59 protein-coding genes, 1 pseudogene and 1 other annotated feature (2 of these 61 running past the window's edge) are annotated in these 57,671 nt (G+C 34.4%); of the genes and pseudogenes, 50 read left to right on the top strand and 10 right to left on the bottom strand.

Annotation, left to right across the window (positions count from 1 at the left end; all coding sequences use genetic code 11):
• The 6 genes from FD18_RS08305 to FD18_RS08280 form a co-directional block, all read left to right on the top strand.
• A protein-coding gene (locus FD18_RS08305; protein WP_083486778.1) for a DUF1146 family protein crosses the window boundary here: on the top strand, positions 1-28 show its final stretch. 206 nt of this gene lie to the left of the window's left edge; the window shows 28 of its 234 coding nt (coding positions 207-234); its start codon lies off the left edge, out of view; the stop codon is at positions 26-28.
• Positions 29-135: 107 nt separating this feature from the next.
• Positions 136-1,125 carry a rod shape-determining protein gene (gene mreB / locus FD18_RS08300; protein WP_057719450.1) on the top strand — a complete coding sequence of 330 codons (990 nt, stop codon included), beginning with the start codon at positions 136-138 and terminating at the stop codon, positions 1,123-1,125.
• Positions 1,126-1,127: 2 nt separating this feature from the next.
• Positions 1,128-1,313 (top strand): DNA-directed RNA polymerase subunit beta, encoded by a 186-nt coding sequence (locus tag FD18_RS08295; protein WP_057719449.1) that lies wholly within the window; start codon positions 1,128-1,130, stop codon positions 1,311-1,313.
• A 1-nt stretch (position 1,314) separates the two neighbouring features.
• Positions 1,315-1,608 (top strand): membrane protein insertion efficiency factor YidD, encoded by a 294-nt coding sequence (gene yidD, locus FD18_RS08290; protein WP_057719448.1) that lies wholly within the window; start codon positions 1,315-1,317, stop codon positions 1,606-1,608.
• Between the two features lie 10 nt (positions 1,609-1,618).
• Positions 1,619-1,846 carry a DUF2969 domain-containing protein gene (locus FD18_RS08285; protein ID WP_057719447.1) on the top strand — a complete coding sequence of 76 codons (228 nt, stop codon included), beginning with the start codon at positions 1,619-1,621 and terminating at the stop codon, positions 1,844-1,846.
• Between the two features lie 18 nt (positions 1,847-1,864).
• On the top strand, positions 1,865-3,061 hold the full coding sequence (locus FD18_RS08280; RefSeq protein ID WP_057719446.1) for an FtsW/RodA/SpoVE family cell cycle protein: 1,197 nt from the start codon (positions 1,865-1,867) through the stop codon (positions 3,059-3,061).
• 53 nt (positions 3,062-3,114) lie between these two features.
• Here FD18_RS08280 and FD18_RS08275 read toward each other — a convergent pair whose 3' ends face one another.
• The 5 genes from FD18_RS08275 to rpsD form a co-directional block, all read right to left on the bottom strand.
• Positions 3,115-3,594: a universal stress protein gene (locus FD18_RS08275; RefSeq protein ID WP_057719445.1), complete on the bottom strand. Its 480-nt coding sequence runs from the start codon at positions 3,592-3,594 to the stop codon at positions 3,115-3,117.
• Between the two features lie 57 nt (positions 3,595-3,651).
• Positions 3,652-3,936: a hypothetical protein gene (locus FD18_RS08270; protein ID WP_057719444.1), complete on the bottom strand. Its 285-nt coding sequence runs from the start codon at positions 3,934-3,936 to the stop codon at positions 3,652-3,654.
• A gap of 284 nt (positions 3,937-4,220) precedes the next feature.
• Positions 4,221-5,519: a replication-associated recombination protein A gene (locus FD18_RS08265; RefSeq protein ID WP_057719443.1), complete on the bottom strand. Its 1,299-nt coding sequence runs from the start codon at positions 5,517-5,519 to the stop codon at positions 4,221-4,223.
• Positions 5,520-5,521: 2 nt separating this feature from the next.
• Positions 5,522-5,986: a YueI family protein gene (locus tag FD18_RS08260; RefSeq protein ID WP_057719442.1), complete on the bottom strand. Its 465-nt coding sequence runs from the start codon at positions 5,984-5,986 to the stop codon at positions 5,522-5,524.
• 116 nt (positions 5,987-6,102) lie between these two features.
• Positions 6,103-6,714: a 30S ribosomal protein S4 gene (rpsD, locus tag FD18_RS08255; RefSeq protein WP_057719441.1), complete on the bottom strand. Its 612-nt coding sequence runs from the start codon at positions 6,712-6,714 to the stop codon at positions 6,103-6,105.
• A gap of 279 nt (positions 6,715-6,993) precedes the next feature.
• On the opposite strand from rpsD, the gene ezrA reads away from it, so the two are divergent.
• From ezrA to mreD, 13 genes are all read left to right on the top strand, one after another.
• Positions 6,994-8,715 carry a septation ring formation regulator EzrA gene (ezrA, locus tag FD18_RS08250; RefSeq protein ID WP_057719440.1) on the top strand — a complete coding sequence of 574 codons (1,722 nt, stop codon included), beginning with the start codon at positions 6,994-6,996 and terminating at the stop codon, positions 8,713-8,715.
• Between the two features lie 90 nt (positions 8,716-8,805).
• Positions 8,806-9,960 (top strand): cysteine desulfurase family protein, encoded by a 1,155-nt coding sequence (locus tag FD18_RS08245; RefSeq protein ID WP_057719439.1) that lies wholly within the window; start codon positions 8,806-8,808, stop codon positions 9,958-9,960.
• A gap of 9 nt (positions 9,961-9,969) precedes the next feature.
• Positions 9,970-11,187 carry a tRNA uracil 4-sulfurtransferase ThiI gene (gene thiI, locus FD18_RS08240; RefSeq protein ID WP_057719438.1) on the top strand — a complete coding sequence of 406 codons (1,218 nt, stop codon included), beginning with the start codon at positions 9,970-9,972 and terminating at the stop codon, positions 11,185-11,187.
• Positions 11,188-11,238: 51 nt separating this feature from the next.
• Positions 11,239-11,940: a pseudouridine synthase gene (locus FD18_RS08235; protein ID WP_057719437.1), complete on the top strand. Its 702-nt coding sequence runs from the start codon at positions 11,239-11,241 to the stop codon at positions 11,938-11,940.
• Between the two features lie 31 nt (positions 11,941-11,971).
• Entirely contained in the window at positions 11,972-13,072 is a 1,101-nt protein-coding gene (locus FD18_RS08230) for a glycerophosphodiester phosphodiesterase (protein ID WP_057719436.1), read from the top strand.
• 206 nt (positions 13,073-13,278) lie between these two features.
• The gene (locus FD18_RS08225; protein WP_057719435.1) at positions 13,279-15,906 is read left to right on the top strand and encodes a cation-translocating P-type ATPase; all 2,628 of its coding nucleotides are present in this window, start codon (positions 13,279-13,281) and stop codon (positions 15,904-15,906) included.
• A gap of 41 nt (positions 15,907-15,947) precedes the next feature.
• Positions 15,948-16,156, top strand: a binding site (T-box leader).
• A 37-nt stretch (positions 16,157-16,193) separates the two neighbouring features.
• Positions 16,194-18,833 (top strand): valine--tRNA ligase, encoded by a 2,640-nt coding sequence (locus FD18_RS08220; protein WP_057719434.1) that lies wholly within the window; start codon positions 16,194-16,196, stop codon positions 18,831-18,833.
• A gap of 1 nt (position 18,834) precedes the next feature.
• Positions 18,835-20,091, top strand: coding sequence for a bifunctional folylpolyglutamate synthase/dihydrofolate synthase (locus FD18_RS08215; RefSeq protein WP_057719433.1), 1,257 nt, complete (start codon positions 18,835-18,837; stop codon positions 20,089-20,091).
• Entirely contained in the window at positions 20,091-20,771 is a 681-nt protein-coding gene (locus FD18_RS08210) for an HAD family hydrolase (RefSeq protein WP_057719432.1), read from the top strand. Before FD18_RS08215 ends, FD18_RS08210 begins: the two co-directional genes overlap by 1 nt.
• A 38-nt stretch (positions 20,772-20,809) precedes the next feature.
• Complete coding sequence (locus FD18_RS08205) at positions 20,810-21,421, top strand: JAB domain-containing protein (protein ID WP_057719431.1); 612 nt, start codon at positions 20,810-20,812, stop codon at positions 21,419-21,421.
• Positions 21,422-21,557: 136 nt separating this feature from the next.
• Positions 21,558-22,559 carry a rod shape-determining protein gene (locus tag FD18_RS08200; RefSeq protein ID WP_057719430.1) on the top strand — a complete coding sequence of 334 codons (1,002 nt, stop codon included), beginning with the start codon at positions 21,558-21,560 and terminating at the stop codon, positions 22,557-22,559.
• A 63-nt stretch (positions 22,560-22,622) separates the two neighbouring features.
• Positions 22,623-23,474, top strand: a complete 852-nt coding sequence (gene mreC, locus FD18_RS08195; RefSeq protein ID WP_057719429.1) for a rod shape-determining protein MreC — start codon at positions 22,623-22,625, stop codon at positions 23,472-23,474.
• Positions 23,474-24,007 (top strand): rod shape-determining protein MreD, encoded by a 534-nt coding sequence (mreD, locus tag FD18_RS08190; RefSeq protein ID WP_057719428.1) that lies wholly within the window; start codon positions 23,474-23,476, stop codon positions 24,005-24,007. Before mreC ends, mreD begins: the two co-directional genes overlap by 1 nt.
• 51 nt (positions 24,008-24,058) lie before the next feature.
• Here the strand turns inward: mreD and FD18_RS09530 are convergent, their stop codons facing one another.
• Positions 24,059-24,187, bottom strand: coding sequence for a DUF4044 domain-containing protein (locus FD18_RS09530; RefSeq protein ID WP_003648594.1), 129 nt, complete (start codon positions 24,185-24,187; stop codon positions 24,059-24,061).
• Positions 24,188-24,285: 98 nt separating this feature from the next.
• Here FD18_RS09530 and FD18_RS08185 point away from each other — a divergent pair, with 98 nt between their 5' ends.
• The 26 genes from FD18_RS08185 (at position 24,286) to recD2 (ending at position 49,712) form a co-directional block, all read left to right on the top strand.
• Complete coding sequence (locus tag FD18_RS08185) at positions 24,286-24,621, top strand: DUF3397 domain-containing protein (protein ID WP_057719427.1); 336 nt, start codon at positions 24,286-24,288, stop codon at positions 24,619-24,621.
• 180 nt (positions 24,622-24,801) lie between these two features.
• Positions 24,802-25,233: a division/cell wall cluster transcriptional repressor MraZ gene (gene mraZ, locus FD18_RS08180; protein ID WP_057719426.1), complete on the top strand. Its 432-nt coding sequence runs from the start codon at positions 24,802-24,804 to the stop codon at positions 25,231-25,233.
• 5 nt (positions 25,234-25,238) lie between these two features.
• A complete protein-coding gene (gene rsmH, locus FD18_RS08175; protein ID WP_057719425.1) occupies positions 25,239-26,186 on the top strand; it encodes a 16S rRNA (cytosine(1402)-N(4))-methyltransferase RsmH in 948 nt (315 codons plus the stop codon).
• Positions 26,187-26,234: 48 nt separating this feature from the next.
• On the top strand, positions 26,235-26,597 hold the full coding sequence (gene ftsL / locus FD18_RS08170) for a cell division protein FtsL (RefSeq protein WP_057719424.1): 363 nt from the start codon (positions 26,235-26,237) through the stop codon (positions 26,595-26,597).
• On the top strand, positions 26,597-28,747 hold the full coding sequence (locus FD18_RS08165; RefSeq protein WP_057719423.1) for a penicillin-binding protein: 2,151 nt from the start codon (positions 26,597-26,599) through the stop codon (positions 28,745-28,747). The genes ftsL and FD18_RS08165 overlap by 1 nt, the downstream gene beginning before the upstream one ends.
• 25 nt (positions 28,748-28,772) lie before the next feature.
• Positions 28,773-29,732 (top strand): phospho-N-acetylmuramoyl-pentapeptide-transferase, encoded by a 960-nt coding sequence (mraY, locus tag FD18_RS08160; RefSeq protein WP_057719422.1) that lies wholly within the window; start codon positions 28,773-28,775, stop codon positions 29,730-29,732.
• A 7-nt stretch (positions 29,733-29,739) separates the two neighbouring features.
• Positions 29,740-31,122 (top strand): UDP-N-acetylmuramoyl-L-alanine--D-glutamate ligase, encoded by a 1,383-nt coding sequence (gene murD, locus FD18_RS08155; RefSeq protein ID WP_057719421.1) that lies wholly within the window; start codon positions 29,740-29,742, stop codon positions 31,120-31,122.
• A 1-nt stretch (position 31,123) separates the two neighbouring features.
• Positions 31,124-32,239 (top strand): undecaprenyldiphospho-muramoylpentapeptide beta-N-acetylglucosaminyltransferase, encoded by a 1,116-nt coding sequence (gene murG, locus FD18_RS08150; RefSeq protein ID WP_057719420.1) that lies wholly within the window; start codon positions 31,124-31,126, stop codon positions 32,237-32,239.
• An 18-nt stretch (positions 32,240-32,257) separates the two neighbouring features.
• Positions 32,258-33,106: a cell division protein FtsQ/DivIB gene (locus FD18_RS08145; RefSeq protein WP_057719419.1), complete on the top strand. Its 849-nt coding sequence runs from the start codon at positions 32,258-32,260 to the stop codon at positions 33,104-33,106.
• Positions 33,107-33,170: 64 nt separating this feature from the next.
• Positions 33,171-34,544 (top strand): cell division protein FtsA, encoded by a 1,374-nt coding sequence (ftsA, locus tag FD18_RS08140; protein WP_057719418.1) that lies wholly within the window; start codon positions 33,171-33,173, stop codon positions 34,542-34,544.
• 19 nt (positions 34,545-34,563) lie between these two features.
• On the top strand, positions 34,564-35,937 hold the full coding sequence (ftsZ, locus tag FD18_RS08135; protein ID WP_057719417.1) for a cell division protein FtsZ: 1,374 nt from the start codon (positions 34,564-34,566) through the stop codon (positions 35,935-35,937).
• 18 nt (positions 35,938-35,955) lie between these two features.
• The gene (locus FD18_RS08130) at positions 35,956-36,390 is read left to right on the top strand and encodes a cell division protein SepF (protein ID WP_057719416.1); all 435 of its coding nucleotides are present in this window, start codon (positions 35,956-35,958) and stop codon (positions 36,388-36,390) included.
• A complete protein-coding gene (locus FD18_RS08125; RefSeq protein WP_057719415.1) occupies positions 36,390-36,686 on the top strand; it encodes a YggT family protein in 297 nt (98 codons plus the stop codon). The genes FD18_RS08130 and FD18_RS08125 overlap by 1 nt, the downstream gene beginning before the upstream one ends.
• Before the next feature lies 1 nt (position 36,687).
• Positions 36,688-37,485, top strand: coding sequence for a YlmH family RNA-binding protein (locus tag FD18_RS08120; RefSeq protein ID WP_057719414.1), 798 nt, complete (start codon positions 36,688-36,690; stop codon positions 37,483-37,485).
• A gap of 4 nt (positions 37,486-37,489) precedes the next feature.
• Positions 37,490-38,281: a DivIVA domain-containing protein gene (locus FD18_RS08115; protein WP_057719413.1), complete on the top strand. Its 792-nt coding sequence runs from the start codon at positions 37,490-37,492 to the stop codon at positions 38,279-38,281.
• Positions 38,282-38,505: 224 nt separating this feature from the next.
• Complete coding sequence (gene ileS / locus FD18_RS08110) at positions 38,506-41,307, top strand: isoleucine--tRNA ligase (protein ID WP_057719412.1); 2,802 nt, start codon at positions 38,506-38,508, stop codon at positions 41,305-41,307.
• Positions 41,307-41,516: a cold-shock protein gene (locus tag FD18_RS08105; protein ID WP_057719411.1), complete on the top strand. Its 210-nt coding sequence runs from the start codon at positions 41,307-41,309 to the stop codon at positions 41,514-41,516. Before ileS ends, FD18_RS08105 begins: the two co-directional genes overlap by 1 nt.
• A 13-nt stretch (positions 41,517-41,529) precedes the next feature.
• On the top strand, positions 41,530-42,093 hold the full coding sequence (locus tag FD18_RS08100; RefSeq protein ID WP_057719410.1) for an NUDIX hydrolase: 564 nt from the start codon (positions 41,530-41,532) through the stop codon (positions 42,091-42,093).
• Complete coding sequence (locus FD18_RS08095) at positions 42,086-42,367, top strand: hypothetical protein (RefSeq protein ID WP_057719409.1); 282 nt, start codon at positions 42,086-42,088, stop codon at positions 42,365-42,367. Before FD18_RS08100 ends, FD18_RS08095 begins: the two co-directional genes overlap by 8 nt.
• A 14-nt stretch (positions 42,368-42,381) precedes the next feature.
• Positions 42,382-43,083, top strand: coding sequence for a 5'-methylthioadenosine/adenosylhomocysteine nucleosidase (locus FD18_RS08090; RefSeq protein WP_057719408.1), 702 nt, complete (start codon positions 42,382-42,384; stop codon positions 43,081-43,083).
• Positions 43,084-43,179: 96 nt separating this feature from the next.
• Positions 43,180-44,334, top strand: coding sequence for a cysteine desulfurase family protein (locus tag FD18_RS08085; RefSeq protein ID WP_057719407.1), 1,155 nt, complete (start codon positions 43,180-43,182; stop codon positions 44,332-44,334).
• Between the two features lie 115 nt (positions 44,335-44,449).
• Positions 44,450-44,785, top strand: coding sequence for a DUF1831 domain-containing protein (locus FD18_RS09685; RefSeq protein WP_057719406.1), 336 nt, complete (start codon positions 44,450-44,452; stop codon positions 44,783-44,785).
• A 15-nt stretch (positions 44,786-44,800) separates the two neighbouring features.
• Complete coding sequence (mnmA, locus tag FD18_RS08075) at positions 44,801-45,928, top strand: tRNA 2-thiouridine(34) synthase MnmA (protein WP_057719405.1); 1,128 nt, start codon at positions 44,801-44,803, stop codon at positions 45,926-45,928.
• A 103-nt stretch (positions 45,929-46,031) separates the two neighbouring features.
• Entirely contained in the window at positions 46,032-46,691 is a 660-nt protein-coding gene (locus FD18_RS08070; RefSeq protein ID WP_057719404.1) for a histidine phosphatase family protein, read from the top strand.
• 2 nt (positions 46,692-46,693) lie between these two features.
• Positions 46,694-47,338 (top strand): tetratricopeptide repeat protein, encoded by a 645-nt coding sequence (locus tag FD18_RS08065; RefSeq protein ID WP_057719403.1) that lies wholly within the window; start codon positions 46,694-46,696, stop codon positions 47,336-47,338.
• Positions 47,325-49,712: an SF1B family DNA helicase RecD2 gene (gene recD2, locus FD18_RS08060; RefSeq protein ID WP_057719402.1), complete on the top strand. Its 2,388-nt coding sequence runs from the start codon at positions 47,325-47,327 to the stop codon at positions 49,710-49,712. The genes FD18_RS08065 and recD2 overlap by 14 nt, the downstream gene beginning before the upstream one ends.
• 140 nt (positions 49,713-49,852) lie before the next feature.
• Here recD2 and FD18_RS10295 read toward each other — a convergent pair.
• From FD18_RS10295 to def, 4 genes and pseudogenes are all read right to left on the bottom strand, one after another.
• Positions 49,853-50,212 (bottom strand): annotated as a pseudogene (locus tag FD18_RS10295) (diacylglycerol/lipid kinase family protein); the annotation flags it as partial.
• A 136-nt stretch (positions 50,213-50,348) separates the two neighbouring features.
• Positions 50,349-52,028 carry a ribonuclease J1 gene (gene rnjA / locus FD18_RS08050; RefSeq protein WP_057719401.1) on the bottom strand — a complete coding sequence of 560 codons (1,680 nt, stop codon included), beginning with the start codon at positions 52,026-52,028 and terminating at the stop codon, positions 50,349-50,351.
• Between the two features lie 5 nt (positions 52,029-52,033).
• Positions 52,034-52,261, bottom strand: a complete 228-nt coding sequence (locus FD18_RS08045) for a DNA-dependent RNA polymerase subunit epsilon (protein WP_003647122.1) — start codon at positions 52,259-52,261, stop codon at positions 52,034-52,036.
• Positions 52,262-52,450: 189 nt separating this feature from the next.
• Complete coding sequence (def, locus tag FD18_RS08040; protein ID WP_057719400.1) at positions 52,451-53,005, bottom strand: peptide deformylase; 555 nt, start codon at positions 53,003-53,005, stop codon at positions 52,451-52,453.
• Positions 53,006-53,250: 245 nt separating this feature from the next.
• Here def and typA point away from each other — a divergent pair, with 245 nt between their 5' ends.
• The 5 genes from typA to coaD form a co-directional block, all read left to right on the top strand.
• Complete coding sequence (gene typA / locus FD18_RS08035) at positions 53,251-55,107, top strand: translational GTPase TypA (protein WP_057719399.1); 1,857 nt, start codon at positions 53,251-53,253, stop codon at positions 55,105-55,107.
• 112 nt (positions 55,108-55,219) lie between these two features.
• Entirely contained in the window at positions 55,220-56,404 is a 1,185-nt protein-coding gene (locus FD18_RS08030) for an FtsW/RodA/SpoVE family cell cycle protein (protein ID WP_057719398.1), read from the top strand.
• Entirely contained in the window at positions 56,401-56,736 is a 336-nt protein-coding gene (locus FD18_RS08025; protein WP_057719397.1) for a YlbG family protein, read from the top strand. The genes FD18_RS08030 and FD18_RS08025 overlap by 4 nt, the downstream gene beginning before the upstream one ends.
• Complete coding sequence (gene rsmD, locus FD18_RS08020) at positions 56,733-57,281, top strand: 16S rRNA (guanine(966)-N(2))-methyltransferase RsmD (protein ID WP_057719396.1); 549 nt, start codon at positions 56,733-56,735, stop codon at positions 57,279-57,281. Before FD18_RS08025 ends, rsmD begins: the two co-directional genes overlap by 4 nt.
• Position 57,282: 1 nt before the next feature.
• Positions 57,283-57,671 carry the 5' portion of a pantetheine-phosphate adenylyltransferase gene (gene coaD, locus FD18_RS08015; RefSeq protein ID WP_057719395.1) on the top strand. 109 nt of this gene lie beyond the right edge of the window, so the window shows 389 of its 498 coding nt (coding positions 1-389); its start codon is at positions 57,283-57,285; its stop codon lies beyond the right edge, outside the window.

Raw genomic sequence — 57,671 nt, 5'->3', positions numbered from 1 at the left:
ATCACTTGCTTTAAAGATGCTTTTTTAATGATTTTTATAAGAAATCAATTAGAATCACAGTTCTTTCTACTTGTTCTTAAAGAAAAGCAGTATTTATGTTACAATTTTTAATGATAAAATACTGGAGGCACTAGCGTGGCAAGAGATATAGGAATTGATTTAGGAACTGCAAATGTTCTAATAAATGTGTCTGGCAAAGGAATTGTTTTAAATGAACCTTCCGTAGTTGCTGTTGATACAGATAAGGATAAGGTCGTCGCAGTAGGTACTGAGGCTTATAAGATGGTGGGACGTACACCAGGTAATATTAGAGTAATTAGACCTTTAAAAAATGGTGTAATTGCAGATTTTGATATTACAGAAGAAATGCTTAGTTACTTTATTGAAAAGTTAAATGTAAAGGGCTTTATGTCCAAGCCTAATATTTTGATTTGTGCTCCCACTGGAGTTACTTCGATTGAGCAAAAAGCTATCATTCAAGCTGCTGAAAAATCAGGTGGTGGTCGTGTATATTTAGATTTCGAACCTAAAGTGGCTGCTGTAGGAGCTGGGCTTGATATTTTTAAACCACAAGGAAACATGGTTATTGATATTGGTGGTGGAACAACTGATATCGCTGTGCTTTCAATGGGCGAAATTGTAACTTCTCGCTCTCTTCGTTGGGCAGGAGATAAAATGAATCAAACAATTGCTAGCTACATTAAGAGAAGTAAAAATCTTCTTGTTGGACAACATACAGCTGAACAAATTAAGATTCAGTTAGGAACCGCTTTTGAAGCTGATCCAACTAAGACTATGACAGTTCGTGGTCGTGATATGGTAGATGGTTTACCAAAGCAAGTAACAATAAATGAACTAGAAGTTCAAAAGGCTCTTGAAGATGGTTTGATGTCAATAGTAGCAGCTACAAAAGAAGTTCTAGAGCAAACCCCACCAGAATTATCTGCCGATATTATTGATCGTGGTATTATGTTAACTGGTGGTGGAGCATTACTTAAGAATATTGATAAATTGATTACATATTATCTTCAAGTCCCTGTCTTAAAAGCTGACGACCCATTAGAAGCTGTTGCTAATGGAACAGGTGTATTGCTTAAAAATATTGAAAATCACCAGAGACACTAATTATGAATAAAGAAAAGTTTGATTTTTCATTAGTAAATAAGTATTTAAAAAAAGTAGGAAAGATTTTTCTATATTTACTTGCAACTATGCTCTTAGGAGCGTTTATTGGATGCGGAGTAGCAAGTGGAAATCCTTTTGCAATTTTCTTTCCTACAACATGGGTTCATTTTTGGGAATTTTTAAGTTAAAATGAATAAATTGCTAATTGAGTTAGTAAATATTTATAAGAAATTTATTTCTCCAATTTTGCCTCCAACATGTAGGTATTATCCTACTTGTTCAACTTATATGATTGATGCTTTAAAAAGGCATGGAGCAATATTAGGCTTAACAATGGGTTTAGCACGAATATTACGCTGTAATCCATTTGTTAAGGGAGGAGTAGATCCAGTACCGGATTATTTTACCTTGCGCCGTAATCCACATCCTGAACGATATGAAGATGAAATTATTGCGCAGGCGTTTCATTCGAATAAAAAGTAGGAGAATTTTTATGTCTAGAAAATTGGAAAGTATTGATATTGAAGTTAATGAAAGAAAAGGCACTGCAACGCCAACATGGGAAGTTATCATTCCTGGTAAACGTTCTATTGGTATTATTGAACAAGAAGAAGAGCGCTACCATGTAGTATCTTCCAAAACAAGTCATAGTCTTTATTCAAAGACTTTAGAAAGTGCTATTAATGAATTACTTTCATACTTTACTTTGCATGAAAAATAAACAAAGTAGGGATATACAATGACGAAAGTTGAAAATAAAGCAGATTGGTTTGATCGTATCGCTTGGGGTGTAGTAATTCCAGTCTTTTTATTAGCAGTTATCAGTTTATATGGCATTTGGGTAGCAACTGTAAATGATCCTAAAATGGGAAGTCCTGTAAAGGCTGTTATTACTCAAGGAGTCTGGTATCTGGTATCAATTGCATTAGTAATTTTTGTAATGCAGTTTGATGCAGAACAACTTTTTAAGATTGCGCCTATTGCGTATGGAATTGGTATTGTTTTGCTTATCGCGGTTTTATTCTTGTATAATCGACAAGTCTTTGCAGATACGGGTGCTAAAAGTTGGTTTAAACTTGGACCTTTAACTTTTCAACCGTCTGAAATTATGAAGCCAGCTTTTATTTTGATGCTAGCAAGAGTAGTAGAACGGCATAATGAACAATATGCGCATACTTTTAAAACAGATTGGCTTTTAATTGGAAAAATATTTGCATGGTTAGTTCCAGTAGCAGTACTTTTGAAATTACAAAATGACTTTGGTACGATGCTTGTATTCTTTGCCATTGTTGGGGGAGTAATACTAGTTTCAGGGATTACTTGGAAAATAATTGTACCAGTCTATGGATTAGTATTTATTATTGGTGCGAGTGCAATTCTTTTAGTTACCACACCAGGTGGACAAGCCTTTTTAGGAAGTGCTTTTAATTTTAGAGCTTACCAATTCCAAAGAATAAATTCTTGGCTAAATCCTGCTCAAGATACGTCTTCTGGAGCTTATCAATTATGGCAAAGTATGAAAGCCATTGGCTCAGGTCAAATTTGGGGTCATGGGTTTGGTAAAGTTAGTGTTTATGTACCAGTTAGAACATCAGACATGGTCTTTTCAGTTATTGGTGAGTCATTAGGATTTGTAGGATGTTGTGTCCTAATTTTGATTTACTTCTATTTGATTTTTCAAATGGTAAAAATTACTTTTGAGACTAGGAATGCATTTTATTCTTACATTTCAACTGGTATCATAATGATGATTTTGTTCCATGTTTTTGAAAATATTGGAATGGGAATTGACCTACTACCATTAACAGGTATTCCGCTACCATTTGTTTCTCAAGGTGGTTCAGCTTTACTTGGAAATATGATCGGTATTGGACTAATTCTTTCAATGAAATGGCATCATAAAGACTATATCTTTAGTACTGCTGGAGACTTTTAAAAGCATAAAAAAAACCTTGTCATAATTTTGACGAGGCTTTTTTATACCATTAATTAATTTTCTTGATTTTTCTTAATATCTTCGTTTTGTGCAGCTGGGTGACGAACTACTAAAACGTCACAAGCGGCAGTGCGAGTAACGTATTCAGTAATGCTACCAATTAATAACCTCTCAACTGCATTTAGACCAGTAGCACCAAGAATAATTAAATCAATATTGTGTTCTTCAGGAAATTCATGAGCAATAATATTCTTTGGAGAACCAAATTCAATAGAATAATGAACATCCTTAACACCGGCATCTTTAGCACGATTATAATATTCTTCGATCTTGGTTTTTGCTTCTTCAGATACTTGTTCCACCATTGCTGAGTCAAAGCTAGAGACATCTTGAAAAGCACGTGTATCGACTACGTGAAGAATTTCAAGAGTAGCACCATTTCTTTTAGCGACTTCAACAGCCTTGCTAAATGCAACGTCTGCTTCTTTAGAACCATCAACGGCAACTTGGATACGTTGGTATTGTTTTAACATGTTGATCACCTCTCTATCAATATTTTATCAAAAATTGATTTAAATTGAATAATAAAACTATTCATTTAAATTCATAAATGTGACTGAAAAGATAGAGATGGCCAGTGCGGCAATAATTAAGGTAATAAAGTTAAATACTTTAGGTAAAGTAAATAAAATTATTATGCCTATAATTCCAGTTAAAATTAGCACTAAACTTGTAACGGAAAATAAAGTATTAATTTTTTTATTTCCAATAAAAATAAAAATAATAAATTGACCTTTATTTTTACTTTTAATTAAATACCATGCTGTAATAAATACTAATAAAATAAAGATTAGCATCAAAATTTTTAATACCACTTACTGATCCTCGCTTAATAAAAAAAGCGGCTTACGCCGCTTCCTTGAATTTCAATAAAATCTGAGTTGACTGCAACATAATGACGCTTGTTGAACCCGCAGTGTTCAAAATTTGAATCTATGTCGCAGTGAATATGGATCCTAGAACAAGCTAGTATTCCGATTCAGATGTTATTCATAAATTCCAACGTCTTTAGTTTGATCGGTCAACTTTGTAATTAGGTTGATCAACTCAGATCACTATCTATTCTAACAAAGATATAGTCTATGTCAATAAATTGAATTTACTTTTTTAAACCGTCATGTTGCATCTTTTTTAAGCGTAAATACTGTCTCTTTAGTGCATCTTCAATTTTAGAATTTCCTTTAGGCTTAAAGTAAGAAGCGTCTTTCAAGTTATCTGGTAAGTACTGTTGTGGAACCCAATCATTCTTGAAATCATGCGGATAAATGTAGGAAACTCCATGATTCAATTTTTTTGCACCTTTATAATGAGCGTCTTTTAGATTATTTGGAATCGAATCATTTTGTTTATTTCTTATATCATTAATTGCAGAATCAATTGCAGTAATTGCACTGTTACTCTTGGGTGATAAACAAAGTTCAATTACGGCATTAGATAAAATGATTCTTGCTTCAGGTAGGCCTACCATTTGTGCCGCTTGAACTGCGTTTACTACTCGGCTGCAAGCAGAAGGATTGGCGAGTCCAATATCTTCATATGCAATAACTAATAAACGTCTACAAATTGCTATTAAATCGCCCGATTCGCATAAATTGCCTAAATAGTAGAGTGCAGCATCGGTATCCGATCCACGAATGGATTTTTGAAATGCTGATAATAGATCATAATGACCATCACCATTGGCATCATAATTTTGAGCTTTAAATTGAATAGAATCTTCTATTTCATTTTTATCAATAATGAGTTTATGGTCAGAACTTTTATCTTGTTTTTCTTGATCAGTTGATAAAACGGCTAATTCTAAAGCGTTAAGAGTAGATCTTAAATCACCATTACCTTTGTCAATAAGTAAATTGCGTGCGTCTTTTGTTAATATAACATTATATTTACCTAAGCCATTTTCAGAGTCGTTTAATGCACGATCGATAGCTCGAGAAATATCTGTGCTCTGAAGGCGATGCAGTTCAAAGATCTGACAACGCGATCGAATCGCAGGAGAAATAGAAATGTATGGATTTTCGGTAGTTGCTCCGATTAAAATAATATTGCCAGACTCTAATAGAGGAAGAAGAAAGTCCTGCTTGGTTTTATCTAAACGGTGAATTTCATCTAAAAGTAAGATGACAGTACCGCTCATTTTTCCTTCTTCGGCTACAATTTGTAGGTCTTTTTTTGTATCTGTTGCAGCATTAAGTTTTCTAAAAGCATATTTTGTTGAGCCAGCAATAGCGCTGGCAATACTTGTTTTGCCGATGCCGGGAGGGCCGTAGAGAATCATTGAAGACAATAATTTTGCTTCAACCATTCGTCTAATTATCTTTTTATTTCCAACTAGATGTTCCTGTCCAACTATTTCATCTAAATTTTTTGGACGCATACGATAAGCAAGAGGTTGCATGATTAATCCTTTTTCCTAAATAATCTATCCCAAAAACTCGGCTTTTTTCGCTCGGTAAGTCGTTCATTAGGAACTTCAGGGGCATAGACTTGATTGATTTCAACTCGATAATGGTTGATAGCTGTTTTTGAAACCACTAGGATTCCAGTAGCATTTGGTTCATCTTTAGCATTATCATCATTTATCAAGGTAAATTTTATATCTTTTTGAGAGCAGAGCCCCATTAGTTTACTGATGAAGTCGTTTTGAGGCATTTTTCCATTTATTAAAATAGTGTAGCCTTTATAGTCATCAATATGTTTCAAGAATAAAGTATCTAATTTTTGATTATTTGTTTCTTCTACAGTCATTCGAATTAAAACACGTTCGCGAAGAGAACCTAAATATCGTCTACGTTCATCGGGACATGTTTGAGGAGTAATGCCTTGAGCAGCATGTTCAAGACGTGTGTTTAAGTCTTCAGTCATAATTCTAATTTTCCTTTATTTTTGAATATTTATATTCATAGTGTAACAAAGCAGAAAAGAAGAAAACAAAAAAGTCTTTCCAAAATAGGAAAGACTTTTGTAGTGAAGCGATAATATTAAAGCTTCTTGTTGTACCATTCAACGATAAGAGCTTCATCAACTTCTGGTTCCATTTCGTCACGTTCTGGGAGACGAACTAAAGTACCAGTCATCTTGCTGTCGTCAAATGAAACAAATGGTGGACGTGATACAACTGCATCTAAAGCGTCCTTAACTTGTTGCAAGTTCTTTGACTTTTCTCTTAAGCTGATCTCTTGACCAACTTTAACTTCGTATGAAGGAATGTCAACACGCTTGCCATCTACTAAGATGTGACCGTGGTTAACAAGTTGTCTAGCTTGTTCTCTAGTTGAAGCTAAACCTAAACGGTAAACGATGTTGTCTAAACGTCTTTCAAGTAAAGCCATAAAGTTAACACCGTGCTTACCTTCACGAATCTTGCCGGCACGGATGAATAAGTTTTGGAATTGACGTTCATTTAAACCAAACATCCAACGTAACTTTTGCTTTTCCTTCAATTGTTGACCATATTCAGAAACCTTAGCACGGTTGTTAGGACCATGATCACCAGGTGCGTAGTTACGACGGCTAATTTCCTTACCAGTACCTGAAAGTGAGATACCTAAGCGTCTTGAACGTTTCCAACTTGGACCAGTATATCTTGACATAAAAAATCCTCCATAAAAAATAATAATTTTTTGGAGTAAAATATGAGAAATAAGTTCAACATTCGTGCATCCCGAGTTGTATGTTTCGCCCAGTGCAGCGCGGGTTACTCGTTCACTAAACGCCTCAAGATGTTGACGTTCTTGTCACTTATTGCTGCAAATATTTTACACGAAGACTATTATAGTAAGAAATATACTTTAAAGCAAGTAAAAATAAGGATTTTCTGGCTAGCATTAAGGGGAAGTCTGGTATAATTAAAATAAAATATGGAGGGTATTATGTCATCAGGGTTATCTATTCTTATTATTGTATTATTAATTGCTATAATTGTTGCTATTGCTACGGTTGTAATCCTTAATAAATATTTTAATCACCAGATTGCAGAACTGGATGCATTAACTGATGAACTGAAGAACCTTAGTGTCGAAGAAGATATAAAACGCCTGAAAAAAATGGAATTAGCTGGTAAAAGTTTAGAAACTTTTAAAAGATGGCAGAAAGTATATCAGAAAGTTGATACTAAGGATGTTGGCGAGTTAAAGCATATACTTGAGCAAGCTGCTGGACTCAATGCAAAATTCAATTTGATAAAGACACATCAATTGATTAAAGAAGCAACAGAATTATTGCAAACCAATCAAGATAATGTTGAACACAGTAAGCAAATATTTACTAATTTGTTAGAAGCAAATCGTGATAATCAAAAACATTACGCTGCTTTATCTAAAGATTATCAACAATTACGTAAGCAGATTTTGTCTCAATCCTTTAATTATGGAAATGCAATTGATCAAATTGAAGAAGATTTGGCGACCTTAGAAAGTGACTTTCAAACAGTAAAAAATCTCTCTGGTGAAGGGGATCATGAGGAAGCTAAGAAAGTATTAATTAAAATTGATACTAAACTTAGTTCATTAAAAGCAGATTTACCAAAAGTAGAAAAATTTGATCAAGAATTAAAGAATGTATTTCCAGATCAATTAAATGAATTGAGCAATACTTATCGTCAAATGATAAAGGATAAGTATAAAATTGAGGAAATTGATGTCTTAGAAGAAATTAAGAACTTACGTGAGCTAGTTGATAATACGAAAAAAGATTTAAATAAATTAGAGCTAACAACAGTTGAAAAGAATAACAAAGAAATTAGTACACGTATTGATAGTTTGTATGATATTTTAACTAAAGAATTTAAAGCTCGACCATTTGTTGATAATAATCAAGATAAGATTGTTCAAATTCTTTCTCACGTAGCTAATGCATCCAATCAACTTGTGGCTAAGTTAGAACATGTTGATCAGAGTTATGAATTGACTCATGGTGAATTAGCTGAAGCTCGACAACTTAAAAGTCAAGTTAATCGAATGAATACGGATTTTGATGTTGATTGTCAAAAAATTGCAGACGGCAATGGGGTTTATTCTCAGATTGAAAATAAATGGCTGACAATGTTGAATAACTTGAAAGAAATTGAAAAAACTGAAAAGAGATTATCAGGCGATGTAGATGGATTGTTTGATGCAGAGAAGATTGCTAATGATTCTATTATTCACTTCAAACAAGAAATTTCTTTAATTTATCGAAAAGTTGAAAGACGTCAATTGCCGGGCAAATCTGAAAGCTTTATTCAGATGTACACTTTGGTCTTAAATGAAGTTAAGCATACAGACAATGAATTAAATCAAGTTCGAATAAATATGGAAAAGATTTCTAGTGAATTAATCCAGATCCAAGAAGATATTAAGCGTCTGAAGAAAGAAGCTGATGAAATTCTAAACTCAGCTGATTTAGTTGAGCTGACTATGCAGTATTCGAATAAATATATTTCAAATCCTGGGATTAAGCGTGCTCGTAAAGAGGCATATGACTTATATCAAAATAAATATGAATATAAGGAAGCTTTAGACATTATTGCTACAGCTTTAGAAAAAGTAGAGCCAGGAAGCTATCAAAGAATTGAAAAAGAATACTATAGTGAACAAGAAGACGAAGAAGAGTAAATCATTGAAGCTATAGAGTTTTTAAGTTAATATTTTATATGATTATCGAACGACCATCTTGATGGTCGTTTTTTAGGGGAGAAAGAAAAATTGATCTATTTTGATAATAGTGCTACAACGGCTGTCTATCCTGCAGCTTTAGAAACATATGATAAGGTAACAAAAAATATCTGGGGAAATCCTTCAAGTTTGCACAAAATGGGAGATCGTTCCCATCAACTTTTGGAAGCATCAAGAAAGCAAATTGCTACTTTGTTAAATGTAAAGCCTTATGAAATATTTTTTACTTCAAGTGGGAGTGAATCAGATAATTGGGCAATTAAGGGAACTGCTTTAGCAAAAAAAGAATTTGGAAACCATATTATTACCTCAAGTGTGGAACATGCAGCCGTTTCTAACTCGGTGCGTGCACTTGAAAATCTGGGGTTTAGAGTAACTGTATTACCTGTAAATAAAAATGGGCAAGTTAGTCCAGATGATTTAAAGGCTGCTCTTGATAAAGATACTATTTTGGTTTCTATCATGGGTGTTAATAATGAAATTGGTGCAATTCAGCCAATTAGAGAAATTAGTGACATATTAGAAGATTATCCAAACGTTACTTTTCACGTTGATAATGTTCAAGCACTGGGAAAAAATATTTGGGACGAAGTTTTTACCAATCGAGTAGATTTAATGAGCTTGTCAGCTCATAAGTTTCATGCTCCTCGTGGTGTAGGGATTCTTTATAAAAAAGAAGGCAAGATGATTAAGCCATTAATTGATGGTGGAGGACAAGAGAAAGGTTTACGCTCTAGTACTGAAAACTTACCAGCAATAGCTGCAACCGCCAAGGCAATGCGTTTATACTTGTCTGATGAAGAAAAGAATGCAAAGCAAGAACTAGCACTAAAAGAAAAGATTACCTCTTACCTAGATGGAAAACCGGGAATTCATGTTTTTTCACCAATATCTGAGAAGTTTATTCCTAGTATTTTATGTTTTTCCTTAGAAGGAATTCGCGGAGAAACATTGGTTCATACGCTTGAATCGAATGGTATTTATGTATCTACTACTAGTGCATGCTCTTCAAGAAGTGGTGTTGAAAGTGGAACTTTAAATGCAATGAAAGTAGAGGATGATTTAGCTACTGGAGCAATTAGATTAAGTTTCGATCCAAGTAATACAATCGAAGAAGCCGAGCAATTTATTGCAGTCTTTGATAAAATATATAAGCACTTCGCTGAAATTAATCATTTGAAATAAGGTGAAACTATGCAATATACAGAAGTAATGGTTCGTTATGGCGAACTATCCACTAAAGGAAAAAATCGTAAAGATTTTATTGGAAGATTGGCTGGTAATGTAACTCGAGCATTGCAAGATTTTCCAGAAATTGAAATTCATCCGAAACATGATCGAATGCATATTGTTTTAAACGGTGCTCCTTTTGACAAGATTGATCAACGTTTGAAACTTGTATTTGGTATTCAAACATATTCGCCAACTGTAAAAGTTGAAAAAAGTCTCGATGCTATTAAAAAGGCATCTTTAGAATTAATGCAAGCAACTTTTAAAGATGGTATGACTTTTAAAGTTAATACTAGACGTAGCGATCATGATTTTGAATACGATACGAATCAATTAAATGCTATGGTTGGTGACTATCTATTTGATAATATGGATAACTTAAAGGTTAAAATGAAGAAACCTGACTTGGTTTTGAGAATTGAAGTTCGCCAAGATGCTATTTATATTTCGAATCAACTCCTTCATGGTGCAGGTGGAATGCCAGTTGGTACAGCAGGTCGAGCAGTTATGATGCTATCAGGTGGAATTGATTCTCCAGTAGCTTCTTATTTAGCAATGAAGCGTGGAGTTGAAATTGATATGGTTCACTTCTTTAGTCCACCATATACTACTGAAAAGGCACTCGCTAAAGCAAAAGAACTTACTGGAATTTTAGCTAATTATTCTGGAAAGATTAACTTTATTGCAGTACCTTTTACTGAAATTCAAGAACAAATTAAGGAGAAATTACCAGAAGGCTATTTGATGACTATTCAACGTCGTTTTATGCTTCAATTGGCGGATCGTATTCGCGCAATGCGTGGCGGTCTAGCTATCTTTAATGGCGAATCGGTTGGACAAGTGGCTTCTCAGACATTAGAATCTATGGTTGCAATCAATGATGTAACTTCAACACCGGTTCTTCGTCCTGTAGCTACAATGGATAAAACAGAAATTATCAAATTGGCTGAACAAATTGGTACATTTGACCTTTCAATTGAACCATTTGAAGATTGTTGTACAATTTTTGCTCCACCACGTCCTAAGACTAAGCCAAAGCTAGATGAAGCACGTAAATTAGAAAATAGACTTGATGCTGAAGGAATGATTCAGCGTGCTATTGATGGAATGGAAATTACTCCAATTTATCCAAATCAAAAATTCTTAGATGACAAGGCTGAAGAAGACGCAGAATTATTATAAAAAGAGTGCTGGCAGACGCCGGCGCTTTTTTATTTAAGAAAGATAAAATAAATGAGAATTGATAAATATTTAGCCAATATGAATGTTGGTTCGCGCAAAGAAGTTCACAGCATATTAAAACAGGGCGTAGTTACTGTTAATGGAGAAGTTGTAACTGTACCTAAAAAGCAAGTTAAAGAAACTGATGAAATTGCTGTTAATGGTAATGAAATCACATATAAAAAGTATCATTATTTTTTATTGAATAAACCCAAGGGAGTTATTTCGGCAACTGAAGATAGAAGTCAAAGAACTGTTATTTCCTTACTTAAGGCTAAAGATCGTTATCAAAATATAGCACCTGTCGGAAGGTTAGATAAGGATACAACTGGTTTATTACTTTTAACAAATGATGGACCTTTAGTACATGAATTGTTAGCTCCTAATAAACATGTTGCTAAAGTATACCAAGCTCAAATTGCTGGTGTAGCAGATCAGAAAACTGTTGAAAAATTTGCTCAAGGATTAATTTTAGGTGATGGAACTAAGTTAAAATCGGCCAAACTAAAGATTTTAGAACAGGATCAAGATAATAATCTGTCACGAATTGAGATTGAGATACAAGAAGGAAAGTATCATCAAATTAAGCGAATGTTTGGAGCAGTTGGTATGAAAGTATTGGAACTAGATAGAATCTCAATGGGAAAATTGCGTTTACCTGCTGATTTAAAGCGTGGGGAATATAAAGAGATTGGTCTAGCTGAAATTAAGTAAACGATAATTGACATACTTTAGAAAGATTAAGATGAAAAGATTTACTTTTGCTATTTTTTTACTATTTCTTGTTTTTCCTTTTTCTTGCGGCTTTTTAAATATAGCGCATCGAGGTGATAATGAAAATGGTAAGTATGCAGAACATAGTTGGGTGGCTTATGATCGTGCAGTTGGTGCACATGTAGATTATTTAGAACTTGATTTACAAAAGACTGCGGACAATATTTTGGTTGTTAGTCATGATGAAAATATGAGTCGCGTTTTTGGAATTGATAAAAATATTAAAGATTATCCGTATCAAAAACTAAATATATATATAAATCAAAATAATGAATCAATGCATAGTCTTGAAGATGTTTTTAGGCGCTATCAAAATTCAAATGTCAAGTTTATGATTGAGACTAAAAGTGACGATGATACTAAATTGTTACTGCAATTAATAAAAAAATATCAGTTAGAAAAGCGTGTTTTATTAGAATCTTTTTCTAAAGAATCCCTGTTAACTTGTTCAAGAGTGAGTCCTCAAATTCCAACTACGCAATTATCTGGAGATTATGAATCAATATCTTTGCCTAAATATTATGCAAATAATTTTTATTCTGAAAAAACTGCAAATTATTTAAATGCACATCAAAAAGGGTATTTGCTCTGGGGCGTTAATACAGTAGATCAAATGAAGCAATTTGTGCAGCCAGAAGCAGGAGTATCAGGAATTTTAACTGATTTTCCTATTGAGCTAGCGACTGTTTTACATGCAAATGATGCCTTTAAGAGATACTATGAATCAGTTTCTTATCCAAGCAACAATATCTCTGGAGACATATTGTTGAAAAATGGTAGACGAGTATATGCTGATCAGGTTAAATTAAAGGGAAATAAGCTTTATTATCATGCTAAACCAGATTTATGGATAAATTATAGTGATTTAAAGAATTCAAATAATTCTGCGCCACAAGCAAAGACTGGAAAAATCACACTTCGAAAGAAAACTGCTATCTATACTGATCCTTCATTTGAGAAAAATTCTGGTAGAAAATTAGCTGCTAATAGTACCTGGAATTATTTCGCAGTGAAAAAAGTCGCCGGAAAAACTGCTTATAATCTGGGTGGTTCGCAATGGATAAGACAATAAAAAATATTGCTAGCTTAAGTAAAACATGATAAACTTATAATCAACATATAGGGAGTAACCGGCAGAGAATGTACTTATGGCGTCAGAACGAAATTAATTTTCCGCTGTAAGTTTAAATGGTGAGACTATTGGCTAAACGTTTTTGTTCAGACAATGGTCTCTTTTTTTATGCCAGAGTCTGGTTTTCCTATTAGATGGAGGTTCTTGTGAAAGCATACTATCGTGAAAGTAAAGAAGAGGTTTTGAAAGAACTGGGAGCTAATGAACAACATGGCTTGACCAATAAAGTGGCTCAAGAAAAATTAGCTCAAGTAGGGCCAAATGCCTTAGTAGAAGGTAAGAAAAAGAGCATTTTAGAGGTCTTTTTAGAACAATTTAAGGACTTGATGGTCATTATTCTAATTGTTGCAGCTATTATCTCCGCATTTACTGGTAACTTGGAAAGTACTGCAGTTATTATTGTTGTGTTAATCTTAAATGCTATTTTAGGAACAGTACAACATGTTAAAGCTAAAAAGTCGCTAGAGGCTTTAAAATCTTTATCTGCTCCTGCAGCTAAGGTTTTACGAGATGGCAAGAAACAAGAAATTGCTGCAAAAGACGTAGTTCCTGGGGATATCCTTTTACTTGAGGCAGGAGATTTAGTGACTGCTGATGGTAGAATTTTAGATAATTTTTCATTGCAAGTTAATGAAAGTTCGTTAACTGGTGAATCAACTAATATTGATAAGTTAGATACAACATTTGATAAAGAAGTTCCTTTGGGTGATCGAGTAAACATGGTTTATTCTAGTTCGCTTGTAACGTATGGACGGGCAAATGTCTTAGTTACAGCAACTGGAATGAATACTGAGATTGGTAAGATTGCGACTTTGATGAATGAAACTAAAGAGCGTAGAACGCCACTACAAGTTTCACTTGATCAATTTTCATCTCGTTTAGCAACCGCAATTCTTATTTTCTGTGCTTTGATCTTAGGTCTTCAAATGTGGCGTGGTCAGCCGTTGCTAGACGCTCTTTTATTTGCTGTTGCTTTAGCTGTTGCTGCTATTCCCGAAGCTTTGAGTTCGATTGTAACAATTGTACAAGCAATGGGTACGCAAAAAATGGCTAAAGAACATGCTATTATCAAAAACTTAGCAGCTGTTGAATCTTTGGGTTCGGTTTCTGTAATATGTTCTGATAAAACCGGAACTTTAACTCAAAATAAGATGACTGTTGAAGATATTTACATCGGCGGTAAAGTTCTTAAGCCTGAAGAGCTTAATTTGAGTAATCAGTTACATCGTTATTTACTATATGACGTAGTTTTAAATAATGATGCTAGTTTATCTGATGGCAAGAAAATTGGAGATCCAACAGAATCAGCGTTGCTTGAAATGTATCGCAAAGTTCCAGGCATTAATCTTGGAGATGGAAAGTTAGGCTTATCGGAAAGTGAATTAAGAAATCATTTGGATCGTTTAGAAGAAGTACCATTTGACTCTGACCGTAAGTTAATGAGTACTAAGCATCTAATTCATACTATTCCAACAATTTTTGTTAAAGGTGCAATTGATGTTTTACTTAAGCGCTGTGTAAATATTCGTTTTGGGGATGAAGTACGTCCAATTACTGAGCAAGATAGAAAAGATATTTTGGCTCAAAATAATCATTTTTCAGAAAATGGTTTAAGAGTACTTGCTTTTGCTTATAAAGAAAGTGATGAAGAACTCTCTGCTGATACTGAAAAAGATTTAACTTTTATTGGTTTAGTTTCTGAAATGGATCCGCCTAGAGAAGAAAGTGTAGCAGCCGTTGCTCGTGCTAAAGAAGCAGGAATTAGAACAGTAATGATCACTGGAGATCATAAGGTAACTGCTGTAGCTATTGCTAAGAAGATTGGCATCTTTAACGACGGGGATATTGCTTTAACTGGTTTAGAGTTAGATGCTTTAAGTGATGAAAAACTAGACCAAGAAATTGAAAAAGTTGCGGTTTATGCTCGTGTTTCTCCAGAAAACAAAATTAGAATTGTTAACGCATGGCAAAGAAAAGACCATATTGTATCAATGACTGGAGATGGTGTGAACGACGCTCCCGCTCTTAAAAAGGCTGACGTTGGTGTGGCAATGGGTATCACAGGTACAGAAGTATCAAAAGATGCAGCAAGTATGATTTTAACTGATGATAACTTCGCGACAATTATTAAGGCTGTAGCAAATGGTAGAACAGTTTATGAAAATATCAAAAATGCGATTGGTTACTTACTATCAGGTAACTTATCGGCAATTATTACTGTTTTATTTGCTTCAATTGCAGCTCTGCCTGTACCATTTGTTGCGGTGCAACTTTTATTCATTAACTTAGTGACTGACTCTCTTCCAGCTTTAGCAATCGGAATGGAGCCAGGAAACCCTGATATTTTAAAGCGTAAACCACGCGATCCAAAGGCTAATCTGTTAGATAAACCGTTTGTTACTCAAATCAGTACGCAAGGCTTCTTAATTTCATTGAGTGTCATTGCAGCCTTCTTAATTGGTTTGAAAGATAGTCCTGCAATTGCATGTACTATGGCCTTTTCAACTTTAACATTTGCACGTCTGCTTCACGGTTTTAACTGCCGTTCACAACATAGCATTTTTAAAATTGGATTTAAAAATAACTGGTATAGTTTAGCTGCTTTTGCTTTAGGTACTATACTTTTAGCTTTGATTCTATTTGTACCAGCACTTCACAGCCTATTTGCAGTTCAACCATTAAGCGCACAAGAAGTTTGGCTGATTGTGGTTTTAGCAATTATTCCAACTATTTTAATTCAAGTTGTAAAAGTAATTAGAGAAAACAGAGGTTAATTCTTACCTTTTATCTTGTTTTCTTTCATGCTATAATCATAAACAAAGCAAGAATCAAGAGGAGTAATTTCGTACTACAGAGAAAAGTCATTATGCTGAGAGACTTAGAGAAATTTACTAGTAGCTTGATTAGCTGATTAATTGAACTTTAGTAGGTTAATCCGGATACTTCAGCACCGTTACCGCTTATAAGAGAGATATATTTGTATATCTAATCGTAGGTGGTACCGCGGAAAATTTCGTCCTAGACAATTATTGTCTAGGACTTTTTTATTGGAGGAATTTTAATGACAGATTTAGCACCTAAATATAATCCAAATGAAGTTGAAAAGGGAAGATATCAAGAGTGGCTTGATGAAGACTTATTTAAGCCATCTGGTGATAAAAAGGCACATCCTTATTCAATTGTTATTCCACCACCAAATGTAACTGGTAAACTTCACTTGGGTCATGCGTGGGATACAGCAATTCAAGATACACTTATTCGTTTTAAGCGTATGCAAGGTTACGATACTCTTTATCTTCCAGGAATGGATCATGCAGGTATTGCAACTCAGGCCAAAGTTGAAGCTAAGCTTCGTAAACAAGGCAAAGATCGCCACCAAATGGGACGTGAAGCTTTTGTTAAGCAAGTTTGGGACTGGAAAGACGAATACGCAAATATTATCAAAGGCCAATGGGCTAAAATGGGACTTTCACTTGATTATTCAAGAGAAAGATTCACTTTGGACAAAGGACTTTCTAAAGCAGTTAAAAAAGTATTTGTTCAACTATACAATGAAGGCTTAATTTACCGCGGTGAATACATTATTAACTGGGATCCAGAATTGCAAACTGCTCTTAGTGATATTGAAGTTATTCACAAAGATGACAAGGGTGCTTTCTACCATATTAAGTACCCATTTGCAGACGGCTCAGGTTTTGTAGAAATTGCAACTACTCGTCCTGAAACTATGTTTGGTGATACTGCAGTAGCGGTTGCACCAGGAGATGAACGCTACAAGAATATTGTTGGTAAAGAATTAGTACTTCCACTTGTTGGTCGCCATATTCCAATTATTGAAGATCAACACGTGGATCCAGAATTTGGTACTGGTTTAGTTAAGATCACTCCAGCACATGATCCTAATGACTTCCAAGTGGGTAATCGTCATAATCTTGAAAGAATCAATGTAATGAACGATGATGGAACAATGAACGAAGAAGCTGGCAAGTATGCTGGTATGGATCGTTTTGAAGCTCGTGAAGCTTTAGTTAAGGATCTTAAAGAAGAAGGCTATCTAATTAATGTAGAACCAATTGTCCACTCTGTTGGTCACTCTGAACGCTCTGGTGTACAGGTTGAGCCAAGACTTTCTAAACAATGGTTTGTTAAGATGAAGCCTCTTGCTGAAGAAGTACTTAAGAACCAAAAGACAGACGGTAAGGTTAACTTTGTTCCTGAAAGATTTGAAGGAACTTTAAATCACTGGATGGAAGATGTTCATGATTGGGTAATTTCTCGTCAATTATGGTGGGGTCACCGTATTCCTGCTTGGTACAACAAGAAGACTGGTGAAACTTACGTTGGTGAAGAAGCACCTAAGGATATTGAAAACTGGGAACAAGATCCAGATGTACTTGATACTTGGTTCTCAAGTGCTTTATGGCCATTTTCAACTTTAGGTTGGCCAGATACTGACAATCCAGACTTTAAGCGCTACTTCCCAACTAATACTTTAGTTACCGGATATGACATTATTTTCTTCTGGGTATCAAGAATGATCTTCCAAGGTCTTCACTTTACTAAGAAGCGTCCATTTAAAGATGTTGTTTTACATGGTTTGATGCGTGACGAACAGGGACGTAAGATGAGCAAGTCACTTGGTAATGGTGTTGATCCGATGGATGTTGTTGATAAGTATGGTGCTGATGCTTTACGTTGGTTCTTGTTAAACGGGACTGCTCCTGGTCAAGACACTCGTTATGATCCAAAGAAATTGGCTGCTGCATGGAACTTCATCAACAAGATCTGGAATGCAAGCCGTTTTGTAATTATGAACTTGCCAGAAGATGCAAAACCTGCTCATATGCCAGATACTACTAAGTTTGACTTGGCGGATAGTTGGATTTTTGATAGATTAAACCATACTGTTGCTGAAGTTACTCGTTTATTTGATGAGTATAAGTTTGGTGAAGCTGGTCGTGAACTTTATAACTTTATTTGGAATGACTTCTGTGACTGGTACATCGAAATTTCTAAGGTTGCCTTAAATGGTGATGATGAAGAATTAAAGACTAGAAAGCAAGAAAACTTAATTTGGATTCTTGATCAAATCTTACGTTTAATGCACCCAATTATGCCATTTGTTACTGAAAAATTATGGCTTTCAATGCCACATGAAGGTAAGTCAATTATGACTGCAGAATATCCAGAAACTCATGTAGAATTTGAAAATAAACAAGCAGATAATGATATGGCATTCTTAATTGAAGTTATTAAAGCTGTACGTAATATCCGCATGGAAGTTAACGCACCAATGTCTTCTCAAATTGATATCATGATTCAATTAGATGATGAAGCAAACAAGCATATCTTAGATGAAAATGTAGATTACGTAGAAAACTTTTTACATCCTAAAGATTTGCAGGTTGCAGCAGATATTGAGACACCAAAACTTGCTAAGACAGCTGTAATTCCAGGAGCTCAAATTTTTGTTCCATTAACTGAATTAGTCAATGTAGACGATGAAATTAAGAAGATGGAAAAAGAAGAAAAACGTCTTGAAGAAGAAGTTATAAGAGCTGAAAAGAAGCTTTCAAATCAAGGATTTGTTGCTCATGCTCCAGAAGCAGTTGTAAATAAAGAAAAAGAAAAGAAGGCTGACTACGAAAGTCAACTTGCTGGTGTTCGTGAACGTATGAAAGAATTGAAGGAAAGTAAATAGATTGAAATTTACTAATGTTGACCAAGTAATTAAAAGAATATATTCTTTACCTAAACTTCATCCTAAAAATGATCTAAGCTATATCAAAAGGGTTTTAAAACAGTTAGATAATCCTCAAGATAGTGTTAAGACAATTCATGTTACCGGGACTAATGGTAAAGGGTCAACATCCTATTATTTGAGTAATTTATTGCAAAAGGCCGGTCAAAAGACTGGCCTTTTTGTGTCTCCTTATATATATGAATTTAACGAAAGAATTCAGCTAAATGGGAGAAATATTAGTAATGACAAGCTAATTAAAGTTGCTAATGAAATAGAAGTAGCAATAGATGCTCTGAAAAAAGTTGATCCTAGTTTTTCTTTAGTAACGTTTGAATATGAAGTAGCTTTGGCTTTTCAATTCTTTGCTCAAGAGAAATGTGATTATGCCGTAATTGAAGTAGGAATTGGTGGAAAGCATGATAAAACTAATGTGATTACTCCCGAAGTAAGTGTGATTACGACTATTGGTTTAGATCATGAAAAAATCATTGGTCCTACTTTAACTGATATTGCTCAAGAAAAAAGTGGAATAATTAAAGAAAAAAGACCGGTTGTATTAGGAAATATACCTAAAGATGTTTTAGAAATATTGCTCAATAAAGCAAAACAAGAAACAGCAGAATCATTTTTATTAGGACGAGATTTTCAGGTGAAATTGACTGAAAAGGCGATAAAATATAATGATTCACAGCAAGAATATACTTTTTTATCCCGTCCACTAGTTGAAGCTTATGATATTGGAATTGCAGTTAAAGCCGTGCAATTGTTGAATATTAGGTTAAATAAAAAGACAGTTGAGAATGCTATTAATGAAACTAAGATTCCTGGGAGATATGAAGTAGTTCAAAATAAGCCAGAGATCATTGTTGATGGTGCACATAATTTACAAGCGATGTCTAATTTGCTAAATTTGGTAAGACAAAAGAAGAAAGAAAAAGTTTATGTGCTACTGGGAATGATGAAAGATAAAGATTTAGGCCCAGTTATTGACCTATTTGAAGATGAAAAAGTTACATTGACTAGAATTGATTATCCAAGAGCTGCTAGGTTAGAAGATTTTCCAAAAGAAGCTCAAGAAAAATATGACTATGAAGATAATTTTAAAAAGGCGTTTACTAATTTAAAGAATAAATTGAATTCAAATGATATGCTATTAGTGACGGGATCTTTTTACTTAGTAGGTGCAATTCTAAATTATTGCAGAAGGGATAAATAATGAAGGTTGAAAATATATCTGAGCCTATCAAAGGTGTAATTTTTGATATGGATGGTCTGCTAGTTAATTCTGAGAAGTTATACTGGGATGCAAATATTGTCGCTGCAAAAGAAGCTAATTTAGACATTCCAGATGATAGTTATTTGAAATTGGTTGGCTCTTCAGTTAAAGAAATGGAAGATTTCTATCATAAACATTTTAAAACCGACGCGGATCGAGATAAGTTTATTAAAAGAACTGATGAACTGGTATGGCAATGGACTGATGAAGGTAAGCTTAAACTGCAACCAGGAGTAAAAGAGGCCTTGACTTTGTTTAAAGAAAGAAATGTAAAGCTTGCCATTGCCTCTAGTAATTATGATGAAGTAGTAACTCATAACTTAGATGTTTTAAAAATAAGAGATTACTTTGATTTTTATTTAAGTTATAAGGATGTAGAGGCGGGAAAGATAAAGGCGAAACCTGCGCCAGACATATATTTATTAGCTGCAGAAAAAATGAAGCTTTCAAAAAATAATTTATTAGTGTTTGAAGACTCAAGTACAGGAGTTGCATCAGCAAGTGCTGCGGGTCTAAAATGCATAATGGTTCCAGATTTGAAAGAACCAACTAATATTGATAGAAAAAATGCTACATTCGTTTGCAAAGATTTTTATACTTTTATTGAAAAAATTGAGTAGTTTTTTCGTAATAAATATCAAAGGAGTATTTGATATTTATGAAAAAAGAAGAATTATTGCAAACAGATGTTGATTTAGTGAAAAAATTAGCCAGATCACTAGAGAAAAAAGATATTATTACATTTGACGGATTATTTGAAAAGTTAAATGAAATAGAAATAAATAGTTTTAAGGATTTATGGCAATTTGCAGCTAGCCCTAAGTGTAATAATGAAATAGCCGTTTTGCTTCAACTAATTTTGGAACGTGTTAAGAGCGTAAATAATAAAAAGATCGAAAGTTTCTATTCTAGTTCTCAGGTTGGTTGCTATATAGCAGATAAATTATGCGGTAGGCAACAAGAAGAGTTATATGGTATTTATCTAGACTCTAAGAATAAAATTATTGCTGAGAAATTAATTTTTCAAGGAACTGTGAACCGAGCAGTAGCGCACCCTAGAGACATCTTTCGCTGGGCGGTAATCTATAATAGTACTGCATTTTTTGTGGCACACAATCATCCAAGTGGAGATGAGCAGCCGTCTCAACATGATCTGCGTTTTACTAAAAAATTGGTAGAAGCAAGTAAATGTATGGGAATAGACTTTCTAGATCACTTTATTGTGACTGATAATACTTACTTAAGTTTTCGAGAAATGGAACTTCTTTAAGTCTTCTTTAAGTATGGGCAAATTTCCTTAAAGCAAATTTTTACATTAGAGTTTCTATGCTATAATATCTAAGACTAAATAAAGATACGATTTAGGCTAAAATAATTAAAGAGATAAATTTAAGGAGAGATTTTGCGTGTTTGGATTAGGATCTAAAAATATTGGGATTGATTTGGGAACTGCCAACACACTCGTTTATATTGAAGGTAAGGGTATTGTTTTACGCGAACCTTCTGTTGTTGCTAAAAACACTCAAACGGGTGAAGTTATTGCTGTTGGTTCAGAAGCCAAGGAAATGATTGGTAGAACTCCTGGATCAATTGTTGCTATTCGTCCAATGAAGGATGGAGTTATTGCGGATTATGATACAACTGCTGTGATGCTTAAATATTTTATGGAAAAAACAGTTGGTAATTCAAAGCCAGTAGCTATGATTTGTGTGCCCTCTGGAGTAACAGAAGTTGAAAAGAGAGCCGTAATTGATGCTGCTAGAGTTGCAGGCGCACGTGAAGCATATGTAATTGAAGAACCATTTGCAGCTGCAATTGGTGCTGGTCTTCCTGTTATGGATCCAACAGGATCTATGGTTGTTGATATTGGTGGGGGAACTACTGATGTAGCAACTATTTCATTAGGTGGTATTGTTTCTTCTCGTTCTACTAGAATGGCTGGCGATAAGTTCAATAGTGCAATTGCAACTTACATTCACCAAAATTACAACTTGTTAATTGGTGAAAGAACTGCTGAAACTATTAAGATTCAAATTGCTTCTGCTTCAGTAGAAAAGGCAAAAGAAATTGAATCTATGAATATTCGTGGTCGTGACCTAGTAACAGGATTGCCAAAATCAATTGATATTAATGCGGAAGATGTTGCAAAAGCTATTCAAGAAGTAGTACAAAATATTATTGTAGCTATTAAAGAGACTTTAGAAGAAACATCTCCAGAAATTGCTGCTGATGTTATCGATCATGGTATTGTGTTAACTGGTGGTGGAGCTCTTTTGAAGAACTTACCAGAAGTTATTTCAGACGCTACTAAAGTTCCAGTCTTTATTGCTCAAGATCCACTTGATTGTGTTGCAATTGGTACCGGTGAATCTCTCAAAAATATTGAAGTTATGCGTAAGAGACGTTAATTTAGAGGCCGGCGTAAAAGCCGGTCTTTTTTATTAACTTTTAAATTAGGAAGATAGTAGTAGATGAAAAAATTCTTCAAAAACAAAAAGTTACTGACAATTTTTGTGATAGTTATTTTAGTTTTAAGTATGTTATCTATTTCTGTTCGCTTACGTAATAAGAGACAGTCACCTTTCTTAGTTCAGAAAATTGGTAATGATACAGTCTCTATTGTTACTAGAGTAGTTAACTGGCCCATAAATTTAGTTTCTAATGGCGTTGCCAATGTTGAGGATCTATTTAACGCTCAAGCTGAAAATGATCACTTGAAAAAACAAATTGATAACTTGGCTCAAACTAAAGCTCGTAATAGTTCACTTGAAGCTGAAAACACGCAATTAAAGCAAGCATTAAAGTTAAAGAAAACATTAACTGACTACACTATTATTAACGGCTCGGTAATTTCACGTGCTGCAGATACTTGGTCCGATTTGTTAATTATCGATCAAGGATCAAGAGCTGGTGTTAAAAAGAATATGCCAGTTATGTCGGGCAAAGGTGTCATCGGACGAATAGTAGAAGTAAACAGTACTACCTCTAAAGTTGAATTGATTACTACAACCGATAAATCAACAAATAAATTTGCTGTAGAAGCGGATGCAGCTAATGGTAAAAAGGTTCATGGGGTAATATCAGTTGGGGAAAATAATCAATTGGCATTTACTCAAGTTGTTGATGGCCAAAAGTTAAAAAAGGGTACGCGCGTTTATACTAGTGGCATGGGTGGTTTATCACCAAAAGGATTATTAGTAGGTACAGTAAAAAAAACAACGCGTGATACTTTTGGTCTATCTGACGTTGTTGAAATTCAACCTGCTGGAAATCTCAATGATCCGTCTGTTGTGTCTGTAATTAAAAGAAAGGTTGAAGAGTAATGGCAATATTGCGTCGATGGTATGTAGCTATTGCCTTATTTATGGCGCTAATCTTAGATGGGGTATTAGCCTATAATTTACAGACTTTTATTTTTCATAGAACTTTTTCTGGAAGCTGCTGGCTAACAGTTGTTGGTATCACTTTAATAGCTTTATGTGATGATAAAAATGATGCAAATATTTGGCTTTGCTTGGGTTTAGGAATTATTGCCGATCTTTATTATTTGGGCATTATCGGAATTTATACTGTTGCTTTTCCTTTGATCTGCTTTTTTATTGAGAAAAGTGCTAGATTTCTTCCTGAAGTATTCTGGTTTCGTCTGTTGATCTGCTTAGTTACTTATCTTTGTGTAAGTGTCTATGTCTTTTTAATGCTAAATCTGACAGGCCTAATTCAACTATCTTTTGCTAGTTTTACGCATAGTATTTTGCCTAATTTACTATGGTGTTTAATTTTAGCTATATGTACATACTGGTTCTGGGTGAAACTTGCAGAAGACTATCCATTTTTGAAAAAAGAGTATTATTTTTAAATAAACTAAAAAGGAGTTGTTTTTATACAACTCCTTTTTTGCTTACAATTTCTAAAATTGAAATACTCCAGTTCCAATTAAAGCAGTAGCTACTACACCAAGAAGGGTAATAACCGCCATGAACCAGGCCATAACAATAGTTAATTTCTGAAATCCAGATTTTTTCTTACGTTTTCTCATATATGCCCTCCTAAATTAATAATTCTAGTTTACCATGATTTTAATTACAATTTTATATTTAATTGAAATAGTTTAAAATAAACCTAATGGAGGTTTTTATGAATTTTTTGCTTATCTTTTTAATTCCTTTATGTGGCATTGTAGTAGCTGTTTTTTTGGTGAAGTTATTTCCTAAGGCGCAATTTAGTGGTTATGACATATTACCATTTTTCTTTATTGTGGCATGTCAATTATTGACTCAAGAAACTAAGCAACCGTCTTTTTTGCCTTATGGATTTTTATTATATTTCATTTTGGTAGTAATTGTTTCAATTTATACTGCAATTAAAGATAAAAATATTTCGGTTGCTAAAACTTTTGGTATGTTGTGGCATTATTTAGCTGCGTCATCAATTGTTTGGTATGTTGGTCTTGTAATTTTGCTTTTATTATAATTTTTCTCTCCCACATTTTCATTCGAAATAAAGTGCTTCTATCGCAATAGATGGAAGCATTTTATTTTGAATAAAATTATAATTATCATAAAATAACGTAATATCTAAATAAAAAGTGGAAAACTTGTGGTAGAAAGTGGGGAAGTGTGGTAAATTATTCTTTGGAAAGGGGGCTAGACCATGTTCATGGGCGAGTATCATCATAATCTCGACAGCAAAGGCCGATTAATTATACCGGCCAAATTTAGAGACGAGATTGGTGATAAGATGGTATTTACTCGTGGAATGGAAGGCTGTATTTTTGGCTATCCAATTGAAGAATGGCAGAAAATTGAGGCTAAGTTAGCCAAACTTCCACTGACTAAGAGAAGTGCACGTAAGTTTACGCGTCTTTTCTACTCAGGTGCGATGGAAAGTGAGTTCGACAAGCAAGGACGTGTTAATCTGACCATGACATTGAAAAAGCATGCCGCACTCATTAAGGAATGTGTGATTGTTGGTGTCTCTGATAGAATTGAAATTTGGTCAGCAGAACGCTGGAATGATTTTTCAGAAGATGCTAATGAAAACTATGACGATATCGCAGAAGACTTGGATGACATCGAGTTATAAAAATTATGAAATTCAAGCATAAAAGCGTGCTATTGCACGAAACAATAGACAATTTAAATCCCAAAGATGATGGTCTTTATGTTGACGCAACTTTTGGTGGTGGTGGTCATGCTCGATATTTACTCAGTAAATTAAGTCGAGGAACTGTTATCGGATTTGATCAAGATGAATATGCAATTTCAATGGCAAAAGAGAGTTTTGCTGAGGAATTGAAATCAGGAGCTGAGCCAAGATTAATGTTGGTTCATGATAACTTCTGTCATTTGAAAGAAAATCTGGTAGAGCTGGGAATTTCAGATGGAATAGATGGTATTTACTACGATCTTGGAGTTTCATCTCCGCAGTTTGATCAACCCGAACGTGGTTTTTCATATCGATTTGATGCACGATTAGATATGAGAATGGACCAAAGCCAAGAGTTAGATGCTTATACAATAGTAAACACTTGGTCTCAAAAAGAACTGAGTGATATTTTGTACAAGTATGGAGATGAAAAGTTCTCACGTCAAATTGCTAGAAAGATAGTTGATCGAAGGAGAGAGAAACCTATTGTAACTACATTTGATTTAGTAGACGTAATTAAGGATGCGATTCCGGCATATGCAAGACGGAGTGGAGGGCATCCAGCTAAGAAGAGTTTTCAAGCTATTCGAGTTGCAGTTAATAATGAATTAGGTGTATTGCAAGAGTCTCTTGAGGAAGCGATCAAGCTATTGAAGCCTGGTGGTCGAATCAGCGTAATAACTTTTCAGTCTCATGAGGATAAAATCGTCAAAAAGATCTTTAAAAAGTATTCTGAAGTCGAAATACCACGGGGAATGCCGATGGTACCGGCTGACAGTAAACCAACATTGCGATTGATTAGTCGCAAACCTATCATGGCAAGTAGTGATGAATTAGAGGAAAATAACCGCTCACACAGTGCCAAGTTAAGGGTTGCAGAGAAATTATAGTTTTATTTAATATTTTATAGTTTTATTTAATATTTTAAGGAGAAGAAAATGGCTGATAGCTCAGCAAGAAAATTAAATTATCAACAAAGTCAACAGCAGACTGAGCAGCCAAAGAAAGCAATTGTTCTTAATCCCAAAAGCGTTCCTTGGACAGCATTTGAAAAAAGTTTAGTCGTCCTAGGTTCACTAATTACATTGGGATTAATGATTTTATTGGTTTCAGCTAGTATTTCTGCTACTAGTGCTCAACATCAATTAGCTAATGTTGAGCAAACAATAATTTCTCAAAAAAGTCATAACACTGATCTTCGTCAGGAGATTGTTGAATTAACGTCAACTACTAGAATTAATAAAATTGCTCGTGATCAAGGCTTGCACTTGGTTGAGAGTAACATTAGGAATGTCCGTTAATGAAAAAGTTTAATAACTTAAATAGAAATAGATCCAAAGCCCACGGCTACCGCTTTACGGTGGGGAGAATCCTCCAGCTAGTCTTGGCTTTGGTTTTTCTTGTATTTATAGGTAGATTTTTATATATAGGAATTTCAAATCGAGTTGCTGGTGAAAATTTAAATAAGCGTGTAAATCAAATTTATAGGCGAAATGAGGTTTTAAAAGCAACTCGAGGAACGATTTATGATAAAAATGGATTGACGCTTGCTGAAGATGCGCATGTCTTTACTGTGTATGCAATTTTAGACAAGAGCTCAATTGACTATCATAATAAGCCGATGTATGTAACTAATAAACGTAAGACAGCACAAAAATTGGCTGAAGTCCTTCCATTAAGTGAAGAGAAAATATATTCATATTTAAATCCGAAGCATAAGGCCTTTCAGGTCGAATTTGGATCGGCTGGAACTGGTTTAACTTTATCTCAAAAGAAAAAAATTGAAGATATGAAGTTACCAGGAATTAAGTTTATCGAAACTCCATCTAGACTGTATCCAAATGGAAATTTTGCTTCTCATATTGTTGGTTTGGCTCAACCGCAAAAGAGTCAAGGAACTAGTAGTCTAGTTGGTACAATGGGAATTGAAGCATACTTCGATAAGCAATTAGCTGGTAAAGATGGATATCGTGAAGCATTTGTTGATGCGGAAAATAATCAATTACCTAATAGTCAAAAGAATACGCGTACAACAAAAGACGGCGATAATATTTATCTGACGCTTGATTCACGATTGCAGACTTATTTAGAAGTTTTAATGTCGCAGGTTCAGGATAAATATAAGCCTAAGGCGTTGACAGCAGTTGTAGAAGATATAAAGACTGGAAAAATTCTAGCTGCATCTCAACGTCCAACTTTCAATCCTCAAACTAAAAAGGGATTAGATACCTCTTGGCGCAATATATTAGTTCAAGATTCATATGAACCTGGTTCTGTTTTTAAAGTTCTAACTTATTCAAGTGCTATTCAAAGCGGTAATTATAATCCTAACGAGCAATATAAATCTGGATCAGTAACAGTTCAAGGTTCAACAATTCACGACTGGAATAATAGTGGTTGGGGGATGATTCCATTTAGTCAAGCTTTTCCTAGATCAAGTAATGTTGGTTTTGTAAAACTTGAACAAAAAATGGGCTCCAAGACATGGAAAGAATATTTAAATAAATACAGACTAGGTAAAAAGACTGGAGTGACTCTTCCAGGAGAAACTGCTGGAATTTTAAACTTCACAACCCCATTAAATCAAGCCGTTACTGCATTTGGTCAAGGTGTTAATGTTAATGTCATGCAAATGATGCAGGCTTACAGTGCTTTAGCAAATGACGGACAAATGGTAAAACCTCAGTTTGTTGAAAAAATAGTTTCTCCATCTGGTAAAGTAGTCGAAAAGTTTCATCGAACTAAGGTTGGAGCTCCTATTTATTCTGCTAAAACTGCTCAAACAGTTTTAAAAGGAATGCAGGACGTTGTAAATGCAACTTATGGTACTGGAGCGGCTTATAAGATGCCAGGAAAGAGTATTGCAGTTAAGACAGGGACGGCTCAAATTGCTGGACCGCATGGTGGATATTTAACAGGCGACAATAACTATATTTTCTCAGTTGTCGGCGTAACTCCAGTCAATAATCCTCGCTACTGTGTGTACTTAACCATGAAGCAACCACAAAAAATGTCTAAGCCAGCTGAAACTATTCTCTCTTCTATTTTTAAGCCAATTATGAATCGACTAATTTCACTTTCTGATTCTTCTGCTAAGGTTAATGAAAAGGTAACTGTTCCAGCTCTAACTGGTAAAAGTGTTGAAAAAGCTAAAGAAGATGCAAATAATGCCGGTGTTACAGTTGAAGTAGTAGGAACTGGAAAAAACATTAGTCGACAATCTGTTGGAGCAGGTGTTAAGCAAGATAATAACTCAAAGATTTTCTTGTTTACGGGCGGTCAAGTTACTTGTCCGAATATGATTGGATGGACTAGTGAAGAAGTCACTAGTTTCATGACTACCACTGATATTCCAATTTCTATTAATGGGAAAGGAAAAGTTACAAAGCAGTCAATACCAGCTGGAAAAGTAATTGATAAAAATAGTAAGTTATCAGTAAATCTAAAATAGTAAAAAGTTAAAGGAGTAATACAAAATGCAGTTTTCTTTGATACCGTTTATAAGCAGTTTCGCTCTTACGGTTATCTTCTTACCGTTATTTATTGGCTTCATGCGAATGAAGCATGAAGGGCAAGTTATTAGAGATGAAGGTCCGAAATGGCATGAAAAAAAATCTGGAACACCAACAATGGGTGGAGTTGTTTTTATGCTTGCTGGTGTTATTTCAACTCTATGGGTATTAATCTGGCAAAAAGATTTGAATAAAACTGCTTGGATCTTAATAATCGCTTTCTTAGGTTATGGCATTATCGGCTTTTTGGATGATGGAATTAAGTTATATTTCAAACGTAATTTAGGTTTAAAGGCATGGCAAAAATTATTAGGTCAGATTATTATTGCAGCTTTGATTATTGCATTAGCTTTTAGTGATCACTTTGCATTTGAGTTATATATTCCTTTTGCAGGAATGGTACGGAATTCATTCCTATTTAGTTTATTTGTGCTTTTCTGGTTGGTTGGCTTTTCTAACGCTGTGAACTTATCTGATGGTCTGGATGGTTTAGCAACTGGACTTTCTATCATTGCATACGCCACATATGCTTGGATAGCTTACCAAGAAAAAAATTGGGTTATTGTTGTGTTTACCTTAAGTGTAATAGGTGGACTGGTTGGTTTCTTTATCTTTAATCATAAGCCAGCTAAAATCTTCATGGGAGACGCGGGTTCGTTAGCTCTTGGTGGTGGATTAGCTACTGTATCAATTTTCCTTCATCGTCCATGGTCATTGCTTTTAATTGGTATTGTTTTCGTATTAGAGACTTTGAGTGTTATCTTGCAAGTTATTTCTTTCCAAACTACAGGGAAGAGAATTTTCAAGATGACACCAATTCATCATCACTTCGAAATGCTTGGTTGGTCCGAGTGGAAGGTTGACATTGTATTTTGGATTGTTGGTTTAATTGGAAGTATTGTTTATTTAATTATCTGGGGTTAATTTTAAAATGAAACAAATAAAAACATATGAAAATAAAAACATTTTGATTTTAGGATTAGGAAAAAGTGGTTTTTCAGTAGCTAAACTCCTTTTGAAGCTTGGCGCTAAGCTCACTTTAAATGATAAAAAGGATTTATCTAATGATGATCGAGCTGCCGAATTAGATAAATTAGGAGTTAGAGTTATTTCTGGTTATCATCCAGTTGAGATTTTTGATGAGGAAAAATTTGATTATCTTGTTAAAAACCCCGGCATACCTTATGAAAATCCAATGGTTGAAAAAGCATTGAAGATGAATATTCCGGTTATAACTGAACCTGAAATCGCACTTAACGTAAGTGAAGCACCATATGTTTGTGTTACTGGTTCAAATGGTAAGACGACCACTGTCATGCTTACCCAAAGAATTATGGATCATCACTTATCTAAAAATGGCGGTCATGCTTATGCAGTAGGTAATATTGGCGTTCCTATTTCAGAAGTAGTTGAAAGGGCTACAAAAAAAGATTTACTTGTAGTAGAAATGTCTAGTTTTCAATTACTTGGAGTAACAGATATTAAGCCCAAAGTAGCTGCAATTGTTGATATTTACAATAATGTACACCTTGACTATCACAAGACTTTTGATAACTATGTTGAAGCCAAACTTAGAATTACTCAATCTCAAGATCAAAATGATTATTTCATTGCTAACTTTGATCAAAAGGGCATTTTAGAAAAAGAATTAAAGAAAACAAAAGCAAAAGTTCAAACATTTTCAGAAGTAGATAAGACGGCCGATTATTTTATTGGTGATGAATATCTTGAAAGTAAAGACGATCATCAAATTATGAAAATCAGTGAGATTAAGATCCCAGGTATTCATAACCAACAAAATTGTTTAGTGGCAATTGCAATTTCTAAATTAATGGGTGCAGATGATAGTGATATTCAATATGCTTTAAGTACTTTTACTGGAGCTACTCATCGTTTGCAGTATGTAATGACTTATAATGACCGTAAAATCTACAACGATTCAAAATCCACTAACATTGAAGCTGCTACTGTGGCTATTCCTTCATTTAAAGAACCTGAGGTTTTAATTGCTGGTGGATTAGATCGTGGTTTTATGTTTGATTCACTTGTTCCATTGTTTAAAAAACATGTAAAATCAATTGTGCTTTATGGTGAAACTAAATATCTTTTAGCAGATGCAGCTCGTAAGGCTGGTATTAAAGATATTGTAATTGTAAATACCTTGCAAGAAGCTGTTCCGCGAGCATATGAATTGAGTGAGGCAGGGGATGTTATCTTGTTTTCACCAGCATGCGCTTCTTGGGATCAATTTAATACTTTTGAAGAACGTGGAGATTTTTTTGTAAAATTTATTAAGGAATTAAAGACTAAGTAAAATGAGAGTAATTTTTTCTGGTGGCGGAACTGGTGGCCACATTTATCCAATTATGGCGTTGATTGAGCGTTTGAAAGAACGTAAATTAGTTACAAATGATGAAATTCTATTTGTTGGAACAGATCGAGGATTAGAATCTAAAATCGTTCCAGCAGCTGGCGTTCCATTTAAGACTTTAAAGATTAAGGGGTTTGACCGTAAACATCCTTTAAAGAATTTCGAAACAATTGAGCTTTTCATTAAGGCTACAAAAGAAGCAAAACAAATTATCAAGGATTTTAAACCTGATGTTGTAGTAGGAACTGGTGGCTATGTATCAGGTGCTATTGTTTATGAAGCAGCTAAGCTGCATGTTCCAACTATTATTCATGAGTCTAATTCGGTTGTTGGATTAGCTAATAAGTTCTTAGCACACTACGTTGATAAAATTTGTTATACCTTCGATGATGCGGCTAAGCAATTTTCAGAAAAGAAAAAATTAGTTAAAACTGGTAATCCTCGTTCACAACAAGTTTTAGACTTAAATAAAGAAAATGTTGATATTTCTAAAAAATGGGGACTAAATCCAAATATGCCTACTGTTTTGATTTTTGGCGGTTCTCGTGGGGCTCTAGCAATTAATAAAATTGTAGAAAAATCCCTTTCAGAATTAGAAACTAAGCCTTATCAAGTTATTTGGGCTACTGGTCAACTATATTACGGAAGCGTTAAGGAAAAATTAGCTGGTAAAGAAATTAACTCAAATATAAAGATTGTACCTTATATTGATAATATGCCAGGGTTGTTACCTCAAATGACATGTGTTGTAGCACGTTCTGGAGCAACCAGTTTAGCTGAATTTACTGCTCTTGGTGTTCCAGTAATTTTAATTCCTAGTCCAAATGTCACTCATAATCATCAAATGAAAAATGCCATGGATATGGAGAAAGCTGGAGCAGCCTTAGTTATTCCAGAAGATGATTTAAATCCAAATAATTTTGTCTCATCGATTGATCATATTTTGTTAGATACAAATTATGCAAAGAAAATGAGTGATGCATCTAAGAGATTAGGAGTTTCTGATGCATCAGATCAAGTGATTTCTGTAATGGAGAACTTAATTAAGAATAAAAAATAATGGAAGGAAGTGAGGCACATGGCTAAGAAAAAAATAACCAAAAAAGATCCTAAACAAGAGTTATCAGGCTGGATTGATTATAAAAATAAAACCAATAATAATGAAAAAAGAAGAGTCTCTGCCTCACTAACTAAATTACAAGCTGAAAGACGACATGCTTTACTGACTAGATTAGGATTTATAATCTTTTTTTCGCTTTGCTGTATTTTAGCTTTAGGATATTATGTTTCGCCTAAAGCAAATGTAGCAAGTGTACAAGTTAAAGGAGTGCCTGAATTAAATAGTAAACAACTAGTCAAAACAGCAGGTATTTCTCCAGAAAATAAAGTGGTATTCTGCTTATTAAAAGGAAAGAAATATACTGAGAAATTATCAGCTGCTTTTCCTGAGATTGAAAAGGTTCAGGTAGGCGTGCAAAAAACAAATCATTTGGTTTTAAATATCAAAGAACGACCAGTGATTGGGTATATTCATGAAGGTGAAGGTTACAGAAAGATATTAGCCACAGGGAAAGTAGGTAGCCAAGTTATTGCTAGCGACAAGATTGATAAAAGTAAGCCTTTATTTACAGGATATAATCAGAAGGTTTCTTTGAGCGAAGATATCAAGGTATATGCCAGTCTACCACAGCATATACGTGACCAAGTAAAAATGCTAAGTGGTGAAACACGAAGGCCGAGTCAAATTGTTTTAGTGATGAAAGATAACAATATTGTTATTGGAAATCTATCAACTATTAAGAGTAAGATACGATATTATGACAAAATAAAAAGTCAGCTAAAAGAACCATCAGTAATTGATTTTGAAATTGGTGCTTATAGTCGACCGCTAACACAAGCGGAAAAGGTTAAATTAGGACTAACTTGATATTAGTGAGAACTTAAACCATATGTTAAAATTTATTGTATAGTTATGTTTTGGGGGCATTACCTTGGATAAAACTGATTTACTAGTAGGCTTGGATATAGGAACAACAAGCGTTAAAGCAGTTGTCGCTGACACTGCGTCTAATGAAATGCAAATTATTGGTGCTGCAAATGGTCCCACAAAGGGGATGCGCCATGGAAAAATTGTTGATATTGATCAAACTGCTGATAGTATAAGTGCTGTTTTGAAGAAAGTAGCGCAAAAGACTAATTCTAAAATTTATCGAGTAGTCACTGGAATTCCCGTTGGTTTACTTCAGCTAGAAAATGCAGTTGGCTTAATTAACATTGAAGAGAATGGTCGAGAAGTTACAGATAACGATGTTAAGCGCGTTTTATTAACTGCAATCGATACTGCATTGAAGGATGGTCGAGAAGCTATTGCTTTCTTGCCTAACAAGTTCTTAATTGATGGAAAAACTGATGTAGACGATCCTAGAAAAATGATCGCTCATTCTCTTGAAGTACATGGGATTTTATTAACTGCTCCTAGTGCTGATTTACATAATATTCGTAAGGCGATCGAGCGAGCTGGTTATCAAAATAATTTCTTTGTACCAATACCTTTGGCAATTGCAAGTGTAGCACTTGATGAAGGTGAGCGAACATTCGGTACGATTATTCTTGATTTGGGTGGAGGGTCGACTACTGCCACTGTAATTCATGAGAATAAAATCAAATATGCAACTATTGATTTAGAGGGTGGCATCGATATTACTAATGATATTTCGGTGGTTTTAAATACTTCGAAAAAGGAAGCTGAAAAAATTAAGTTACAGTTTGGATATGCAGATCCGTCCCTGACTTCAAGTGATAATCAATTTCCTGTTAATGTCGTAGGTGAAAATGGACCTAAGATGATTGACGAGGAGTACTTAAGTGAAATAATTAATGCTCGTCTTAATCAAACCTTTAGTCGTATCGGTAAAGGATTAAAATCACATGAGGCATTTAATTTGCCAGGTGGTGTTGTAATTACTGGTGGGACTAGTGCTTTGCAGGGAATTGATGATATTGTGAAGGAAGATTTTGGTGTGAAAGCCCGAATTTTCCAACCAGATCAGATGGGATTAAGAAATCCAATGTATGCAGCAGGTTACGGAGTAGTAAATTATGCCTATAATTTAGCTGATATTGATTACTTAGTTAATAGTGTTATTTATGGAAATCAGGTTACTTTGCCTGTTTCTACTAAATCTTCAGCGCAAGAAAATATGAAATTTTTCAAAAGACGTGTAACTCCTAGTGAAATGGAGCAAAAAGAAGATTATAATAAGACTAGTGCTACATCAACGATCTCTACGTCTGAAGAGAATGATGATAAGAAGAATAATAATAAAAAAGGAATCAAGGAATTCTTTAAGAAGTTCTTTGATTAGTAATAAGGTGGTTTAGTAAATGGATTTTACTTTCGATTCTGATGACAACAAGAATGCAGTCATTAAAGTAATCGGTGTTGGTGGTGCCGGTGGTAATGCCGTTAATCGAATGATTGATGAAGGAGTACAAGGCGTTTCCTTTATTGCTGCTAATACTGACGTGCAAGCTCTTAATAGTAATAAAGCTGAAAACAAGATTCAACTTGGACCAAAACTTACTCGTGGATTAGGGGCAGGCTCTCATCCTGAAGTTGGTCAAAAGGCGGCTGAAGAGAGTCAACAAACAATTGAAGACTCATTAAAAGGCGCAGATATGATCTTTATCACTGCAGGAATGGGTGGTGGTACTGGTACTGGTGCTGCTCCTGTAATTGCTAAAATTGCTCGTGAAACTGGTGCATTAACTGTTGGAGTAGTTACTCGTCCTTTTACTTTTGAAGGTCCGAAACGGTCAAAGAATGCAGCAGAAGGAATTGCTCAATTAAAGCAATACGTTGATACTTTAGTTATTATTGCCAATAACCGTTTGTTAGAGATGGTTGATAAGAAGACTCCAATGATGGATGCCTTTAAGGAAGCTGATAATGTACTTCGTCAAGGTGTTCAAGGTATTTCTGATTTGATCACTTCAACTGACTACGTGAACCTTGACTTTGCGGACGTTAAGACAGTTATGGAAAATCAAGGCGCAGCTTTAATGGGAATTGGTCGTGCAAGTGGTGAAAATAGAACTGTTGAAGCTACAAAATTAGCTATTTCTTCCCCATTGCTTGAAGTATCAATTGATGGAGCAAAGCAAGTATTACTTAATATTACTGGTGGACCAGATTTAACTTTATTTGAAGCTCAAGATGCTTCTGATATTGTTTCAAAAGCTGCTGGTGACGGAGTAAACATTATCTTTGGTACATCAATTAATGCTAATTTAGGCGATGAAGTGGTTGTTACTGTTATTGCAACTGGAATTGATTCAAAGGCTGAAGAAGAAGCTTCAAGACAACCTATGCGTCGTCCAACACGTCAAGAAGTTACTACTCCTGAACCTGTTAAGAAAGAAGCAGATGTGGTAGCTAACGAACCCACTTCAGTCTCAGAATCTTCAGAAGTCGAGACTGAGGATAGTGCTGTAAAGGAATCTCCTGTACAACCAACTCCTGAAGTAAAATCAGAAAAGAAAGATTCTCAAGATACTTTACTTGACCCAACAAGCGTTTGGAAGCAAGATAGAAAAGAGAACAAGCGTCCACAGCCTGTAGAGAATGAAAAAAAAGATGACGATGAATTTGATTCATTTAATTCAGACGACTCCACTAGTATCTCTCAAATTGAAACTAGTGTAGATGATGAGTCAGATAATGATATTCCATTCTTCAAACATCGTCGTCAGGATTAGTATTTTGGAGGAAAAGTTATGGCTTTTGATAAATTAGGCAGATTTTTTGGTATTGCTGAAGATGATGAAATGAATGAAGCACCATATACTGAAGTAGATGAACAACAAGAAGAAGTTCCTCAGCCTCAAAAGAATGAAAGAAGAGCAAATGTTGTTTCTATTAATTCCGGTGTTGGCGCTACTAGTAAAATTGTTTTATATGAACCTCGTGTATATTCCGATGCAAAAGAAGTAGCTCAAAATCTTCTAAATAACAAAGCTGTTATTATTAATTTTGCTCGTATGGATGATGAACAAGCACGGAGAATTGTTGATTTCATTACTGGTACAGTGTATGCTTTAAACGGTGAAATTCAACGTGTAGGTGACAAAATTTTCTTAGCAACTCCACCAAAATTTGAAACTGACGGTAAAATTGCCGAATTAGTTGAAAAGAAAGATAAAATGGATTAATGATATTTTCAATTGTAGGCTGGATATTACGTATTATTTCTGATTTGCTGAATATCTATAGCTTTCTGATTGTAATTTATACTTTGCTAACTTGGATTCCAAGGTTGCTTGTAACTAAAGTGGGACAGATATTAAGGAAAATTGTTGAACCATATTTAGAAATATTTGAGCGTTTTATTCCGCCAATTGCGGGAATTTCTTTTGCCCCTGTGGTAGCCTTATTAGTAATTTATTTTGTAAATAATTATGTCCTTTATTGGATAGCAAATATAATTAGGTACGCATTTATTAGGTAAAATGGAAAAAAGACAAGCTAGTAGTTTTTATCAACATTTTGATGAAAGTGAAAGACCGACGGTAGATTATTTCGTCGGTCTTTTTAATCAGTTTTTATTTAAAAATGAATCTATCTTAACAGATTTCTTAAATCCTAGAGAACAATATATTTTTCAAGAAATTGTTGGTGGCTATGCGCAGTTGTACAGTTTTGGAGGATATTCTAATGCCGAGAAAAAGAGAATGTTGCTTTGTGATTGGGATAAGGGATACGAACAAACTGATTTTAAGATCTCACTTTTAGAAGTTGAATATCCGAAAAAATGGTCGAAACTTACACATAGTCAGATTCTAGGTGTTTTGACACATTTAGGAATTGAATTAGATACTTTTGGTGATATTATCAATGATGAAAATGAAAATTGGCAATTTTTAGTTAAGGGTGAATTAGTCGATTACTTTATTGAACAGATTGATCGCGTTGGTAGAACAAAAATAAAATTGAAGGAATTACCTTTATCAAAAGTATTAGTTCAAGAAGATGATAGTACGGAAATGAGTGCTGTATCTATTTCACTTCGTTTAGATGCAATTGTGAGTTCAATTACCAATCTAAGTAGGAGTCAAGTTAAGAAAATTATTGAAGATGGAGAAGTTAAATTAAATTGGCATATTGTAGCGCAATCTAATATAATTGTTTCTGTACAGGATATGCTAAGTATTCGCCATTACGGTAGATATGAAATTCTCAATCTTACTACTACGAAGAAAGGTAAGAAACGACTTGAAATAAAGGTATGGCAAGCAAAGAAAAGGTGATAATATGACATTAACGCCAATGGATATCCATAACAAGGAGTTTTCAACAAAACTTCGGGGGTATGATTCCAAACAGGTAGATAGTTTTTTAGATCGAATTGTTGATGCATATGGGGATGCATTAGATCAAATTGTCGATTTAAAAAATGAAAATGTTGAATTAAAGAAAAAAGTAGAAAAATACGAAAAGGTTAAGGATTCAATTAATGAATCTCTAATTTCAGCACAAGAGAATGCTGAAGAAATTAAAAAGAGAACTAATAAAGAGTCTAAAGAAATTATTCAAAAGGCTAATCAAGATGCTGCTGAGATAATTCAAAAGGCTCAAGATAAAGGCGAAAATAAGAAAGCTGAACTTCAAAAGCAATATGATACTTTAAACAAAGATTATGATTTGCTTAAGGCTAAAGTTGAAGACTTCCGAGAAGCTATTCAAGGAATGCTCAAGGATCAAATAAAGGAATTGAGTGATTCTGATTGGCAATACTACTTAGATAAGTATTATGGTCGCTCACGTTTGTATCCAGCCGATGGTTCACAGCCTTTAGAAGATGAACCAATTCCTGATGGTCCGATGACTAATGAAGTACCAACTGAAGAAAATGATAAGCTATCTAATACAGAGGTTGACAATAATGCAATAAATGAAGTAAACTCTGTTCAAGAAACGGAAGATAATCCTGAGGTTTTAGCTGGAGATAGTCCAGTTAAAGAAAGCATGCAGGCTACAGAAGAAAATACTGAGCGGCGTGATGGACCAGTGATTATTTTCCCGGATGATTTAAAAGATAATTAAATTTAAGTCGACAGTACCAACAAGTAGACGATTTAGCGAGTTAGTGATGGTGAAAGACTAACAACTGTCAAAAGTTAATCAGCTGCCAATTGACTTAAACGTTTATCTGTACGATACACAGGAAACAAGTGGAATGGAATAGTTGTATTCTGTTCAATTTAGGTGGTACCACGATAAGCTTCGTCCTATTAGGATGAGGCTTTTTTATTAAGAAAGGATTTTTTATGAGAGTTAAAGATACATTAAATTTGGGCAAGACTAAATTTAAAATGCGCGGTAATCTTCCAGTGCGTGAAGCTCAATGGCAAAAAGAATGGGAAGAAAATAAATTATATGAACAAAGATTAAAGCTTAATGAGGGTAAACCTCGTTTTGATCTTCATGATGGTCCTCCATTTGCTAATGGTAATATTCATATGGGGCATTCATTAAATAAGATCTCTAAGGACATCATTGTTCGTTTTAAGAATATGAATGGTTATTATGCTCCTTATGTTCCTGGTTGGGATACACACGGACTTCCTGTTGAACAACAATTAGCTAAAAAGGGTGTGGACCGTAAGACAATGGATCGTGCAAAGTATAGAGAGCTTTGCCGTCAATTTGCAGAAGAGCAAGTTCAAAAACAAATGGCCGACTTTAAGCGCTTGGGTGTAATGGCAGATTGGGATCACCCATACGTTACTTTACAACCTAAATTTGAAGCTGAAGAAATTAGAGTCTTTGGTGAAATGTTTAAAAAGGGTTACATTTATAAGGGTAAGAAACCAGTTTACTGGTCATGGTCTAGTGAATCAACTTTAGCAGAAGCCGAAGTTGAATATCACGACATTAAATCTCCAAGAATTTATGTTGCTTTCCCAATTAAAGATGGAAAAGGAATTTTAGATTCAGATACCTCATTAGTAATTTGGACTACTACTCCTTGGACTATTCCAAGTAACGTAGGTATTACTGTTAACCCTAAATTTGACTATTCAGTAGTTGAAGTTAATGGTAAAAAGTATGTAATCGGTAGTGACCGGTTGTCAGCTGTCGCAGAGGATTTGGGCTGGGAAGACTATAAAGTTCTTAAGACTCTTAAAGGTACTGATTTTGATCGTATGACTTATCTGCATCCTCTTTATGGTAAAAATGGCTTAGGTGAATATGGTCTAGTTATGAACGACACTTACGTAACTGATGATGATGGTACTGGTTTAGTTCACAACGCTACTGGTTTTGGTGAGGATGACTACAATGTTGGTCGTCGTTATGGAGTGCCAGTATTTAGTCCAATGGATGCTCAAGGTAGATTTACTAAAGAAGTTCCAGATCCAGAATTAGTTGGTATGTTCTATGATGATGCTAATAAAGTAGTTGCTGAAAAGCTTGAAAAAGCAGGTGCACTCTTGAAGCTTGACTTCTTTACTCACTCATATCCACATGATTGGCGTACTAAGAAGCCAGTAATTTACCGTGCAACTACTCAATGGTTTGCTTCGATTGATAAGTTTAGAGATCAAATTTTAGCAGAAATTGAGAAAGCAGATTTCATTCCTTCATGGGGTAAAACTCGTCTTTACAACATGATTAGAGATCGTGGCGACTGGGTAATTTCTCGTCAACGTGCCTGGGGAGTACCACTTCCAATTTTCTATGCTGAAGATGATACGCCAATTGTTACTCCAGAAACGATTGAACATGTTGCTCAAATCTTTGAAAAAGAAGGATCTAATGCTTGGTATACTCATACTGCTGAAGAATTACTTCCTGAAGGCTTTAAGTCAGAACACTCACCAAACGGTAAATTTAGAAAAGAAACTGATATTCTAGATGTTTGGTTTGACTCTGGTTCTTCATGGGCTGGTGTTATGCAAGAACGTGATGGCCTAGGTTTCCCAGCTGATTTATATCTTGAAGGTAGTGATCAGTATCGTGGTTGGTTCAACTCAAGTTTAATTACTTCTGTTGCGGTTACTGGAAAAGCTCCTTATAAACAAGTTTTATCACAGGGATTTGTGTTAGATGATAAGGGACATAAAATGTCTAAGTCATTAGGTAATGTAATTTCACCTAATGATGTCATCAAGCAAATGGGTGCAGAGATTATTCGTTTATGGGTTGCTGGAGCAGATACTACTTCTGATGTAGCTGTTTCTCAAGATATTTTACGTCAATCTGCTGAAAGTTACCGTAAGATCAGAAATACTATGCGCTTTATGCTTGCTAATACTTCAGATTTTAATCCTAAACAAAATTCAATTGCTTATCCCGATATGTCTGGTGTAGATCAATACATGGAAATTAAGTTGAATCGCTTGATTAAAGAAGCAATTGAAGCATACAATAAATTTGATTTCACTAGTGTTTATAAGAAAGTATTCAGCTTCATTTCTAATGACTTATCTGCCTTCTATTTAGATTTTGCTAAGGATGTTCTTTATATTGATCCAGAAGACAGTGAAAGCCGTCGCTCAATGCAAACAGTAATTTATGATGTCTTGGTTAAGTTAACTAAGTTAATGACACCAATTCTTCCACATACTATGGAAGAAGTTTGGGGTTACCTAAAAGAACCAGAAGACTATGTTCAACTTGCTAATATGCCTGAAGTAGATCATTTTGCTAATGAAGAAGAAGTTTTGGCAAACTGGGATGCTTTCATGAAAGTTCGTTCAGATGTTTTGAAGGCTCTTGAAGAAGCACGTAATGCTAAAGTAATTGGTAAGTCATTTGAAGCACATGTTACTCTTTACCCAACTGAAGAAACAAAAGCTTTGCTTGATAAATTAAATGCCAATATCAGACAAATCTTAATTGTTTCTGATTTGACAGTTAGTGATGATGAAGCACCTGAAAATGCTAAAAAACTACCAACTGCTTCAATCGTGGTAGAACATGCTGATGGAGAAGTTTGTCCAAGATGTCGTCGTACTACCACTGATGTTGGCAGTGACTCACGCTTCCCAGAATTATGTGCGCGTTGTGCCGCTATCGTTGCTGAAAACTTCCCTGAAGTAGAAAAAGAAGGCTTAGAGAAATAATGCGTAAAGGTACTGTAAAGCAATTTGATCCAAATTCTGCGTATGGATTTATTGAAGATGATCTAACTCACTCAGCTTACTTTGTTTTTTATAAGTCTATTAAAGAAGAAGGCTATAAAAAATTAAATGTAGGCCAAAGAGTTCATTATCAATTAGCACAAGGAAAAAAGGGTCTACAATGTATCAATGTTTATGTTGATCATGACTAAAAGGAGAAATTAAGTGAATCTGAGAGAAACTGAAATCTCAAATAAGCCTATTTTTGAAGGTAAGCTAATCGACTTAAATGTTGAAACAATAAGCTTACCCAATGGAAAAACAGCTACTCGTGAGATCGTTAAGCATCCTGATGCTAGTGCAGCAATTGCAATTAATAATGATAAAAAGATGCTGCTTGTAAAGCAATGGCGCGAACCTATTAAGCAATTAACTTTGGAAATTCCTGCGGGGTTAATTGATGAAACAGATGCGTCTGCTCTTGATGCGATGAAAAGAGAGCTAAATGAAGAAGGCGGCTACAAGGCAGACTATTGGGAAAAGATAAGTGAATTTTATACTTCCGTTGGTTTTTGTGATGAGAAAATTCATTTATTCTATTGTGATACTTTGTCAAAGATCGAAAATAAACGTCCCCTTGACGAAGATGAATTTCTAACTCAAGAATGGTACAGTCTACCTGAATTGAAACAGTTAATTGCTTCAGGAGAAATTATGGATGCCAAAACTGTAATGGCAATTACATTTTGGGAAAATATGATTTTAACAGGAAACCAAAGTAATGACTGAGAAACGAGCAGATTATCGTAAAAAACAACAAAAAGAAAAATTAAAAAGTGTTTTTGATAGATTTAAACGTCAGAAAAAGATTGACCCGTCGATTGATACAGCTGATCAAAAAACAGAAACTCAAGATTCTCAAAAATTTGAATCAAGAGAAAATTTTTCTTTAAAAGAAGAGCGTGAAAGCAAAATCAATCGTTTAAAAAAACGATTGAATTATGCAATTTTAATTGTTGTTGTTTTTTTAATTATAGTTTTGTTCGCTTTATTTAAACTGTAGATTTGAGGTAAAGAATGAAAATTGCAATTATTGTCCCAATGTTTGAAGAAGCAGAATTTTACAAAAAGCACTTTAAGTCCGAAACTAAGGAAAGATTTGGCACAACCGAATTTGATCACTTTTCAGTAAATGGAAATGATATTTATCTTGGTTTAAGTGGAATTGGTAAGGTTAATGCAGCTATGAATTTGACTAGCTTGTTGACTAAAGAAAAAATTGATGTAATTTTTATGACTGGCTCTGCTGGTTCATTGCAAGAAGATGTAAAAAGAAAAGATCTAATTTTACCGGATAAATTTATGTATTATGATGCTCATAATACTAGTGCTGGTAATTATGTTGAAGGTCAAATTCCACAGGAGCCTGCGGGATATTTACTAAATAATGCATTTCGTAGTAAATTTGCATCGTATTTAAAAGAACATAATATTCCTTTTAAAGAAGGTTTAATTGTAACTGGTGATAGCTTTGTAGCTTCTGAAGCACAAAAAGATGAGATCAAAAAGAACTTTTCTGATGCACTTGGAGTAGAAATGGAAGGTGCAGCCTTTGCGCAAGTTGCTAGACACTTTAATACTCCTTTAGTTGCGATTCGTGCTATTTCAGACAATGGTGATTCTAATGCTGACAATGACTTTGATAAATTTGTCAAAGAAGTTGGCGCTAAAGCAGCTACTGTAATTTCATCTTATCTTGAAGAAACAGTTTTAGATTAAAAGTGAGGATAGACTAGGTTCAGATGAACTTAGTCTATTTTTTATGTTAGAATATAGTGGTCACTTCCAAAATGTAAGAAAGGTAAAAGATATAAGATGACTAGAAAAAATATATATTTAGATAATGCGGCTACTACTCCGATGGATCCCAAGGTTATTGAAACTATTAGTAGCGAAATGACTAATGATTTTGGAAATGCTTCTAGTCAACATGCATTTGGACGTAAAGCACGCCAAGTAGTTGAGACAGCACGTCATGAATTAGCGGAGACAATTAATGCTCAAGATAAAGAAATAATTTTTACTAGTGGTGGTTCGGAAAGTAATAATACTGCTATTTTTGGAACAGCACGTGCTAGAAAAAATATTGGAAAGAAGATTATTACAACTAAGATTGAGCATCCCTCCGTTTTAAATCCAATGAAGCGATTAGCTAAAGAAGGCTATGAAATTGTATATCTTGATGTAGACAAGACTGGTCATATTAATTTAGATGACTTAAAGAAAGAATTAACACCGGATGCAATTTTAGTTTCAATTATGGCGGTCAATAATGAAGTGGGTTCTATTATGACTCTAAAGGAAATTGGCGAATTAGTAAAAGACTCTAACGCTTATTTTCATGTTGATGATGTGCAAGGGTTTGGAAATATTGAAATCGATGTGAAAGAAATGAATATCGATTTACTGTCTACATCAGCTCACAAGGTTAATGGACCAAAATTTTTAGGTTTCCTTTATGAAAAAGATGGATTGAAAGTAAGTAATTTACTTTTAGGCGGAGAACAAGAAGTAAAGCGGCGTCCTGGAACTGAAAACGTACCAGGAATTGCTGGTTTCGGTGTAGCTGCCCATGAATTAAATGAGATGGATAAGAAGCAGCTTCAAGAAAAGTATCAAAAATTTCAAAAAATAATTTTAGATGCACTTGATCAAAAGCAAATTGATTATGAGGTAAATGGTTCTCTTGAAGGGAAGGTATCACATCATGTTTTGAACCTATGGTTAAAAGGTGTAAATACTTATTCTGCTTTGACTAATTTAGATTTAAATGGTTATGCAGTTTCTGGAGGATCCGCATGTACAGCTGGTTCTCTTACTCCTTCTCATGTTTTAGAAGCAATGTATGGGGAAGATTCTCCTCGGATTGCTGAATCAATTCGAGTTAGTTTTGGAAGATTTAATACGGAGAATGAAATTAAGAGCTTTGCCGAAAATTTAGTTAACATGTGTCAACGATTAAGTAAGTAATTAACAAGTTCTAACCGATTTTTGGCTAGGACTTGTTTTAATGTATAATGATAATGAAAATCATATACTTGACACTTACAAAAAATAAGATAATAATATTGAGAGTGATATTTTTATGGCAAATACAGTAATTATTAATGGCGATAATCGTAAGTTTACGATTAATTCAGAAATTAAACGTTATGCTTTAATTGATGCAGGTTTTACGAAGACTAAAAGAGGAAATTTCATGTATAAGCATCCCTTATACAATGAATCTCCATATAATGCTACCTGTCAATTGAAGTTGACAATTAACGAAGACTTAGATCATTTAACAATGGTAGTCACTGATACCAATGGCTTGCAAAAGGTTAATATTTTTAAGAATAAACAATTAGCACCAATGGTTGAACTGCTTGACTTCATTTTAAAAGATCTTGAAGATCGTCAAATTATTGCGCCCTGCTAAAAGGAGAAAGATAAAATGGTAGATAACAGCAAAATTAGAGTCGTTGTTGGTATGAGTGGTGGAGTTGATTCTTCGGTTTCTGCACTTTTACTTAAACAACAAGGCTTTGATGTTGTCGGCGTCTTCATGAAAAATTGGGATGATACTGATGATGCCGGGGTTTGTACGGCAACTGAAGATTACGAAGATGTAAAAAAAGTTGCAGATGAAATCGGTATTCCATATTATTCTATTAACTTTGAAAAGGATTATTGGGAGCGTGTATTTCAGTATTTCTTAGATGAATACAAAAAGGGTAGAACTCCTAATCCCGATGTGATGTGTAATAAAGAAATAAAGTTTAAGTCTTTCTTAGATTTTGCAATGGATTTAGATGCAGATTATATTGCAATGGGTCACTATGCTGCTACAAAAGTTGATGAGAATGGGGTAGTCCATATGATGCGTCCAAAGGATGGTAATAAGGATCAAACTTATTTCTTAAGTCAACTTTCACAAGATCAATTAAAGAAAGTTATTTTTCCACTTGCTAACCTTACTAAGCCACAAGTACGTGAAATCGCAATTGCTGCTGGTCTTGCAACTGCTAAGAAGAAAGATTCAACAGGAATTTGTTTCATTGGTGAACGTAACTTTAGAAAATTCTTGAGTGAATTCTTGCCAGCTCAATCTGGTAAAATGGTAACCCCTGATGGCAAGGTTGTTGGTGAGCATGCAGGCTTAATGTATTATACTATCGGACAAAGATCTGGTCTTGGCTTAGGTTCGACTAAGGAATCAACTGATCCTTGGTTTGTAGTTGGAAAAGACCTAGAGAAAAATGAATTGATTGTTGAGCAAGGATACGACAGTAAGCTTTTGTATGCAACTAGCTTAGATGCTAGCGGCGTTTCCTTCTTTACCGGACAACCAGATCATGATGTTGATTTAAAGTGCACTGCTAAGTTTAGGTATCGTCAACCTGATGTGGGTGTAACAATGCATTATCATGCAAAAGATAATACAGTTCATGTTGAGTTTGATGAGCCGGCACGTGCTGTTACTCCAGGTCAAGCTATTGTTTTCTATAACGGTGAAGAATGTCTTGGGGGAGCAACAATCGATCGTGCTTACCAAAATGAAAAGCAATTACAATTAGTGTAATTAACAAAGAAGTCTCTTTTAGGGACTTCTTTTTATTTTTAGAAACTGTTATTTTCTTTCTTGAAAACTTATAATAGTAATAAAAGTGGAGGAAAAATGAATTATGCAATTATATTTTGTAAGACATGGAAAAACAAAATGGAATTTAGAAGGACGTTATCAAGGTGGTAGTGGCAATTCACCACTTTTACCTGAAAGTTATGCAGACATTAAAAAATTGGCAAATTACCTAAAGGGAACAAACTTTAGAGCCTTTTATTCTAGTCCTTTGCAACGTGCCTTAACGACTGCTGTAATGCTTAGAAATGATATGGGAATTACTGTACCCATAATTGTTGATCAACGCTTAAAAGAGTTTAATTTGGGAGATCTGGAAGGAATGAAATTTGTTGATGCTGAGAGTCAATATCCAGACCAAATTAAGGCATTTCGTTACTTCCCAGATCGCTACGATCCATCGACTTTTCATGGTGAAGATTTTGAACACATGATAGAGCGTGGCAAGAAATTAATTGCTGATATTGTAAAAAGGTATCCAAATAAAGATGATAAAGTTCTTTTAGTGAGTCATGGGGCTGCCTTATGTGCTCTAATTAGAACTTTAGAAGGTTATGACATTGCAGATATTAGAAAACGTGGTGGTTTAACTAATACAAGTCTTACGATTCTTGATACTGAAGATAAAGGTAAGACATTTAATGAAATTGCATGGAATGAAACGAGCTACCTAGATCGAAAAATTACTAGTAGGGACACGATTTAAAAATGGATAAAAAAATAGCCAACTTATATGATGCTGGCGAAGTAGATAAGGCAATACATTTACTAGTCGAGCGTATAAATAGGGATCCGAAAGATATTGAAAACTATTTGCAACTTTCGACATATTTAATTGAGCAAAATGCTGCTGACCAAGCCTTAGAACTATTAGAAAAAGCACGCGGTCTTGTTAACCATCCTGAAGAACTGACATATAATATTGCTGTTTGCTATTATCTGCAAGGAGAATTTCAAAAATCTCTCGCTTTGCTTAATTCCATTAAAGATGATGAAGAAACGATGTATCAAAAAGCGTTGATTTTTATGAAGTTAGGACAATATCAAAAAGCTTTAGCTTATGCCCTAACTTTAAAAAATCAAGATGAGAGAACGTTAGAGTTACTTGGTGATATTTGGCTTAGTTTAGGAGATTTAAAAACTGCAAATCAAACTTATAGTCAAATTTTAAAAGATCAAAGAAATTCTAAGGTTAATTTTCTGCTAGGCTTAACTCTGTTTGATACTAACCCTAATGAAGCGGAAAAGTATTTTAAACTGTCTAAAAATCAAGATCCTAAGTATTTTGCGCAAGCCCAGAAGCAATATAATGCAGTTGCAAAACTAATTAGAGGTAAAAATGACAAAAACTAGTTTTACTGGACGAATAAATGGAATTGTTTTTGAAAATAATCAAGATCTTTTCAAGATTATTGATGTAGATTTGATCAGTAGATTAGCTGATTTTGACCGTGATAATATTCGTGTAACCGGGAATTTCGGTGATATTCAGATTGGCTCAACTTATAAATTTACTGGACAAATTGTTGTGCATGAAAAATTTGGTAAACAATTTCGTGTAAGTTCATATGAACCAGTTTTACCTCATGAAGAAGGAAGTTTAACTAAGTATTTAAGTTCTGATAAATTTCCAGGAATTGGTAAAAAAGCAGCTGAAAAAATTATTGATAGCTTAGGAACTGATGCGCTTGATTTGATTAAAGCTAATCCAACTGAAATTGAAACATTAGATTTAACTCAAAAACAAAAAGATAGTTTATTATCTGGAATTAATCAAATGGATTCTTTTTCAGAAATTGTTATCAAGCTGGCTAAATATGGAATTAATAAAAAAATTGCGGGTAATATCTACAAGGCCTATCATGGAGAATCTCTAAAAAAATTAGAAGATGATCCTTATCAAGCAGTTGGTGAAATTCGTGGATTCGGTTTTAAAACGGCTGATAATATTGGGCGTGCACTTAATATCGGAGCTAATGATCCAAGAAGAATCAGGGGTGCTATCTTAAGTGTATTGCAAACTGCTCTAAGTACTCTTGGAGATACTTACGTTCCCCTTGATGAGTTATTGACGCAAGCTTATGATTTAATTCAGGCTAGTTCTTATGATGATCTAGCAAATAGCGTTAATGAATTGCAGAGACAAGGGAAAGTTGTTGTTTCTGGTGATAAGGCTGCACTTCAAGGCATTTTTCAGACTGAACTTGATATTGCAAATGAATTAAAGCGTGTGGTCAAAAATCAAGTTGAAAAAGAAGTATTTAGCGATAAAGAAATTGATCATGCAATTTCTCACGCTGAAGATGAACTTGAGATTAAATACGATGAAACACAGAAGAATGCAATAAAGAATGCTCTGAATAATCCAATTTCAATATTAACTGGTGGTCCCGGTACAGGTAAGACGACTATTATTAACGGAATTCTGATGTGCTTAAAAGAGCTTGCTGGTATTCCAAGCGGTGCTTTATATAGTGAAGATCCACCATTTTTATTAGCTGCTCCTACAGGTAGAGCGGCCAAAAGAATGAGTGAAATTACTGATATTTCAGCTAAAACTATTCACCGTTTATTAGGTTTAGGAATTGGAGAAAATGATGCAACTGATGTTAATGAACTAAATGGAGAAATACTAATCATTGATGAGATGTCAATGGTAGATATGTTTTTGTTTAAGCAATTATTATCAGGTATTAATTCGACTAAGCGTATTGTGTTTGTAGGAGATCAAGACCAACTTCCTTCAGTGGGTGCAGGTAACATATTTAGTGATTTAATCAAGTCCGATGCTTTTCCAACTACACGTTTGCAAGTTATTCATAGACAGGGAGAAGATTCATCTATTATTAAGCTAGCTCACGCAATTAATGAAGAAGCTGCTGAGCAAGTGATATTTGATAAGACTAAAAACTATTCTTTTATCCCTTGTCAGCCAAGCTTGGTGGGGGATGCGATTGATCAAATTGTCAATTTGGCAATTAAGCGTGGTTTTAAAAAGGATGATGTTCAAGTACTTGGAGCTATGTATAATGGTCAGGGCGGAATTACGCACTTAAATGATATTTTGCAAGATGTCATGAATCCAATGTCTTCAAAAACTAAAGTAATTGAAGCTCATAATGAGAGTTTTAGAATTGGAGATCGAATTTTACAATTACAAAATAATCCAGAAAAAGATATCTATAATGGTCAAATTGGTAAAATTATCGGTTTAAATCCTGATGATAAGGCAAAAATTCTGATTGCCGATTTTGATGGAAGAGAAATTGAATTTGGAGTTAAAGATCTAAACGATATTACACGTGCATATGCGATTACTATTCATAAATCACAAGGTTCTGAATTTCCACTAGTTATTTTGAACCTGACTATGCAAAATTATATGATGTTGAGACGTAATTTGCTTTATACAGCCATTACTCGTGCTGAAAAAAATCTTGTAATGGTAGGCGAGAAAAAAGCGTATATTATGGCTTTGCGTACACCAGGAAATGATCGAAAAACAGACTTAGCTTTCAAAATTAGGCATGAATTAGGTTTAAAAGAGGTTAAAACTGAAGTTAAAAATGACAAAAGTACTTCACAACAAGTACTACGGAATAATTCTGATAGACAAACAAAGGCTGAAGAACCTAAGGACTATATTTTAACACCGGATCTAATTTATTCTGGAAAAATTGATCCGATGATTGGTATGGAAGACATAAAATTAAAATCTAGAAATTAATAAGTGTCTGGGAAAAAGTCTATTTTAATTAATTTTATACTTTTACTCAAAAAAATCCTATTAAATCAAGGTTTATTAATACCAAGATTTAGTAGGATTTCTTAATTTCTGAGTTTTTTCCCAGACACTTATTATTTGTTTTATTGTAAAAGATTAAAGTTATCGACTTTAAATTTTAAATGAAATTTTCTTTTATTTAATTCTTCTCCATCAAGTTGACCGTATTCACTTTTTTGAGTTTTCACTTCGATTTCAGAGGATTCAAAGTAGTGAAATTGTTTACTCTACATATGCGATCCATCAATTAAGAGTTTAGAAAATAAGTAAAGAAATTTAATTAAATTATGCTTTTCAATAATGACGATATCTAAATGATGATTATGGATATCGGCAATTGGTAAAATTGGAATGCCATCACCAAAGTAGGGATGGTTAGTTGCAATTGGTACTAGTTGACTGGGATAGGTTGAAATCTGAATATTATAAGGTATCTTTTTTCTCTTGTAGAATAGATTCTAACTTTTTAAAAGCTACTTCACCTTTATTGCTCCCTGATTTTAAATTAACAAGTAGATAAACTTTTTTCATCATTTATTTAGCCTAACTTGTATAAAAATAAGCCCCGAAGGGCTTATTTTATTTCTTTTCAATTAGCATTGGCAGGATCATTGGTCTTCGTTCAGTCTTTGAATATAAGAAATCTTGAAGATTTTCAATGATTGCCTTTCTAATTTCATTTTCTTTTGGTTGTGGATCTTTTGCCATTTCTGTCTTAAGAATATGGTAAACGTGTTTTTGAGCTTGGCTAATCAGCTCTGTTGACTCACGCATATAAACGAATCCACGACTCAAAATATCTGGTCCTGCAAGAACGCGTTGGTGTTTGTAGTCTACAGTCGCTACAACTACAACTAAACCTTCTTCAGCCAAGATCTGACGATCGCGAACAACGATATTACCAACATCGTCGCTACCAGAAGTGTCAACAAAGACATCTGGTATATTAATGTGACCAGCAATTCTTGATGAGTCTTTAGTTAAAGCAAGTACGTCACCATTTTTTAGAACAAAAGTATGATCTTTAGGCATCCCAGTAGATTGGGCTGTTTCTGTATGAACAACTTGCATACGATATTCACCGTGAACTGGAATAAAATATTCTGGTTTAGTTAATTCAATCATCATCTTTTGTTCTTCTTGTCCAGCATGTCCAGAAGTGTGAACATTATGAATTTTACCATGAACAACATTAGCGCCAGCTTCAGTTAACTTATTAATTAAGTGGTTCACGCTAGTAGTGTTACCTGGAATTGGATTAGATGAAAAGATGACTGTATCTCCTGGTTGTAAGGAAATTTGACGGTGAGTACCATCTGCAATTCTTGACAGAGCAGCAAGTGGTTCACCTTGAGAACCAGTACATAAGATCATTGCCTTTTCAGGTGGAGTATGGTTAATTTCGTTAGCATCTACTAAAGTTCCTTCAGGAATATCTAGATAGCCAAGATCAATACCATTTTGAACACCATTTTCCATTGAACGACCAAAAATTGCTACTTTTCTACCGGTATCAACAGCAGCCTTAATGGCAGTTGATACACGGTAAAGGTTAGAAGCGAAGGTAGCAAAAATAATTCTACCTTTGATTCCAGTAATGATGTCGTGCAATGAATGAGCAACAAATCTTTCTGATTTTGTAAACGTAGGAACTTCTGCATTAGTAGAATCAGATAAGAGGGCTAAGACACCTTCTTTTCCTAGTTTAGCCATTTCCTGAAAGTCAGGAGCTGGTTGATTCATAACTGGAGTTAGGTCAAACTTGAAGTCCCCAGTGAAAAGAACAGCCCCTTCAGGAGTATGAACTGCAATTCCTAAGGTATCAGGAATTGAGTGAGTTGTCCTAAAGAAAGTAACTGATAATTTATCGAACTTTAAAACAGTATCTTCGTGTTCTTCATGAAGTTCACTAGAATTTAAAATACCGTGTTCATCAAGCTTTCCACGAATTAAAGCTAAAGCAAATGGAGTAGCATAGACTGGAATTTCCGGAATCTTCTTTAAAAGATAAGGAATTCCTCCAATATGGTCTTCGTGTCCGTGAGTGACTACTAATGCTTTAATTTTTTTTCTGTTCTTAACTAAATAAGAATAGTCTGAGATAACATAGTTAATTCCCATCATATCGTCTTCTGGGAATTTGATACCGCAGTCCATGATGATAATTTCATCTTGGTACTCAACGCAGTACATATTACGGCCGATTTCGCCTAGACCCCCTATAGCGTAAACGCCGACTTCGTTATTTTTTAATTTCAAGGTCGCTATTTATCCTCAGATTTAAAAGTTGTCAGCTTAAAATCTGGATTTTGCTTTTCGTAAGCAAGAGAGTTTCCAGTTAATTCTTGGATGAGTTCAATGTTGTAGGGGGTATTATCCTCAACCATAGTTCTTGCTGCAACTACGTTATCTGCTTCTAAAAAAAGAGTTTTTGTAGTTTCTCTTCTTGGATTAACGATCTGGTCTTTTTGGTATAAAACTTTGTAGATCATTTCTTATAATCTCCTTATATTTAAAACGTTCAAAAAAACTTCTACATGAAATCATGCAGAAATTCATAGCTATTAAAATTTTATCATAAACTTGCTTTGAAGTATACCAATTACCTCATATATAGGTACATAAAAAGACGATAGAACTATCTTAGATCTATCGTCTAATATAAAAAATAAAGATTTCTTTTAGGAAATCACAATAGTATCTTCTGCTAAACTAAAAGGATTTTCTTTGTTAATGCGGTCGTAGAATAAGTGACCATTTAAGTGGTCAATTTCGTGAGAAGCAACAATTGCTGGGTAGTCCTTTAAACGAATTGTTTTTTCTTCTCCATCTACTGTGTAGTAGCGAATCTTTAATTTATCAGGACGTGGAACATAACCTTCAATATCCTTATCTACACTAAGACAACCTTCACCTTCAGCAAGGCAAGCTTTTCTAACTGATTCAGAAAGAATTTTTGGATTAACAAAAACTTCTTTAAAGATGATCTCGCCTTTGTCATTTGGAACTAAAAGAGCGGCCATTTGAATACTTTTACCTACTTGAGGTGCAGCTAAACCAACACCGGCTCTTAATTGATGCTTTTCAGCAATCTTAGGATCTTGAGAATCGATTAAGTATTGCATCATTTCATCTGCTAATTTTTTATATTCATCAGATAATGGAAAAGTTAATGGCTTAGCAACTTGTCTTAAAACAGGATTGCCATCACGTGTAATATCATGCATTAAAATCAAAATTAAAATCTCCTTATTTCTTTATTTGCTATAAATATGATAACAATTGAAAGAAAAGACGGCAATGATCGAAGTTTTTGGTATAATATTTTTGTTAAAAAATAAACAGTTCACAGCTTGTACTTTCGTTGACGATATTATATTTTTAGAGTAGAATTGTAAGACGAAACTATAGAGATATAAAGCTTCAATAACTGCATTATTATTTTGCGTAAGAGAGCTGTGACTGGAGTCACAGTTTTTTTATGAAGTTCGGGGAGGAATTTCTTTTGCAAAGAAGAGACGATATTAGAAATATTGCAATTATCGCACACGTTGACCACGGTAAGACTACTTTGGTTAACCAATTGTTAAAACAATCAGATACATTACCAGAACACATGAATCTAGAAGACCGTGCAATGGACTCTAATGCTATCGAACGTGAACGTGGTATCACTATTTTATCTAAGAACACTGCTGTTAAGTATGGCGATACTACAATTAACATCTTGGATACGCCAGGACACGCCGACTTTGGTGGTGAAGTAGAACGTATCATGCACATGGTTGATGGATGTTTATTGCTTGTTGATGCTTACGAAGGTACTATGCCACAAACTCGTTTTGTGCTTAAGAAGGCTTTAGAAGCTGGTGTTAAGCCAATCGTAGTTATTAACAAGATTGACCGTCCAGGTGCTCGTCCAAAGGAAGTATTGGATGAAGTTCTTGAATTATTCATTGAATTAGGTGCTAGCGATGAACAACTTGATTTCCCAGTTGTTTACGCATCTGCTTTGAATGGTACTTCTTCATATGAATCAGACCCAGCTAAGCAAGAAGAAACAATGGATCCTATTTTTGATACTATTGTTAAGAACATTCCTGCTCCAGTGGATAATTCTGACGAACCATTACAATTCCAAATCACTATGCTTGATTGGGATGACTATGTAGGTCGTATTGGTGTAGGTCGTATTTACCGTGGAAAAGTTAAAGTTGGTGATAACATCACTGTTATGAAGCGTGATGGCTCAACTCAAAACTTCCGTGTTACTAAGTTATTTGGTTACTTTGGTTTGAAGCGTAATGAAATTCAAGAAGCAAAGGCCGGCGATATCATTGCTATTTCTGGTATTAATGATATTTACGTTGGTGAAACTATTGCTTCTGCTGATAAACCTGAGGCTTTACCACTTCTTAAGATTGATCCACCAACTCTTCAAATGGACTTCGTTGCAAACGATTCACCATTTGCTGGCCGTGAAGGTGATCAAGTTACACCTAAGAAACTTGAAGATCGTTTGATTCGTCAAACTCGTACTGATGTTTCTTTAAAGGTTGAACCAACTGATCAATTAAATGCTTGGACTGTTTCTGGTCGTGGTGAATTACACTTATCAATTTTGGTTGAAGAACTTCGTCGTGAAGGATTCGAATTACAACTTTCACGTCCTAAGGTTATCTACCGTGAAATTGATGGTCAAATGTGTGAACCATTTGAAGCAGTTCAAGTTGATACTCCAGATGCTTACGTAGGTTCAGTTATCGATTCACTTTCACAAAGAAAAGGTGAAATGAAGAACATGGAATCTACTGGTAATGGTCAAACTAGACTTGAATTCTTAGTACCATCACGTGGTTTGATTGGTTACAACAACGAATTTATGTCTCAAACTGCTGGTTACGGAATTATGAACCATACTTTTGATTCATACAAGCCTGTAGTTAAGAACTGGGAACCAGGTCGTCGTAATGGTGCTTTAGTTTCAATTAACCAAGGCCAATCAACTACTTACTCACTTCAATCAGTTGAACAACGTGGTGAATTATTCATCGGTGCTGGTGTTGAAGTTTATGAAGGTATGATTGTTGGTCAATCATCACGTGAACGTGATATTGCTGTTAACGTAACTAAGGGTAAGAACTTAACTAACACTCGTGCAGCTGGTAAAGATCACTCAGCTTCTATTAAAACTCCTAAGACTATGACTTTGGAAGAAGCTATCGAATTCTTGAACGATGATGAATACTGTGAAGTAACTCCAGAAAGTATTCGTTTACGTAAGAAGATTTTGAACACTAACGAAAGAAAAAAGGCAGATAAGAAGCGTAACAAATAGTTATATCCTTATTTAATTTTTAAAAGTGGCTCAATTATTGAGCTACTTTTTTTGTTGGACAAAGGTAGTGATATAATAAAAAAGATTATTTAACTAAAGGGGCAGATATATCGTGCGACAGAAATTAAGATACTTAGACTATAGCATCTTGATCCCATATTTAGTTTTGTCAACTATTGGGATTATTATGGTCTATTCAGCAAGCTCGGATATTTTATTGGTGAATGGATTTTCACCGAGTATATACATGAAAAGACAAATTATATATTTTCTTGCAGCATTTTTATTTTTTGGAATTCCATGTTTTGCATTAAAATTGAAGGTATTTAAAAATCGAAAATTTGTCTTATCTTACTTAGGTATTTCAGGTTTGATGTTGCTATTTTTAATTTTTCTTAAAATAGTTAGCCATGGAAAAGCTGCTGTTAATGGGGCAGTTGGATGGATTAATTTAGGGTTTATTAATATTCAGCCTGTTGAAGTAGCTAAATTATCTTTAGTTCTTTATTTGGCATTTGTTTTATCAAGAAGAGATGGAAAATTTGTTCCTGGACAAATTTGGCATAATTTATTTGGCCCAACTGTCATTTCTTTTATCATGATTGTAATGGTTATTTTAGAACCAGACTTTGGTGGGTCAGCTATTCTTTTCATGATTGTCTTTGTAATGTATAGCGTTTCAGGTATTCCAACTAAATTAGCAGTTTATTGGTTAATTGGATTATTTGCTGGAATTGTGTTATTAATGTTGTTTTTGCTAGTTTGGACTCCAGGCTTTATTAAAGATTCATATCAATTCCAGCGTTTACTTGCTTTTGTTCATCCCTTTAAGCTAGAAAAAACTGGCGGTGCACAGTTAGTAAACTCATATTATGCAATTCATAATGGGGGCTTATTTGGTGTCGGTCTAGGAAATAGTATGCAAAAAAGAGGCTACTTGCCAGAACCGTATACTGACTTTATTTTGTCAATCACTGCAGAAGAACTTGGTGTAATTGGTGCAATTGTGGTTATTACACTTCTTTTCTTTTTGATGTGGCGCATTATGGAAGTGGGAATTCATGCCGAATCTCAATTTAATGCCTTAGTTTGTTTTGGTGTAGTAACGATGATCTTTACTGAAACACTCTTTAATGTAGGAGCAGTTTTAGGATTATTGCCAATTACTGGGGTAACGCTACCGTTTATTTCTTATGGTGGGTCTTCTATGATTGTTCTGACTGCCGCTTTAGGACTAGTTTTGAATATTTCAGCCGCAGAGAAGAAAGCCTTAGTAGAAAGTAGGAGTGTACTTTGAGTCTAGTGTTTAAAGATGGATCAAGCAAAAAGATGACTGCACGCACGCAGATAATTGTCTGGCTTTATCAAATTAGTGATCAATATAAGTTACGTAGATTTGGTAATATCATTTATTTTTCACGTAAAAACAAGTATGTAATTCTATATGTAAGTTCCGAATATGCATCTAAAGTAATTACTGAACTAAAAAGCAAGAATTATGTGCAGGCTGTAGAAACATCTAAAACAGATGAACTTGACTTCTCAGCTGAACACGAAGAAGAAATGATGCGTGAATTAAAAGAAGAAGCAGAAAAATTACGAGAAGAAAACGAGGATTTACGGGTTTGAGAATTATTGCAGGAAAATATGCTAAACGTAATTTATATACATTGAAAAGCAATGCTACAAGACCAACAAGCGATAAAGTAAAAGGCTCTTTATTTAATTCTTTAGGACAGTTTTTTGATGGTGGCCAAGTACTGGATCTTTATGCAGGCAGTGGTGCTTTGGGAATTGAAGCAGTTTCTCGTGGCTACGATAACGCGATTTTAGTAGACATTAGTGGACAGGCTTGCCAAATTATTAAGAAAAATGTTGAGCTAACCAAAGAGGCAGATCGTTTTAAAGTTCTAAAGTGCAGTGATAACCGTGCAATTAAGATTTTGCATGATGAGGGCAAAAAGTTTGATTTAATTTTTCTTGATCCACCTTATGCAAAACAAAAAATTGTTAAGATTATTACTAAGTTATTAAGTAATGATTTGCTTAGAGAAAATGCACTTATTGTTGCTGAAACAGATGAGCATGATGAATTACCAGAAGTTGATGGTTTTTCAATCATTAAAGATCATCAATTAGGGAGAACGAAGGTAAAGGTGTACAAGAGGAAGTAAAATGACGAAGGCGATTTTTCCTGGAAGTTTTGATCCGATAACCAATGGACATGTAGAAGTTATTGAAGCTGCTGCTAAAATGTTTGAAAAGCTGTATGTAGTAATTATGACTAATACTAGTAAGAATTATCTTTTCGATGAAAAGGAGCGGTTAGATTTAGCCAAGAAAGTTTTTGAAAATGATGATAATGTTGAAGTAATTGCTCGTCCGGTGGAATTAACTGTTGAAGTTGCACATGATCTAAATGCAGGAGCGATTGTGCGCGGGTTGCGAAATACAGCTGATTTTAATTATGAACGAGATATTGCGGGAATTAATAAAACTTTAGATCCAGATTTGAATACAGTTTTATTGTTTACGCGTCCAGAAGATAGTTTCATTTCCTCAAG

Source organism: Lactobacillus taiwanensis DSM 21401, from assembly GCF_001436695.1.
Lineage (GTDB): Bacteria > Bacillota > Bacilli > Lactobacillales > Lactobacillaceae > Lactobacillus > Lactobacillus taiwanensis.
This window is presented reverse-complemented; position numbering and strand designations above follow the sequence as displayed.

Bases quoted from the DNA above. Each gene is read 5' to 3' on its own strand.
- FD18_RS08295 (WP_057719449.1), top strand. From the start codon at position 1,128: ATGAATAAAGAAAAGTTTGATTTTTCATTAGTAAATAAGTATTTAAAA.
- yidD (WP_057719448.1), top strand. From the start codon at position 1,315: ATGAATAAATTGCTAATTGAGTTAGTAAATATTTATAAGAAATTTATT.
- FD18_RS08285 (WP_057719447.1), top strand. From the start codon at position 1,619: ATGTCTAGAAAATTGGAAAGTATTGATATTGAAGTTAATGAAAGAAAA.
- FD18_RS08280 (WP_057719446.1), top strand. From the start codon at position 1,865: ATGACGAAAGTTGAAAATAAAGCAGATTGGTTTGATCGTATCGCTTGG.
- FD18_RS08275 (WP_057719445.1), bottom strand. From the start codon at position 3,594: ATGTTAAAACAATACCAACGTATCCAAGTTGCCGTTGATGGTTCTAAA.
- FD18_RS08265 (WP_057719443.1), bottom strand. From the start codon at position 5,519: ATGCAACCTCTTGCTTATCGTATGCGTCCAAAAAATTTAGATGAAATA.
- FD18_RS08260 (WP_057719442.1), bottom strand. From the start codon at position 5,986: ATGACTGAAGACTTAAACACACGTCTTGAACATGCTGCTCAAGGCATT.
- rpsD (WP_057719441.1), bottom strand. From the start codon at position 6,714: ATGTCAAGATATACTGGTCCAAGTTGGAAACGTTCAAGACGCTTAGGT.
- ezrA (WP_057719440.1), top strand. From the start codon at position 6,994: ATGTCATCAGGGTTATCTATTCTTATTATTGTATTATTAATTGCTATA.
- thiI (WP_057719438.1), top strand. From the start codon at position 9,970: ATGCAATATACAGAAGTAATGGTTCGTTATGGCGAACTATCCACTAAA.
- FD18_RS08235 (WP_057719437.1), top strand. From the start codon at position 11,239: ATGAGAATTGATAAATATTTAGCCAATATGAATGTTGGTTCGCGCAAA.
- FD18_RS08230 (WP_057719436.1), top strand. From the start codon at position 11,972: ATGAAAAGATTTACTTTTGCTATTTTTTTACTATTTCTTGTTTTTCCT.
- FD18_RS08220 (WP_057719434.1), top strand. From the start codon at position 16,194: ATGACAGATTTAGCACCTAAATATAATCCAAATGAAGTTGAAAAGGGA.
- FD18_RS08210 (WP_057719432.1), top strand. From the start codon at position 20,091: ATGAAGGTTGAAAATATATCTGAGCCTATCAAAGGTGTAATTTTTGAT.
- FD18_RS08205 (WP_057719431.1), top strand. From the start codon at position 20,810: ATGAAAAAAGAAGAATTATTGCAAACAGATGTTGATTTAGTGAAAAAA.
- mreC (WP_057719429.1), top strand. From the start codon at position 22,623: ATGAAAAAATTCTTCAAAAACAAAAAGTTACTGACAATTTTTGTGATA.
- mreD (WP_057719428.1), top strand. From the start codon at position 23,474: ATGGCAATATTGCGTCGATGGTATGTAGCTATTGCCTTATTTATGGCG.
- FD18_RS09530 (WP_003648594.1), bottom strand. From the start codon at position 24,187: ATGAGAAAACGTAAGAAAAAATCTGGATTTCAGAAATTAACTATTGTT.
- FD18_RS08185 (WP_057719427.1), top strand. From the start codon at position 24,286: ATGAATTTTTTGCTTATCTTTTTAATTCCTTTATGTGGCATTGTAGTA.
- mraZ (WP_057719426.1), top strand. From the start codon at position 24,802: ATGTTCATGGGCGAGTATCATCATAATCTCGACAGCAAAGGCCGATTA.
- rsmH (WP_057719425.1), top strand. From the start codon at position 25,239: ATGAAATTCAAGCATAAAAGCGTGCTATTGCACGAAACAATAGACAAT.
- ftsL (WP_057719424.1), top strand. From the start codon at position 26,235: ATGGCTGATAGCTCAGCAAGAAAATTAAATTATCAACAAAGTCAACAG.
- FD18_RS08165 (WP_057719423.1), top strand. From the start codon at position 26,597: ATGAAAAAGTTTAATAACTTAAATAGAAATAGATCCAAAGCCCACGGC.
- mraY (WP_057719422.1), top strand. From the start codon at position 28,773: ATGCAGTTTTCTTTGATACCGTTTATAAGCAGTTTCGCTCTTACGGTT.
- murD (WP_057719421.1), top strand. From the start codon at position 29,740: ATGAAACAAATAAAAACATATGAAAATAAAAACATTTTGATTTTAGGA.
- murG (WP_057719420.1), top strand. From the start codon at position 31,124: ATGAGAGTAATTTTTTCTGGTGGCGGAACTGGTGGCCACATTTATCCA.
- FD18_RS08145 (WP_057719419.1), top strand. From the start codon at position 32,258: ATGGCTAAGAAAAAAATAACCAAAAAAGATCCTAAACAAGAGTTATCA.
- ftsZ (WP_057719417.1), top strand. From the start codon at position 34,564: ATGGATTTTACTTTCGATTCTGATGACAACAAGAATGCAGTCATTAAA.
- FD18_RS08130 (WP_057719416.1), top strand. From the start codon at position 35,956: ATGGCTTTTGATAAATTAGGCAGATTTTTTGGTATTGCTGAAGATGAT.
- FD18_RS08125 (WP_057719415.1), top strand. From the start codon at position 36,390: ATGATATTTTCAATTGTAGGCTGGATATTACGTATTATTTCTGATTTG.
- FD18_RS08120 (WP_057719414.1), top strand. From the start codon at position 36,688: ATGGAAAAAAGACAAGCTAGTAGTTTTTATCAACATTTTGATGAAAGT.
- FD18_RS08115 (WP_057719413.1), top strand. From the start codon at position 37,490: ATGACATTAACGCCAATGGATATCCATAACAAGGAGTTTTCAACAAAA.
- ileS (WP_057719412.1), top strand. From the start codon at position 38,506: ATGAGAGTTAAAGATACATTAAATTTGGGCAAGACTAAATTTAAAATG.
- FD18_RS08105 (WP_057719411.1), top strand. From the start codon at position 41,307: ATGCGTAAAGGTACTGTAAAGCAATTTGATCCAAATTCTGCGTATGGA.
- FD18_RS08095 (WP_057719409.1), top strand. From the start codon at position 42,086: ATGACTGAGAAACGAGCAGATTATCGTAAAAAACAACAAAAAGAAAAA.
- FD18_RS08090 (WP_057719408.1), top strand. From the start codon at position 42,382: ATGAAAATTGCAATTATTGTCCCAATGTTTGAAGAAGCAGAATTTTAC.
- FD18_RS08085 (WP_057719407.1), top strand. From the start codon at position 43,180: ATGACTAGAAAAAATATATATTTAGATAATGCGGCTACTACTCCGATG.
- FD18_RS09685 (WP_057719406.1), top strand. From the start codon at position 44,450: ATGGCAAATACAGTAATTATTAATGGCGATAATCGTAAGTTTACGATT.
- mnmA (WP_057719405.1), top strand. From the start codon at position 44,801: ATGGTAGATAACAGCAAAATTAGAGTCGTTGTTGGTATGAGTGGTGGA.
- FD18_RS08070 (WP_057719404.1), top strand. From the start codon at position 46,032: ATGCAATTATATTTTGTAAGACATGGAAAAACAAAATGGAATTTAGAA.
- FD18_RS08065 (WP_057719403.1), top strand. From the start codon at position 46,694: ATGGATAAAAAAATAGCCAACTTATATGATGCTGGCGAAGTAGATAAG.
- recD2 (WP_057719402.1), top strand. From the start codon at position 47,325: ATGACAAAAACTAGTTTTACTGGACGAATAAATGGAATTGTTTTTGAA.
- FD18_RS08045 (WP_003647122.1), bottom strand. From the start codon at position 52,261: ATGATCTACAAAGTTTTATACCAAAAAGACCAGATCGTTAATCCAAGA.
- typA (WP_057719399.1), top strand. From the start codon at position 53,251: ATGAAGTTCGGGGAGGAATTTCTTTTGCAAAGAAGAGACGATATTAGA.